Consider the following 55,274-nt stretch of genomic DNA (forward strand, 5'->3'; position numbering starts at 1 on the left):
GGCCCAGACGTCGCCGCCGAGGCGTTCGAACGCCTCGGCGGCGACGTCTGGGCCAGGCCGTGCGTGGGCATGGGCGGCGACGACGTCTTCCACGTCACCACCCGCGCCCAACTCGACGTCGCCGCACGGCACTACGCGGCCCTCGGGGCGGACTGGCTGATCGCCGGGGACGCCCGGAACTTCACCGCCGACGGGCAGCGCCACCAGTACCGGGTGGTCGTCCTCGGCGGCCGGGTCCTGCGCGCGACGGAGCACGTCCAGGCCGACCCGGACGCGCCGTGCAACGAGGTCCAGGGCGCCGTCTCCACGCTCCTGGAGGTCGACGAACTCCCGCCGGGGATCGCCGATCTGGCGGTCTCGGCGACGAAGTCCCTCGGCCTCCCGTTCGCGGGCGTCGACCTCGCCGCCGAGAGCGGCGGCGTGGTCTTCGAGGTCAACGTCCACCCGGCCTTCGGGCGGAACCGGGGGGTCGACCAGGTCGCCGTCCCGTACGTCGCGGCCCACCTGGAAGGCTGAGTCCCCTCCGGAGCCGGCTCCGAAGGGGATCCCGGAGTCAGCCGCGCAGGATCGCGCCGAGGAGCGCCGGGCGGAACAGCACGGTCGGCGGCGAGACCAGGGACATCACCTCGTGGAAGGCCGCCGTGACCGCGGTGTTGCGGGTCGCGGCGGCCAGGACCTTGTCCAGGAAGGCGTGCTGCACCTTCATCATGGCCCCGGACGGCCCGCCGGTGGTCGCGGCGAAGCGGACGTCCTCGGTGCAGGACATCACCCAGGCGTTCTTCGACGCCGCCGCCACTCCGCGCCTGGCGTCGCGGGCGGCGGCGTGGCCGATGCCGCCGTGCCGCAGCACCGCGCGGCGCAGCTCCCGGGCGCTCAGCAGCGAGACCGTGATGCCCTGCCCGTACACCGGGTTGAACGTGCAGAGGGCGTCGCCGATCGCGACGAGGCCCTCCGGCGAGCGGCGCTCGTAGTGGCGGCGCACGCCCGGGCCGGGGACGAAGCCGCGGACCTCGCCGGCGGGTTCGGCCTCGCGCAGCGCGTCGCGGATGGCCGGGTCGCGGAGCCGGGCCAGCTGACCGTCGAACCCGGCCTCGCCCGGCTCGGGCTCGGCGCCGCGCATGCCGGCCAGGCTGACGATCCAGCGGTCCCCCTCGACCGGGAGCAGGACGCCGAGGCGGGGCGCGTCCGGGGCCTTGGTCTGCAGGTAGATCGCCTTGCAGCCGAGGTCGCCGGCGCCGGCCGGGCGGTGGAAGAGCCGCGAGGTGTACGTGACACCGGCGTCCACCCGCTCCTCGGGCACCGGCGCGCAGCCGAGCTCCGCCAGCCAGCCCGCGACCCCGGTGGAGCGGCCGGTCGCGTCGACGACCAGCTCGGCCGGGATCTCCTGGACCTCGCCGCGCTCCGGGCCGCGCTCGCGGACCTTGACGCCGGTCACCGCGTGCGCCGAGCCGAGCAGCCCGACCACCTCGGTGCCCTCCAGGAACTCGATCGACGGGGCGGCGCGGACGCGGTCCAGGATCAGCTTGTCCATCACCGGCCGGGTGCAGGACAGGAAGGCCACCTGCGCCGGGTAGTCGGCCATCCAGCCGGCCGAGCTGAGCCAGCGCAGATCACCCGAAGCGGCGACCCGGGTGGCGCCCGCGTCCGTCAACTCCTGTTTGATGCCGGGCATCATCTCCTCCAGCGCCCGGTGTCCGGCCTCCAGCACCAGGTGCGCGTGCCGCCCCTGCGGCACGCCCGCGCGGAACTGCGGCTCCGAGGGGTAGTGGTCCCGCTCCACCACCACGATCCGCTCGGCGTAGCCGCGCAGCGCCCAGGCCGCCACCGTTCCGGCGAGTCCGCCGCCGATCACCACCGCCGTGCCCCGCCCGGGGGCCGTCTCCGAAGAAGTCATGCGACGTAGCGTAGTTGGGCGGTGGTGCGCGCGTAACGGATCGGTGGTGTGAACGGGCGCTGCTGGGGCGCCTGTTGACGCGCGCGCCGGGTCGGCGCCGAGTGCCCCCGGGGCGAACCGCCACGGGGAAACGATCGTGCAGGTACCGGGCTCGTGCGGTTTCGTGCGGCTGCCCCGCTCGTTCGTGCAGCTGCCCCGCTCGTTCCTGCGGGCGGCTCCGACGGACGGGCGCTCCGCCTGGCCGGGACACCGCCGGATCGCAGACGTCGCCTGCACCCAAGGGCCGACGGCGCTAAGAGTTCGTCAAGATCGGCGTCCGGCGGTGCCAAGGAGGCGCCGGGAGGAGTCTCATCGTCGACGGCGCGGAAACAGCGTCGCTCGGCGGAGAGGAAACGGTTCCGCGCGGGCCCCGAAGGGGAGGTCCCGCGGACCGTACAACGGGGAAGAGGACGTACGGTCATGACGACGGCGGCTAAGGGCAGAACGGCCACATCCAAGGAGGCCGCCTCAGCGGGCGCCTCGACGGGTTCCGCAGCGGGCTCCGACCCCGGGGAGGGGAGCCCAGCGGCCGCGCCGCCGAAGCCCGCCGCCCCCCGCGTCCCGCACCACCTCCCGACCGGCCTCGGCCACCGACTCCGCCAGGGCGCCCGCCGGATGGGCGGCCGGGCCTACTGGACCACCCCGCGCCTCGTCCGCGGCCTCACCGCGCTGAGCCTCGCCGCCCTGCTCGGCCTCGGCGCCACCGCCACCGGCGTCCTCGGCGGCGCCCGCGACGGCACCGACACCATCGGCCACGGCGCCGCCCCGCAGGCGGCCCGCGCCGCCGACCTCTACTTCGCGCTCAGCGACATGGACGCCCAGGCCGCCAACCTGCTGCTGATCGGCGCCGACCCGGACTACACGGCGCTGCACCGGACCACCCTCGACACCTACGAGCAGCGCCGCGCCCAGGCCGACGACGACCTCCAGCAGGCCGCCCAGGCCGCCGCCGACGACTCGGCCTCGCAGCGCGCCGTCCAGCGCGTCCTCGGCGAACTCGGCAGCTACGAGGCCCTGGTGGCCCGCGCCCAGCTGCTGGAGGACCAGGCCAAGGCCCCGGCCGGCAAGCCCTCCGAGGAGGCCCTCACGGCCTACCGGCAGGCCACCGACCTGCTGCGGCAGCAGCTGCTCCCGGCCGCCGACCAGGTCACCGCCGCCAACGAGGCGGTCGTCGACCACGTCTACGCGCAGCAGCGCTCCGACCTGGACAGCGGCTGGTGGGAGCTGGCCGCCGTCGGCCTGTTCGCGCTCGTAGCGCTGTTCGCGCTCCAGCGGACGCTGGCCGTGCGCTACCACCGCGTCGTCAACCCGGCGCTGGCGGCCGTCACCCTGGTGACCGCCGTCGTGCTCGCGGCCGGCCTGCACCTCGTCTCCACGGCGGACGGCAACCTGGTGACGGCCAAGAGCAACGCCTATGACTCGGTGATCGCGCTCAGCCGGGCCCGCGCCGTCGCCTACGACATGAACGCCGACGAGAGCCGCTACCTCGCCGACCCGGTGCTCGCGGCCACGTACCAGCGGACCTACCTGGAGAAGAGCCAGGCGGTCGTCCGTCTCGACGGCGCGACCGTCACCGACTACGACGGCCGGCTGGAGACCGCCGCCGCCAAGCACCTGGCCGACCGCTCGGTGCCGTTCGGGGGCTACCTCGGGACGGAGCTCAACAACATCACCTTCCCCGGCGAGCGGGACGCGGCAGAGCGGGTGCTGGCGGCCTTCCGGTCCTACCAGCAGGTGGACCACAAGATCCGCGTCCTGCACGACGCCGGCCAGCTGAAGGACGCGGTGACGCTCAACACCGGCCTCTCGAAGGGCCAGTCCAACTACGAGTTCGACCAGCTGAGCAAGGCCATGGGCGACACCATCGACGTCAACTCCCGCGCCATGGACGCGGCCGTCGCCGCCACCGACGACGCCCTCGACGGCACCACCGCGACCCTGGCCGCGGTCGTCCTGGCGGCGGCGCTCGTCCTGGTCGCCGTCGGCGTCCGCCCCCGCCTGCGCGAGTACCGCTGACACGTCCGGACGAGGGCCCGGTGACGATCCGTCCGTCACCGGGCTCCTCGGCGTGGGCGCGGAGGAAGGATTCCGCCGCCGTCCCCGCTGTGCCGGTTTGACAAACCGGGTTGCCGTGGCGGCGAATGGCGGGTATGGCCGACGACGCGGATCTCGAGAACGTCCTGAACACGGTGGGCCCCCGGCTGCGGGCGTTGCGGCGGGAGCGGGGGACGACGCTGGCCAAGCTGGCGGCGGCCACCGGCATCTCGCTCAGCACGCTGTCCCGGCTGGAGTCGGGCCAGCGCAAGCCGACGCTGGAACTGCTGCTGCCGCTGGCGCGCGAGTACCGGGTGCCGCTGGACGAACTGGTCGGCGCGCCGGCCACCGGCGACCCGCGGATCCACCCGCGGCCGGTGACCAGGAACGGGCAGACCATCGTGCCGCTCACCCGCCACCTGGGCGGGCTGCACGCCTACAAGCACATCATGCCGCCGGGGCACGGCACCGGGCCCGGGCCGGAGTTGAAGGTGCACGAGGGCTACGAGTGGCTGTACGTGCTCTCCGGCCGGCTGCGGCTGCTGCTCGGTCCGCACGACATCGAGCTCGGCGCCGGGGAGGCCGCGGAGTTCGACACCCGCACCCCGCACGCCTTCGGCAACGCCGGCCCGCAGCCCGTGGAGTTCCTCAGCCTGTTCGGGCCGCAGGGCGAGCGCATCCACGTCAGGGCGCGCCCGGGAACCTCTGTTCGGTAGGTTCGTTTCCTGACAGCGGGGGCTTTCCGTTCCGGACTCCCGCAGGCCATCGGGAGGGGCCGAGGAGATGAGTGTCCAGCAGAGCACGGAGACCGGGGACAGCGGCGGAGCCGGAGAGCGGGCCGGGAGCGGGGGCGGGGGGCGGCGCAAGGAGCGCAAGAAGCGGCCCTTCTGGCAGGAGCTGCCGATCCTCCTGGTGATCGCCCTGCTGCTCTCGCTCGGCATCAAGACCTTCTTCGTCCAGGCCTTCTCGATCCCGTCCGGCTCGATGGAGCAGACCCTCGACATCGGCGACCGCGTGCTCGTCGACAAGTTCACCCCCTGGTTCGGGGCGAAGCCCGAACGCGGCGAGGTCGTCGTGTTCCGCGATCCGGGCGGCTGGCTGGAGGGCCCGCCGAAGCAGTCCGGCGACTCCGTGATGGGCACCGTCCAGAAGGTCCTGAGCACCGTCGGCCTGATGCCCTCGGCCGACGAGAAGGACCTGATCAAGCGGGTGATCGCGGTCGGCGGGGACACCGTCGAGTGCAAGAAGGGCGGCCCGGTGAAGGTCAACGGCGTCGCGCTGGACGAGCCGTACGTCTTCCCCGGCTCCGCGCCCTGCGACAACGACCCGGTCGGCACCGTGACCGTCCCCAAGGACCACCTGTGGGTGATGGGCGACCACCGGAACAACTCGCGCGACTCCCGGCCGCACCACAACGAGACCGGCGACGGCTTCGTGCCGGTGGACGACGTCGTCGGCCGGGCCTTCGTCGTCGCCTGGCCCGTCTCGCACTGGAGCACCCTGCCGGTGCCCGACACCTTCGACCAGAAGGGCCTCGCCGCGCCGGCCGCCCCGCGGTCGCCGCTGGAGGCGCCGTCCGCCCCCGGTGCGGCGGCCCTGGTCGCCGCCGTGCCGCTGACGCTGTGGCGGCGCCGGCGCCGGGCGCGTCGCTAGTGCCGTGCCGGGCGTCGCAACACGGTGGACCTATCCGGCCACGGCACTACGGCCTGCCCGGGTCCGCGGAACCCCGCCCTCGCTGCTCTACACGCCTGTAGAGTTCGACGGGTGAGCTGCACGCCTGGTCGCGTGGCCGCCCGACCCGGGAGGCCGCCGGCCACGTCCGGGCCGGGAGGCGGAACCGTGGTGGAGAGTCGGCGCAGTCCTGCGGACGGCGGGGAGCCGGACGGGCCGGACGTCCAGTGGGTGTACCAGCCGGTCGAGGTGCACCTCCCGGACGGCTCCTGGCGGCTCGGCCGGATCAGCGGCTGGTGGCAGGACGCGGGCGGCGAGCGCTGGTGCCGCCTGCGGGTCACCCGCAGCGGCCGCCCGGCGGGCTGGGAGCGGTTCGACCCGTCGCGCGTGGTGCTGCTCCCGGCGGCGGGCTTGTGACCGCGGCCTGAGCAGGAGGTATCCCGGGGCCGGCGAATGTCACGGTTCGGCCCTGGTCGTGCTGCAACCGGTCTGCGGGACCTGGCGCAACCGCCCCGGTCCGTGCGAACGTCGCTTCGGGCGCGGTCGACGTGATGACCACCCACCTGCCACTCCACCAGTTTCCGGGGACGACGTGAGTTCCGAGATCTACTTCAGCAGCAACTACCGCGACATGTGCGAGCAGTACGGCACCGGCGCGGGCTTCCAGTTCGAATTCTCCTGCTACCGCTGCTCCGACACCTGGCGCTCGCCGTTCGAGGCGTTCACCACCGGCCAGGTGGCCGGGTGGATCGGCAAGGGCGTCAGCGCCGCCTGGAACCTCATCGGCGGCAACGCCAACACCATCAGCAACGCCGCCGACGGCCTGGCCGGGCACACCTGGGGCAGCGCGCGCGACGCCGCGTTCCAGCGCGCGATCACCAACGCCCAGACGCACTTCAACCGCTGCGCCCGCTGCACCACCTACGTGTGCGGCCGCTGCTTCGACCCGGGCCAGGGCCTGTGCCACAACTGCGCCCCGGACACCGCCGCCGAGGCCATGGTGGCGCAGCGGCGCGGCCTCAACGACATGGTGTCCGAGCGCGCCTACAGCGTCGGCCAGCAGTCCGGTGCGGAGTTCGACGTGAACGCGCGACGGCAGCTGGTGTGCCCGCAGTGCTCGGCGGAGACGCACGGCACGCCGTTCTGTCCGGGCTGCGGGTACCGGCTCGCGCAGCCGTCCGAGTGCGCGGGCTGCCACAAGGAGGTGCCGGACGGTTCGGCGTTCTGCCCGTCCTGCGGCACCAGGCGCTGACGCCGGGGCAGACGGGCAGGCGGGGGAGGCGGGGGAGGGGTGCGCTCCGGATTCCGTTCCGGGGCGCACGTCCGCGATTTCCGGCCGCCGGACGGGAACCCCGGGGCCCGGATGCGTCGTCGTTCTCCTTGGTTGACGCCCGGGCAGGACCCGGGCGCCGAAGTACGAGGAGCACGATGACTCAGCGGATCGCACGTTCGATGGCCGGCGCCCTGGTGGCGCTGCTGGCCGCCCTCGGCCTCGGTGCCGTGGCGTCGGGCGCGCCCGCGGCGGCGGCACCGCGCGCGGTGGCGGTCGCCCAGTCCACGGCCGGTCAGTCCACGGCTGGTCAGTCCACGGCCGGTTCGGCGGACGCGCACGCCGTGACGACCGTGACGGCCGCCGAGCGCTCGCAGTCGGCGGCTCGGCTCGCGGCGCCCCAGCCCCAGCAGAAGAAGAAGTCCGGGTTCTTCGCCAAGCTCGGCAAGTTCCTGCTGGTCGTGGTGATCCTGATCATCCTGCTCTTCGTGCTGCTGATCATCGGCATCATCTACTTCGTGAAGCGGATATTCAGCCGCCGCTGAGCGCCCCACCGCGCCGACAGCCCGCCGACACCCCGCCGCCCAGGGCCAATTGATCGCGATTGGCCCTGGGCGGCGCGGTCGTCCGGCCCCAGGATGGCGGCATGAGCGACTTCGACCGCACGCTGCGCCCCGAGAGCCGGATCGTCCACCCGCCCGTCGTGGAGGTGAACGGCAGCCGCCCGATGGGCGTGCCGCTCCACCAAGGCCACGTGTTCGCCTTCGACTCCAGCGACGCCCTCGTGGCGGCCTTCAGCGGCCCCGACGGCGGGTTCGTCTACAACCGCAACGGCAACCCGACGGTCCGTTCGCTGGAGGAGGCCGTCGCCGGCCTGGAGGGCGGCACCGGCGCGCTCGCCACCTCCTCCGGGATGGGCGCCATCAACACCGTCCTGCTCGCCCTGCTGCGCTCCGGGGACCACGTGATCGCCCAGCGCAGCCTCTACGGGGGGACGTTCGCGACGCTGGCCGACCTCGTCGAGCGCTGGGGCGTCGAGGTCACCCACGTCGGGGGCGACGACCCGGCCGAGGTGACGGCCGCCCTGCGGCCCAACACGCGGCTGCTGCACCTGGAGACGATCTCCAACCCGACGACGAGGGTCACCGACCTGCCCGGCCTGATCGCCGCGGCGAAGGCGGCCGGGGTCGTCACCGTCGTGGACAACACCTTCGCGACGCCGCTGCTGTGCCGGCCGATCGAGCACGGCGCGGACATCGTGATCCACTCGGCCACCAAGTACCTCGGCGGCCACTCGGACGTCCTGGCCGGGCTCGCCGTCTTCGCCGACCGGGAGCTGCACGAGAAGGTCTGGCACCACGCGCTCGAACTCGGCGCCACGGCCGACCCGTTCGCCGCCTGGCTCACCCTGCGCGGCCTGCAGACCCTCGCGCTGCGGGTCCGCCGCCACTGCGACACCGCCCTCGACCTGGCCGGCCGCCTCGCCGCGCACCCGGCGGTGACCGCCGTCCACTACCCGGGCCTGCCGGCGCACCCCGACCACGGGCTGGCACTGCGCCTGCTGCCCGAGGGGCACGGCGGCGTCCTCGCGTTCGACCTCGCGGGCGGGCGGGAGGCGGCCCGCGCGTTCACCGAGTCCGTCCGGCTGGCCTCGCTGGCGCCGTCGCTCGGCGGCGTGCACACGCTGGTGCTGCACCCGGCCAGCACGTCCCACCGGCAGCTGTCCGACGCCGAGTTGGCGGCGGCCGGGATCGGCGCGGGGACGGTCCGGGTCGCGGTGGGCATCGAGCACCCCGAGGACCTGTGGGCGGACCTGGAGCAGGCGCTCGCGAAGCTCTAGCGGGGCGGTCGGCTCAGCGCGGCCGGGGCCGGGCGGCCAGGAGCGCGATGTCGTCCTCGGCCGCCGCCGGCGCGATCGAGTGGAGGAGCGCGTCGAGGAGGTCGTCCAGCTCGCCCGCGGCGGGCAGGCGGAGGTCGGCGAGCCGCGCGAGCGAGACGTCGATGTCCTCGCCGCGGCGCTCGACCAGGCCGTCCGTGTAGAGGAGGAGGGTCTGGCCCGGGCTGAGCGGGTGGGTCGCCTGCTCGTAGCCGCCGAGTCCGGTGCCGAGCGGCGGGCCGGTGGGGATCCGCAGGAGCTCGGTGGCGCGGCCCGGGGCGATGAGGGCGGGCGGCAGGTGGCCCGCGCTGGAGAGCGTCCAACGGCCGCGGCTGGGGTCGGCGAGCACGAGGAGGCAGGTCGCCGGGCGGGCGGAGTCGTTGGCGGAGATGACGGTGTCGAGCTGGCGCAGGATGCGGTGCGGCGGCAGGTCCATCCCGGCCACGTCGCGCAGGGTGGAGCGGTAGTGGCTCATGTCCACCGCCGCCTCCACGCCGTGGCCCATGACGTCGCCCATCACCAGCAGCGTGCGCCCGAACGGCAGCCGGACGCTCTCGTACCAGTCGCCGCCGACCACCGAGGTGGTGCCGGAGGGCAGGTAGCGGGAGGCGAGGTCGAGGTTCTGGTGCGGGTTGCCGGGCTCGCTGAGCAGGGCGCGCTGGAGTTCGAGCGCGATGCCCTGCGAGCGGGTGTAGCGGCGGGCGTTGTCGATGCTCGTGGCGGCGCGGCCGGCCAGGTCCCCGAGCAGCTCCGTCTCGTCGGGGGTGAAGGCGGGCACGGCGTCGGTGCGGCCGAGGGTGAGCAGGCCGACGACGTGGCCGCGGGCGGTCAGCGGCAGCAGGAGCAGTGAGGTGAGGCCGGCGGCGGCGTCCGCTCCGTCGGTGAGCACGGCGACGCCGCCCGCGAGGCTGCGCGCGCCGGGGGAGCCCTCGCGGTGGCGGACGGACTCGCCCGGCCGGGGCAGTTCGTCGAGCGCGGCCTGGAGCCGCAGGACGGACTCGGCGGCGGCGCGGTGCAACCGCTGGGTGCCGCCCCGTCCGGTCCGGTCGGCGGTCGCCTCGGGCGGCAGGACGTCGACGGTGACGAACTCGGCGAGCCGGGGGACGGCGAAGGCGGCGAGCTCGGCGCAGGTGGTGTCGACGTCGAGGGTGGTGCCGATGCGCTCGGCGGCGGCGTCGAGGAGGGCGAGCCGCGCGCGGGCCCGTTCGAGCTCGTGCAGTTGCTCGCGGGCCGGTCCGGGGTCGTCGAGGACGACCACGACGACGCCGGCGGTCCGTCCGGCGCGCTCCAGCGGCCGGTAGCGCACGCGCAGGCCGGGCGGGACGGGCGCGCCCGGGGCGTCGGTGCCGCCGGTGACCTGTTCGCGGTCGCGGCCGTCGGCCAGCACGCGGCGCAGGGCGGCGGTGGCGCCCGCGAAGGCGGTGGCGTGGGCGGGGTGGCCGAGCAGGTCGGCGGGGTGCAGGCCGGTGACGGCGGTGAAGGCGGGGTTGGCGTACTCCCAGCGCAGGTCGGCGTCGAGCAGCGCGACCGCGACGGGGGCGGCGGCGAGGACGTCGCGGTGGAGGTCCGGCCCGTCGCTCCCGGTCACCGGGCCGGAGCGCGCGGCGTGGCCCGCCGTCGTCGCCGCTGCCGCCGTCGCGGACCGGCGCTCGGGCGTGACGGACGGGCCTTGGTCGCCCGGGGCGGGGTCCTCGGTTCGGTGGCCGTGCCGGAACTGCATACGCCCATGATCACGCCCCGCGGCCCGGCACGCCCGGAAGAGGGCGAAACCTTGACTGGGCGGAAGCGCGGTTGTGACCGACCCGATGGTATTCGTGCACGTATTTGCGTGTGCGCACACACAACGATAGAGTGCGTGCACACGCACACAGTCGTGGAGCCCGTCCCCGTCGGCGCACCAGCAGATGCAAGAGGTATCGATGAACACCACCACCGCCCCGATCGTCCTCATCACCGGCACCTCGTCCGGGATCGGCCTCGCCGCCGCCGTCTCCGCCGCCCGGGCCGGGTTCCACGTGGTCGCCACCATGCGCGACACCGGCCGCGCCGGTGCGCTGCGCGCCGCCGCCGAGGAGGCCGGCGTCGCGGGGCGCGTCGAGGTCGAGCGGCTGGACGTCACCGACCCGGCGTCCGTCGCGGCCTGCCTGGACGCCGTCGTCGCCCGGTACGGCCGGCTCGACGCCGTCGTCAACAACGCGGGTGCCGGGCGGGTCGGCACGATCGAGCAGGACGGGATGGAGCCGGTCCGGTTCACGATGGAGGTGAACTACTTCGGCGTCGTCGAGGTCACCCGGGCCGCCATGCCGCACCTGCGCGCCAGCGGCGGCCGGGTCGTCACCGTGACCAGCGTGGGCGGCGTCGTCGGCCAGCCGTTCAACGAGGCGTACTGCGCCTCGAAGTTCGCCGTCGAGGGCTTCATGGAGTCGCTGGCCCCGGCCGCCGCCTCGGTCGGCGTGCACGTCAGTGTGGTCGAACCGGGCGCGGTGGCCAGCGAGTTCATCGGCAACCAGGCCATCGACGTGCCCGCCCTGCTCGACGCGGCCGGCCCGTACGCCCCGGCGCTCGGCGCGTACGTCGACCGCACGCTCAAGGCCTTCGGGCAGGCGCAGACGCCGGAGGAGGCCGCCGCGCCGGTCGTCGAGGCGCTGACGGCCGAGCGGCCGGCGTTCCGGATCCAGACCTCGGCGGCGGCGCGGGCGTTCGCCGGCACCAAGCTGGCGGACCTCGACGGCTCGGCGGTGCAGACGATGACGGGCGGCTGGGTCGCGGGCTGATCCCGGCCGCGACCGGTGCCGCCGCCCTCCCGTCGCGCTTGCGGCGGGAGGGCGGCGCACTGGTGGACGGTCGGACGGTCAGGCGGTGGCCAGGGTCAGGCCGTAGGTCTGCAGGATCGGGTTGACCGGCTGGAAGTAGGTGGTGCCGCCGGAGGTGCAGTCGCCCGAGCCGCCGGAGGTGACGCCCTGCGCCTGGCTGCCCGAGATGAACGAGCCGCCGGAGTCGCCGGGTTCGGCGCACACGTCGGTGCGGGTCAGGCCGTAGACCGTGCCCTCGGCGTAGTTGACGGTCGCGTTGAACTCCTGGACGGTCCCGCAGTGCCAGCCGGTGGTGGAGCCGGAGCGGCAGATCGAGCCACCGATCGGGGTCTCGGTGGAGCCGGAAACCGTCACCGCGCCGCCGGCGTAGTCGCTGACCTGCGGCTGCGCCGTCCAGCTCGAATCGGCCTGGACCCACGAGTAGTCGTTGCCCGGGAACGTCGAGCCCTGGAAGGTCCCGATCGAACTGCCGTCGGAGGCCGTCGCGTTGGAGCCGGGCTGGCCGCAGTGGCCGGCGCTGACGAAGCCCGGCTGGCCGTTCGAGGTGACCGGGAAGCCGATCGAGCAACGGGCCGCGCCGTCGATGTAGTACGCGTCGCCGCCGTGCAGGTCGGCCAGCGGCCGCGGGGCCTCGGCGGCGCGCTCGACCCGGACGAGGCCCCGGTCGACGCCCGCCTGCCGGAGGAACGCCTCGGTGCGGCCGGTGTCGGTGGACTGGACGACGACGGTGTTCCCGGTGACGTCCACGTACCAGAGCGGCGTGGCCTCGGGCGTGGTGGCGGCGACGGCGTGGTCCAGCGCGTCCTTCGCGCCGTCGAGGGCGGCGAGGCTGTGCCGGACGACGGTGGCGGTGCCGCCGTGGGCGGTGATCTCGCGGGCGGCGGAGGCGTCGGTGGTGGCGACGGTGAGGGTGGCGTCGGGCCCGCTGACCCAGGCGCCCGCCCAGCGGTCGCCGAGCGCCTGACGCAGCGCCGACTGCACGGCGGTGGCCCGGCCCTCCTCTGCGAGCCGGTCGGTCGCGGCCCGCGGGGACAGGCCGAGGTCGCGCTGCATCGCGTGCAGGAGGGCGGGCGATGCGGCGACCGGCCGGGTGGGGGCGGCCAGGGCGGCGGCGATCGACGGTTCGTCGGCACCGGTACCGGTGGTGGCGCCGGAGGCGGGGGCGGCGGCGAGCGCGACGGCGGCGAGCGCGCAGGCTGCGGCGAGCGCACGGATTCGGAGCATGGGGGAATCTCCTTGGTTCGCGTGGGGGTTGGAGCGACCGTAGCGATCGTGACGTGACCTCAGGAACATGCCGGAACCCCCCGTGCTCCGGCGTTATACCCCCGCGCCGTCACCGCTCGGGCGCGATGGGGTGTTCGAATGGCGGACGCGTGGGGGGTGCGGAGGCGTGGAGGGGCGTGCGCGCATGCGCGAGGCGCTCAGGGGCGCGCGGCTGATGGGAGGCCGGGATGGTCAACGCTCGGTAGTCGGCAGGTCTCGATCCGCCAACGAGTGTGCGATCCGTGCCCGGCCGGTGAGGGAGTTCTGCTTGACTCGCTCACCTCTCCCACCTCACCCGAATCGGAACGGAGCGTTCTCCCCTCATGCCTTCACGGATACGCGTGGGCCGCAGCGGCGCCCGCCGGGGCGCGGGTCTGGCGGCCTTCGCCGGACTCGTCCTCACCGTCGGCCTGGCGCTGACGGGTTGCGACCCCTCGGCGGCGGACGCCGGCGCCAAGGCCTCGGCCTCGCCCACCCCGACGGCCGCGCCCGCCACTTCCGCACCCTCGGCTCCTCCCGGTCCTTCCGCTCCGCCCGCGGTCACCACGCCGGCGGCCGAACCGACGACGACCGTCGCGCAGCCGCCGGCCCCGCCCGCCACGCACGCACCGGTGTCCGCGCCCGCTCCTGCTCCCGCTCCGGCGAGCAAGCCGCCGGTGACCAAGGCGCCGCAGCCGCAACCGCAGCCCAAGGTGACGACGGCCCAGCCGCCGACCGACCCGCAGCCCCAGCCGCCCGCGGCCGCCGGTGGCGGCGGCTGCGAGATCCGTTCCAACGCGGGCAACTGCTACGCGGCCGGCCAGTTCTGCCGCGACGCCGACCTCGGCCTGAGCACCCACGACGCCAACGGCCGGATGATCACCTGCCGGATCGTGAGCGGCAAGCCGCACTGGCAGGCCTGAGAGAGCGGCCGTACCTGCCGCGCAGGAAGTCGGCCCGGCCGACTTCCTGCGCTACGGAGGCTCCCTGACGCTCAGCTCCACCGGACGTGGAAATCGGTGGGCAGCAGGCGCAGGGCGTCCAGTTCCTCCGCGAGTTCGGGGGCGGCGGTCTCGATCCGTTCGCCGTCCACCAGCGGTGCGGAGCTGTAGATCTTGCGCAGGGAGAAGTCCCACCCGGTGCCGTCGTCGTCGGGGGCGTTCCCGATCGTGACCTTCAGCCGGTGCGGCTCGTACCGGATCCTGCCGCTGTCCGTCCGGGTGGCGGCGCAGGCGTCGAGCGCGGACCAGAACCGGTGGTCGGTCATCCGGGCGAGCCGGGCCGGGTCGAGCCCGGTGTCGTCGAGCAGCCGGCCCGCCAGCCGTCGGACCACCGAGACCGGCCCCACGTTGTCCCACGAGGTGTGGAGCCGCGCCTCCGCGGCGACCAGCCCGACGAGTACGGCAGCGTCCTCGCGGCCGGCCGACACCGCCGAGTCCACCAGCCCGAGCCGCCCCAGCAGCGCGGCCGGATCGACGTCGAGCCGCCCGGCGGCGCGACCGCTGCGCGCGTAGGAGTCGAGGTGGTCGAGGTTCAGCAGCCCCGAGCGCCCGGTCAGCGGCGAGAGCGGATTCCCGTCGAGCAGGGAGACGACGGCCTCGGCATCGACCCCGTGCTTCTCCAGCACGCCCCGGATCGGCTCGGCCCGCAGCAACTGCGAGCCGATCGCATGGTGATCGAGCCCATCGAGGCCTTCGAAGGTGTGGCTCAACGGCAGGTGCCCGATGTCGTGCAACAGCGCCGCGACCCGCAGGAGCTCGTCCCGGGGCCGGAAGCGCACGACGAGCGCGAGCACCCCGAGGGTGTGCTCAAGCCTGGAGTACGACTGCAGCGTACTGATCGTCGAGGCTCCGCCGTGCACGACGAAGTGCAGCCGCCGCAGTGGCTCGCTCCGAAGCAACTCGACTTCCACGGGCCTGAGTTCGACGGGAACCCGCCAGAGCGGATCGGTGAACACCGGGGCCGCCCCCACGACGTTGGTCGGCGCGGCCGGTGCGGTCTGGTCCATGTGAGCAGGCATCGGGCAACTCTAGGAACCGCTCGCCCGCCCGCACCACTCCATAATGGTGGAGAAGACCCGGAGGAGCGTGTCGGGTCTGCAGTGGGGCGTCTCGGGGGGAACCGCATGCAGGTGGAGTTGGTGTACAGGCGCATGGGCGGTCTGTTGACGGCGATCGGGGACCGGGAGCTCGGGTACCGGCGGTTCGGGGCGAAGCCGCGGACGCTCGGGGCCTGGGAGCTCCGCTACGACCGGCTCGGGAACCGGCTGGCGGGGGTCGGGCACGTGGAGCTCACGTACGACCGGATGGGGAACCGGCTGCGCACCGCGGGGGGCTGGACGCTCGAGTACGACCGGATGGGCAACCGGCTCCACCGGATCGGCCCGTACGACCTCGAAGCCGACCACATGGGAAACCGCGTGCGCGCGGTGGGTCCGATGAGGCTCGACTACGACCGGCTCGGCGCGCGCCCGCGCTGGGTGCAGCTGCCGGACGGGTACGGACCGTTGTCGGACGACCTGGTCCTCGCGCTGTTCCTCGTCCTGCACCTGCAGAAGGAGGAATCGGACTGAGAGGTCCGGTCATGCATGATGACGGGATGATATCCAGCGACCAGCGCTTCCACGTCATCGTGCTGTCGAACTTCGCGAGGGGCTTCGACAAGTACGCGTTCGCCTACGGCAAGGCGGGGATCCCGGAGAGCACCTACCCGGACCGGTTCCACCTGCTGACCCGGGCGGAGCTGGGCATCGGCGTCGGCAAGGCGCGGCGCCTGCTGGAGCGGCTGGCCGTTCCGGGCGACCGGCTGCTGGTGCTGGAGACTTCGGTGGATCCCGACGCGCTGGTGCCCAACACGAGGACCGGCCTCGGCATGGAGCTGCACGAGGCGAGCATCCGGCTGTCGGCCGTCCACGAGCTCGACCACGCGGACGACGAGGTCACCCTGCGCCCGACGACCGTCGAGGACGCGATGGCGGCCTCCCTGCACCTGCAGGAGGCGGCCCGCAGACCCTACGCCGAGCTGCGGCCGCGCTCGGTCTCGGTCCTGCCGGTCGCCTCCGCCTGCCAGGCCCGGTGCTCGTTCTGCTTCTCCGCGGCCTCGATCTCCAGCGACCAGGCGCCGGCCCGGGTGCCGTGGGACACCGTCACCTCCTGGCTGGAGCGCGCCCGTGCGGCGGGTGCCGAGCGCGCGGTGATCACCGGGGGCGGCGAGCCCACGCTGCTGCCGTTCGACCAGCAGCTTCGGCTGGTGTCGGCCTGCTCGGCGGCCTTCCCGAAGGTCGTCCTGATCACCAACGCGCACAACCTGGCGCAGGGCGAGCACGCCGATCGGGCCGACCGGCTGGCCGCCCTGAGCTCGGCGGGCCTGAGCGTGCTGGCCGTCTCCCGGCACCACCAGGACGACGCCGTCAGCGAGCGGCTGATGTCGCTGCGCACGCCGGTGGGCTCCGTCGTCGAGACCTGGCGCGCGGAGCGCGAGCGTTGGCCGGAGCTGCGGATGCGGCTGATCTGCGTGCTGCAACACGGCGGTGTGGCCGACGCGAGCGGCGTCGCCGACTACCTCTCGTGGGCCGCGGACCTCGGCGTCGAGGAGGTCTGCTTCAAGGAGCTCTACGTCTCCACCAGTACCGAGTCCCTCTACTTCGAGCGCGCGGCCAACGTCTGGAGCCGGCAGCACCAGGTCCCGCTGTCCGTCGTCACCCGGTTCGCCGAGCAGCATGGCTTCGCGCTGTCGAGCCGGCTGCCCTGGGGCGCGCCGGTCTACGACGGCACCTGGGAGGGCCGGCCCATGCGGATCGCCGCCTACACCGAGCCCAGCCTGCTCTGGGAACGCACCAGCGGGACCGCGCGGAGCTGGAACGTCCTGGCGGACGGACGTTGCTACGTCTCCCTGGAGGACCGGGCGAGCGAGATCGTGCGGGAAGGAGCACCCGCATGAGGTTCGACGAGTTCCAGCAGTTCCGGCAGCGGCAACTCGGCGCCGATCCCTCGCTGCTGGACGCGGCCGAGGCCAATGTGTACCGGGCGCTCGCGGCACTGCGACCGGAGCCACCGGCCGAGCCGCACACGGTGTACCGGTGCGATCTCGCCCGTGCCTGGCTGCGGCGGTACGGGCTGCCGGAGGAGTGGTCCCGCCGGGCTATGGTCTCCCGCGGGGTCCGGCACGGCCTCGGGGTGGTGTTCGCGCGGCTGCGCGCCGAGCGGGCGCGGTTGTGGCTGCCCGGCGACGTGTACCCGGTGTACTTCGAGCTGGCCCGCGCCGCGGGTCTGGAGCCAGGGTCCTACCCGACGCTTCCGGCGCCGGTCCTGCCGGCGCCGCCGGCGGACGACCGGCCCGAGTACCTGCTGCTCGCCAACCCCAGCAAGCCGCTCGGCCGGTACCTGACCGACACCGAGTGCGCCGCGGTGATCTCGTGGCTGCGGGAGTCGCCGCACCGCCGTCTGCTGATCGACGCCGTCTACGACCTGGGAGCCCCGTTCGCGGCCGGCACGCGGCGACTGCTGGAGACCGGCCGTGCGGTCCTGCTGCATTCGGTGACCAAGGGCTGGCTGTGGCCGCGCACGTTCGGCGTGGTCCTGCTGGGTCCGGAGCAGCCCGAACTGGCCGAGGCGTTCCGGGCGGACCCGCCGACACCGGCTCAACTGAGCCTCGCCGAGCGCCTGCTGACCGAGCACGGCGACGTGCCCCGGCAGGTCGCCGACGAACTGGCCGCGCGGGCCGAGCGGTTGTTCGCGCGGCTGCCGGCCGACGTCCTCGGGGCGATTCCCACGGAGAGCCGGACGTCGCCCGGCAACTACTTCTTCCCGGTCGGGATCCCGGCGGAGACGCTCCGGCGCGAGTACGGCGTGCTCGCCCTGCCGGCCGGCGTGTTCGGGGAGAGCGACTGGTCCGGTTCCGTCCTGACCAGCCTCGCGGGCGCCTTCGGCCCGTAGCGCTGGGCCGTAGCGCTAGGAGGGCGTGGCCAGCGTGTTCCAGAAGAGGTGTTCGTAGGCCTGGAGCAGGAGGGCGTGTTCGCGGGCCGCGGCGAGGGTGTGGTCGTCGAGGGGGTGCGGGCCGAGGGATTCGGCGGCCTGTTCTTCGAGGGCGGTCGCGGGCTGGGCGAAGAAGTCGAAGAACGCGCAGGCCTCGTCCGGGAAACCGTAGTGGCGGCGCAGGGCCTCGGCGATCGTGGCGCAATAGCCGCCCCAGGCCGCGAAGTTCGCGACGAGGGCGACGGCCGCCGCGGGCGGCTGCGCGTTGAGGGCGAGCCAGGCGAGGTACGCGGGGTAGGCCTGGCAGCCGGCGAGGGGCGGGTGGTGCGCGAGTCCGTCGGGGTCGAGACCGCAGGCCGAGGCGAGGGCGGGGAGGGTGCGGAGCGCGGCGCTCTCGCCGTCGGCCAGGGTGGCGAACCAGGCGCCCGCCGGGCGGTCGGCGCACCGGGTGGCGAGGAGGAGCAGGCTGCGCCGGTCGGAGGTGATGATCCGGTGCTGCTGGGCGGCGAGTTCGGCGAGGGTGGTGAGCGGGGCCCGGCCGTCGGCGAGGGCCGTGACGAGGGCGGGGGCGGTGTCGCCGGGCGCCAGTTCGGCGCGCAACCGCTGGATCTGGGCGAGGATCGGGTGGTTCACCTGGTGCCTCCGTGGACAGGCGCTGCGGGTGGGGCGCTGGGCGGTGCGGCCCCGGTGTCCCTTCCTACCGCCTCGCCGGGGGCCGGGTGCGGCGACAGGCCGGGTGGGCGGCGGGCTGCCGCCGCACCCGGCGTGTTCGTCGGCGCGGGTCGTCAGGACGAGCCGCAGGCCGTCGTGACGTCGGCGGCGGCGCTCACGATGGCGCCGACGTCGGGCTGCTTGCCGTCGTTCACGGCCTTCTGGGCGTCGTCGATGGTCTTGGACAGCTTGTCGGTGGCTTTGTCGAGCTTGCCGTCGCTGCCGCTCTCGCGGACCTTCTTGACGTCGTCCCTGATCTTCTTCAGGGCGTCGAGCGTGTGCTGCCGCTTGCTGTCGTCGGTGATCTGCCCGACGTTGACCGCCGAGTCGGCCAGGTCCTGGACGTCGCCGGTGACGCTGATGGCCCGCTTCCCGCAGTCGAGCGCCTGGTCGGCGTTCTTGCACGCGGTGAACAGCGGGGCGGCGGCGAGCAGTGCGACCGCGGCGATGGTGATCCGGTACGGCTTCCTTGTCATGTCGATTCCCTCCCGTCCTCACCAACGCCGAAACGGGCTGCGGCGGTTCCGTCGTCCTTCCGGCCGGCGAGGGTGGCGGATCGGGCGTCGCCCGTCGTGCCGGAGCGGGTGAGGTCGAGGGGGTTGGGGACGGTTGCCCGGGGGCGGACGGTTCCGGTGGGCAAACTGTGCAGCAAAACTGTGCAGCAAAACTGCGCAGTGAAACTGTACAGCAAGGCTGGACAGTCAAGGCTGATGGACCTACCGTGGACGGAGTGAACGAGATACCTGCCGACGTCGGCGAGTCCGCCGAGCGCGTCACCGTGCCGGAGGCGCCGGCCCTGCTCGCCCGGATCCGGTCGCTACCCCGCGGTGGACAACGGCCGGGCCGGGAGGGGGAGTTCGACCGGCGGTTGATCGCCCCGATGGTCCTCGGTTCGGTGCTGAACCCGGTCAACTCCTCGATGATCGCCGTCGCCCTGGTGCCCATCGGCACCGCCTTCGGAGCCCCGCCCGCGGAGACGGCCTGGCTCGTCTCGGCGCTCTACCTCGCGACCGCCGTCGGCCAGCCCGTGATCGGGCGACTGGTCGACACCCACGGGCCCCGTCGCCTCTACCTCGCCGGGACGGCACTGGTCGGCGTCGCGGGCCTGCTGGGCGCGCTCGCCCCCTCACTCGGGCTGCTGATCGCCGCCCGCGTGCTGCTGGGCCTCGGCACGTCGGCCGCCTATCCCGCCGCGATGCACCTCACCCGCAGCGAGGCCGCGCGGACCGGGCGGGACAGCCCGGCGGGCGTGCTCACCGCGCTGGCCGTCGCCAACCAGACGGTCGCCGTCATCGGCCCCACCCTCGGCGGGCTGCTGATCGGCGCCGGCGGCTGGCGGGCCGTCTTCGCCGTCAACGTGCCGCTGTCGCTGGCCTGCCTGGTGCTCGGCGCGGCCCGCCTGCCGAGGCGGCCGGCCCGCGCGCGGCGCACCTCCGCCCGCCTGGACGGCACCGGGATCGCGCTCTTCGCCGCCATGCTCGTCGCCCTGATGCTCTTCCTCATGAAGCCGCAGGCCGCCCACTGGTACCTGCCGGCGGCCGCCGTCGCCATCGCCTGTGCCTTCGCCGCACGGGAGTTGCGTGTCCGCGACCCCTTCATCGATCTGCGGACGCTCGCCGGGAACCGCCCGCTGATCGTCACCTACCTGCGCCAACTCCTCGGCTACACCGCCTCCTACGCCTTCCTCTACGGCTACACCCAGTGGCTGGAGGAAGGCCGCCGCCTCACGCCCTCGGCCGCCGGACTGGTCCTGCTGCCGCTCTCCGGCGCCGCCCTCGCCGTCTCCGCCGCCACCGGCCGCAGCACGGCCGTCCGGGGCAAGCTGGTCGTCGGCTCCTTCCTCCAACTCGCCGCGTGTTCGGCGATGTTGTCGGTCGGAACCGGGAGCGGAATCTGGCTGCTGGTCGCCGTCGGGATACTCGCCGGGATCCCGCAGGGGCTCATCGGCCTGGCCAACCAGGCCGCCCTCTACCACCAGGCCGACCCGGCCCGGATCGGCTCCGCGGCGGGCCTGCTCCGCACGTTCACGTACCTCGGCGCGATGGCGGCCTCCGCGGCCAATGCCGCGTTCTTCCCCCACGGCGCCACCACTGCGGGGCTGCACCACCTCGCGCTGTTCATGCTCGGCGGTGCCGCCCTCCTGCTCGCGCTCGTCCTGCCCGACCGATCGCTGCGCAGGCTCGCGCCGGCCGCGCACAACTGAGGACGAGGAAACGGGAGTTGCTCTCCTACTGCGCGTCGTTGTCGTCGGGGGAGTGCACGACGGCCTCGACGGGGCAGCCCTCCCGGAGGATCTTCAGGAGGGCGTGCTGCTCCTCCAGCCAGCCGGGGGCTAGGGAGAGGATGAAGCGCAGGGTCACGCCGGAGTCCTCTGCGTCGGAGACGGTGACCCAGACCCCGCCGGGCCGGCCGGGCTCGACCCGCAGCTCCGGTCCGTGCTCCTCGTCGAGCCAGCGGACCGCCTCCCGGCGGGAGAGCCGCTCCAGGGCGGCTTCCCAGTCGATGAGGTGTTGTTCCGTCAGGACCGTCGCGAACCGGGCGGTCAGCGCCTCGGCGGTGGCGACGATCTCGCAGTCCAGCCGGCCGTGTCCGAGCGGCGTGACCGGGGCGCGCCGGCCGAGGACGAGGACCCGCAGGCTCTTCCCGGCGCCGCCCGGGCGGTCGGCGAGTCTGATCAACTCGTTCTGCTGCGAAGCGACTTCACTCATCGTGCACTCCCGGTGACAGCCTTCCAAAGGGTGCTCATCCTCGCGTAGGTGTTCGCCCGATGCCAATCCCGGTGGTGGGACCGGTCGTTGTCACGATGTGGACGTCCCGCCCGGCGGATGGGCCGGACGGGCCGTGGCTCGCCCGAGCCTCACCCGTGTTCCGGGCGGCCGGTGATGACCGTGGTGAAGATCGGGGCGCCGTACTGGTGGCCGGTCACGACGGTGGTGAGTGCGTCGGGGTCCTCGGCGCGGCTGAGGCACGCGGTGACGGTGGTCGGCGCGTCGTGCTCGGCGTAGCGGTGGTAGGTGGTGGTCATGGCGGTCGGCGCGATCGTGACCGGGGAGGTGAGGGCGTTGGCGGCCTGGCGGGCGGCCTCCAGCAGGACCATGCCGGGGATGTGGTCGATGGCGTGGTCGAAGAGGATCGGGTGCCACGGGTCGGGCGTGAGGTGCCAGGTGTCGGGCTCGTCGGACGGGGTGAGCACGACGTCGGCGGGGCGCAGTCGGCCGACCCGGGCGGGCGGCAGTGGCGGGCCGGCCGGGGCTTGTGCGGGGACGAGCCGCTCGGACGTGCTCGCGCCGTCGGGGCTGCCGGGCCCGTCGGTGCGGTCGGTGCTGTTAGTGCCGTCCGCGCGGTTCGTGTCGGGGTTGCGGCAGGCGCCGCGCAGGCGACGGTAGGTCGCGTCGGAGACGGTGGTGAAGCGGGTGAGGCCGGTCGCGGCGACGTGGGGGCCTCGGCGCATGGTGATGGTCAGGGTGAAGTCGATCGTCGTGCGGGTTCTGGGCTGCGGCTCCAGTCTGGCCTCGATGGTGAGGTCGGTGGGCGTGCCGCCGATGGTGAGTCGCCGGGGGTGGGTGGTGCAGTCGAGGTTCCACATCATGAACCGGTGGTCGAGCGGCACGCCGAAGCGGGTGTGGGCGAGGTAGAGCCCGGTCTGGCGGATCGTCTCGGCGGCCTGCATCGGGTCGTGCCGGGTGCCGTCCGGCGTACTGAAGAAGGTGTGGGCGCGCGGCCACTGCGCGGTGACGGTGAACGTGGTGTCGCTCGACTGCTCACTGCCGGTCAGGAAGACCTCGGCGTGACAGGCGCGGTGGACGTACTCCTTGGGGACGGTGGTGGTCAGTCGGGGCTTCGCGCCGATCGGGCGGTCGGCGAGCCCGGCGGCGGAGTCGGCATGCGCGGGCCCGAAACCGGGGATGCCGGTGGAGAGGTCGTCCGGAAGGTCGTCGGAGAAGCCGGCGAAGAGCCCGGTGGAGAGGCCGCGGGGAAGGCCGGTGGCGGCGCGCGAGGGCGCGGGGGCACGATAGGCAAGCTGGGTCACGGGAGCGCTCCGAAGGGCCGTGGCGGGCGGGTAGGGCTGCTCAGGGCTCGTAAGATACGTACCTTCCGGTTTGGTTTTCAAGGAGTCCGGACCACGGTTCGTCGGCGACCGAGCGTTGCGATCTCGTCGCTCCGGGTGCGCACCGAGGGGTTCGGGAGGCCGTCGGCGCTTGCGGACGGGTGCCTGACCTGCGGTCAATTCGACGGTGGAAGAACACTTGGGCGTGATTTGACCACGCTTTGGCCGGCGGGACGGCGGCGGGAAGTGGGAGGCGGCGTTCCGTACCGGCCGATCGCGGGCGAATCGTGCGTCGCCTGTCCGACCCATACCGTCCACACGGTTTTCACCGCGTTCCCGAGCGGACTGGACACCGCCGGGGAGGGGGACCGGCCCGTTCCTGTACGGCTAAGATACAGGGTGTTTGGTTTGGTTCTCCGAACGGTTCAGGGGTGGTGGCGTTGGTGCGGCAGGAGAGGGCGGTCCAGACCCGGCGGTCGATCCTGGAGGCCGCGGCGACGGTCTTCGACGAGTTCGGCTACGAGGGTGCGACCATCGGCGAGGTGGTCGCGCGCGCGGGCGTGACGCGCGGGGCGCTGTACTTCCACTTCGCCTCGAAGCGCGACCTCGCGCTCGGCGTCGTGGAGGAGCAGTTCGTCCAAGGGCCGCTGCCCGAACGGAGCTGCAAGCTCCAGGAGTTCGTCGACACCGGGATGGTGGTGGCGCACCTGATGCCGCGGGATGCGCTCCTGAGCGCCGGCGCGCGGCTCTCGCTGGGCCAGGACGTCTTCGGCGATCTCCGTGGCGGCGCCTTCCAGGGCTGGATCAGCCGGCTGGAGGAGGTGCTCGTGGCAGCGAAGGAGCAGGGTGAACTGCTGCCGCACGTGGTGCCGGCCGAGACCGCCTGGCTGCTGACCGGAGCGTGGACCGGCGTGCAGATCCAGTCCCAGAAGCTCACCGGGCGGGCGGACTTGGAGCGTCGGGTGTCCGGGCTCTACCGGCTCGTCATGCCGAGCATCGCGATGCCCGGCGTGCTGGCCACGCTCGACCTCGCGCCCGACCGCGGCGCCAGGGTGGCGGCCGAGGTGGCGGCGCGGGCGGCGGCCGGTGCGGATGCGGCCGATGCGACGTCAGGAGCGCCGGAGGGGACGGACGCCGCGGGCGGCGCGGACGCCGGCTGAGGCCTCCGCCCGTCGGGTTCGGTCGGTCCCCGCCGGTCCCTGTTGGTCTCCGTCGATCTTCGGGTGGCGAATTGTTCGGCATAAAACAAACAGCTTGGTCGGTTTTCCATTGACAAACCGTCCGCCCTGTTTTTGGATGGTGGTGGGTGCCCTGCCGTCCGGCTGACGGGTGCTCGGCCGACCGGTGGCCGTCGGGGCCGCCGACGCGTCTGGATGTGGGGTGGTCATCGTGGAGATCCGGGTGCTGGGGGCTTTGGGGGTCCGGGTGTGCGGGGAGTCGGTGGTGCCCTCTGCGCCCAAACCGCGGCAGGTGCTCGCGCTGCTGGCCTTACGGGCCGACCAGGTCGTCCCGGCGGGCGTCCTCGCCGAGGAGTTGTGGTCCGGCCGCCCGCCGCGCAGCGCGCGCACGACCGTCCAGACCTACGTGCTGCAACTGCGCGACCTGATCGACAAGGCGCTCGCCCAGGCCGACGAGCCGTGCGCCGCCACGTGCGCGAAGGACGTCCTGGTGACGTCGCCCGGCGGCTACATGCTCAACACCGGCGGCGGCACCGTCGACCTCCACGAGTTCGAGCGCCTGGCCGGCCTCGGCTACCGCGCCATGGACGGCGGCGACCACGCGCTCGCGGCCCGGCAGTTGGCCGACGCCCTCGCCCTGTGGCGCGGCCCGGCCCTCGCGGACGTCCCGCTCGGCGGCCAGCTCGCCGTCGAGGCCAAACGCCTGGAGGAGACCCGGCTCTGCGCCCTGGACCAGCGCATCGAGGCCGACCTGCGGCTCGGCCGCCACCGCGTCCTGCTCGCCGAGCTGACCGTCCTGGTCGACCGCTACCGCACCCACGAGAGCCTGCACGGCCAGTACATGCTCGCCCTGCACCGCTCCGGGCGGCGCGGCGAGGCGCTGGAGGCGTACCAGCGGCTGCGGAACACCCTGGTGCGGGAGCTGGGCATGGAGCCCTCGGCCGGCCTGCGGCGGCTGCAGCGCACGATCCTGCTCGCCGGGCCGGAGCGGGTCGAGGCGGACCGCCCGGCCGCGGTCCCGTCCGTCGGGGGCGATCCGGCGACGCGGGCCCGGCTCAGCCGGATCGGGTGATCGGGCTCCGGAGCCTTCGTGGCGGGCGCGGAACCGAGCGGCGCCAAACCCGCTGGTGGGCGCGAACGGGGCACCCGTAGACTCCCGTGCTCGTGACCGACGCCACCGACGCCACCGACACCGCTGATGCCACGGACGCCGCCGACGCCTTGACGTCCCGTCCCGCCCCGACCCGCTATGCCCCCGGGGCATCCCGGGCCACTTCGACGCCCGATTCCGACATCGCGTCCGGTTTCGCCGGTGACGGGCGGGGCGGCCCGGGAGCGTCCGCCGCCGCCGGGTCGACCGCGGCGGACGCCGAACTGGTCGCCGCCGCGGCGGCCGCCGCCGGGCAAGGGCTGGTCGGCCGGGGGACGGTCGCCGAGGTCGTGACGCTGTGCGCCGTCGCCGGGGAGCACGTGCTGGTGATCGGCGAGCCCGGGACGGCGAAGTCCGAGGCGGTGCGGCGGGTCGCCGGGCAGCTGGGCGGGCGGTACTTCGAGTACCTGCTCGGCCGGTTCACCGAGCCCAACGAGCTGTTCGGCCCGGTCGACCTGCGCCGGCTGCGCGAGGGCCACGTCGAGTTCGCGACCGAAGGGATGCTCCCCGAGGCCGAGTTCGCGTTCCTCGACGAGGTCTTCCTCGGCTCGACGGCCGTGCTCAACACCCTGCTCGGCCTGCTCAACGACCGGGTGTTCCGGCGCGGCCGGACGGTGCTGGCGAGCCCGCTGCGGGTGTGTGTCGGCGCCGCCAACCACCTGCCCGAGGACCCGGCCCTCGCCGCCTTCGCGGACCGGTTCCTCGCGCGCGTCTTCGTCGAGCCCGTCCCCGACGGGCAGTTGGAGGACCTGCTGACCGCCGGCCGACGGCCCTACACCGCACCCGAACGGCCGGCGAGGCTGCTCGGCGCGCTCGACCGGCTCGCCGCCGCGGCCCGGTCCTGCGACCTGGACGCCGTCACCCCGCTGCTCGGCACGGCGCTGCGGCGCCTGCGGGCGGCGGGAGTCCCGATCAGCGACCGCCGGGCGGTCCGCTCGCAGAACCTCGTCGCGGCGGCCGCCGTCCTCGACGGGCGCACCACGGCCTCCGCGCGCGACCTGTGGGTGCTGCCGCTGGTCGCGCCCACCGCCGACACCCAGGCGCTCGCCCGCGAGACCCTCGCCGACCTGATCGACGGCGCCGCCAACCGCAGCCTGGCGCACACCGCCGAGGAGCTCTCCCGCAGCACCGCCGCGCGCGCCGAACGGCTCGTGCGCACGGGCGCCGCTTTGCTCGCCGAGCACGCCGGACTGTCCGACGGTCGGGACTCGCGGCTACGGCTGGAGGCCGTGTTGCGTGAGATCGACGCCGGCTTCGCTGCGGCCGACCTGCCCGGAGCGCTGGCCGGCATACGCGCCGGCCTGGTCGCCGCGGTCGCCCCCGCATGACGGGCGACGTTCGCATGACGAGTGACGACCGCCGCATGACGGGCGGCGACCGTCGCATGACGAGTGACGACCCCCGCCTGACGGGCGACGACCGCCACGTGCCGGCTGACGCTTCTCGTCCGACGCCCGTCCCACTCCGCTGGGAGCGCCGTGAGCCGCCGCTGCCGGCCGCCGCCGTGCTCGCGCTCGGCGAGGACGTCCCCGCACTCGCCGCCGCCACCCGCGAACGCCTCCTGGCCGGCACCCGTCTCGGTGTCGCCGCGGACGCCACCGCCCTGCTCGTGCTCGGCGCCACCGAGGACCTGCCGTGGGCCCCCGGCGCCCGCTACCTCGGGCTCGACGGTGACCTGCTGGTACCGACCACGGCGCGGCCGCAGCCCGCCGCCGCCCTGTGGCGCGCCGCCCTCGGGGCGGGTGAGGGGCAGCTGTGCGTCCTGGTGCCGGGGCACGCGCTGGTGGCCGACCGGCCACCGCCCGGGACGGACCCGGCGGCGCTGGAGTCCGTCGCGCGCGGGGAGGGGGAGCGATGACCGTCCGACCGTCCGTCGAGTCCGTGGGCCGGGCCGCTTGGCTCGGCGCCATCAGTTCTCAAGCGGCGCTGGAGTCCGTCGCGCGCGGGGAGGGGGAGCGATGACCGCCCGTCCGTCCGTCGAGTCCGTGGGCCGGGCCGCTTGGCTCGGCGCCATCAGTTCTCAAGCGGCGCTGGAGTCCGTCGCGCGCGGTGAGGGGGAGCGATGACCGTCCGACCGTCCGCCGAGTCCGTGGGCCGGGCTGCCTCGCTCGGCGCCATCAGCCCCCAACTCGCCGATGCCCTCGATCCGTTGCTGCGCCGCCTGGACGCCATCATCGGCGGGTACGAGAGCACCGTCGGCGTCCTCGGCACGCCCGAAGGCCACGGCGGCCTCGCACGCACCGGGCGCCCGGACCAGCTGCTGCCCTCCGAGTGGCTGCTCGCCGACGAGGCCCCGGACGAGTTCCTGCGCCGGTACGCGGACCGCGAACTGCTGCACCTCGCGCCCGAGTCGACCACGGACACCGTTCGCGGCCGGGTCGTCGCCCTGGTCGACACCGGCCCCGCCCAGGCGGGCGCCGGCCGGCTGGTCCAGCTCGCCGTCCTGCTGGTGCTGCACCGGCGGGCCGTCGCCCGCGGCACCGAACTGCTGGTCGGCGTGCTCGGCGACCCGTCCGGCCGGCTGCTGGGCGGCGACCTCGCCGAGGTGCTGCCACGCTGGCTCGTCGCCCGTCGGCACGCCGACCCGACGCCCGAGGACGTCCGCCGCGCCGAGGAGTCGCTGGCCGACGGCGACCGCGCCTGGCTGCTCGCCTCGCCGCGCCTGGCCGAGCAACTGCCGTCGCGCAAGAGCGTGCTGAGTACCGAGGAGACCGGCTGGACCGCCGACGGCGCCACCCGCGTCGCGATCCGGGTGGACGGCGGACCGAAGGCCGAACTCCTGCTGCCCACCGGGGCCGTCGCCGTCCGGGCGCTGCGCGGCTCCGAGTTCCGTCGGGGCGGCGTGGTCTTCGCGCCGCTCCCCGGCGGCACCGGGGCGCTGCCCGCCTTCACCACGGACTCCGCGACGCTGCTCGCGCGCGGCCGGGACGCCTCCGTGCTGCTCGCGGTGCGGCTGCCGCCGAGCACGGCGCACTTCGCCGGGAGCGCCCGGCCGCGCCGCCACCAACTGCGCGGACAGGTGGTCGCCGCCGGACGGACCGGTCGGCGCCTGCTCGTCTACTACGTCGACCGGAGCCGCCTCCTCCTCCACGTCAGCGGCAGTCGCCTCGGTGAACCGGGCCGCTACGACGTCGACTTGGCCGACCTCGGGCTCGACGCCACCGCACTCCCCGCGCTCGCGCACCAGCCCGTCCTGCCGCTCGTGCGCGACGGCGAGGACCTCGTCGTCCCCCTGGCCGGGCACTGGCGACGGATCGCGCCCGGCGGCCGGGTCACCCTCGACGGGCCGGTGGTGTCGACCGCCGGCGGCCGGCCCTTCGTCCGGGCCCGGGAACCGCGGCTGTTCGACGGCGAGCTCCCGCCCGGCGTGGCCGAGTGCGAGTACCTCGTGCACGGCGCGGGCGGGCTGCTCGCGTGGTCCGAGGACGACTTCGGGTGGGACATCCGCACCCGGAAGGGCGAGCGCCGCTACCTCGAACTCCCCGGCGGCGGCGATGTCATCGCGATCATCGAGGACGAGTCCGGTGCGCCCGTGCTCCTCACGTGCACCCGCGACGCCCACCTGGTCCGCGCCGTCCGCGAAGGCCAGGTCCGCACGCTCACGGACTTCTCCGGCGGGCCCGCGGTGCCCGCCGTCCACCCGCGCTGGCCGATGATCGCGGCCGAGCCCCGGCCGGGCCGGCTGAGGGCCGGCAATGCGGCGACCGGCAAGACCCTCCTCTCGATCGAGAACGACGAATGAGCCCTGTCATCCACGCGTCCGGCTTCGTGCTCGACGCCCCCGTGATCGGTGCGGCCGAGGCCGCCGACCGCGTCCTCACGGCCTGGCGGCCGGGCGCCGAGCTGCGCGAACTTCCGGACGGCCGCTGGCTCTTCACGCTTCCCGAGCCGACGCCGATCCGGGTCGACGGCGCTCCGGGGGAGCCGCTTCGCGCGGTCGGCGGCGGGCTGGAGGCCGTCGGGCTGCGAGGTGACGAGAACGCGGCTCCCGGTGAACTCCTGCTCCATGCTGCCGGTGTGATTGAGCGTCATATCATCAATTCACTACCGCAGTTGAGGCCAGAGGACTGGCTCGATCTGTCCGGACTCACCCTCCACCGGCTCGGCGTGGTCGGTGCCCCGGTCGTGCCCGAGACCGTCCGGGAGGACGTCCCGCAGGCGCCCGGCGTGGACCTTCGCACGGCCGCCGGGATCTCCGAGTCGACCGACCGCGCGCGCCGCCGTACGGCGCCGGGCCCGGACCGCTCCAACGAGGGGTGGGTCGCCGCTGCCGCGGTGTTCCTGGTCGCCGCGATCGCCGCGATCCCCTTCTCGAACCTGATCGCCCGCAGGGGCTTCCACCTCGGCGCGTTCCTGCTCGCCGTCGGCGGCGCCGCCGCGGTCCTCCTGGGCTTCGTCCTGCACGACCGGCGCCAGGCGCGGTCGGCCGGTGCCGCCCACGCTGCGGCCGGCGGTGCTGCCGCCCGCAGCACGGCCAGGCCGCGCGGCGCCCGCCGCACGCCGTCCACCTCCGGCGCGCTCCACCGCCGCCACCTGCGCTACCTCCGCGACCTCACCCGGGCATTCGAGCAGCGCCGCTGGGAAGACGCCCTGCGCGACGCCATCCGGCTCGCCGCCGCGGGCTCCCGCGACCAGCCGGTCTGGTTCGGCCGCCGCCTGCCCCGCCGCTTCACCGGCGCCCTCAGGCCGACCCCGCGGCTCGCCGACGGCCCGCTCGTCGCCAGTCCGATCAGCGGCCCGACGGTCCACCAGTACCTCACCGACCTCTACCGCGAGGCCGCCCGCGCCCTCGAAGGCGAAGGGCGGATCGACGAGGCCGCGTTCGTCCTCGCCGACCTCCTCGACGCCCCCGCCGAAGCCGTCGCCCTGCTCGCCCGGCGCGACCGCGCCGCCCAGGCCGCCGAACTCGCCGAGGGCCGCCGCCTCGCCGCCCACCTGATCGTCCGCCTCTGGTGGCGGGCCGGCGACCGCGACCGCGCCGTCCGCACCGCCCACCGCCGCGGCGCCTTCGCCCGCGCCGTCGAGCGCCTCGCCGACACCGACCGGGCCGCCGCCCGCGACCTGCGCACCGCCTGGGTCGAGCACTGCCGCTCCCGCGGCGACCGGCTCGGCGCCGTCGCCGCCGCCTGGCCCGACCCCGTCCTGCGCCCGACCGTTGCCGCCGACCTGCGCGACGCCGTCGCCCTCGGCGGGCCCGTCCGCGGCCGGGCCCTCGCCCACCTGCTCGCCCTCGGCGCGGGAGACGCCACCCGTCGACTCGCCCGCGCCCTCCTCGACGGCGGCGACGAGGCCGCCGGGAGCCTCGCCCTCGCCGCCGCCCTCGCCGACCTCCCAGCCGCAGACCCGGCCGTCGACCGCGAGCTCACCACCGCCGCGCTCCGCGCCGTCATCCGGGCCGGCGGCTTCGGCCGGCCGGACGGCACGCGCGACGCGCACACCGAACACCTGCTCCACGAGCGGCTGTTGAAGCGCGCAGACCCGTTCGCCGCCGTCGACCTGCCCCGCCTGCGCCGCGCCGAGCGCAGCGTGGCCGGCGTACCGCACCTGACCGCCCCCGACCGCCCCGGCACGCTCCCCGTCCTCGACGCCGTCCGGCTCGGCTCGGGCTCGGTCCTGGTCGCCTGCGGGCACGCGGGCGTCCGGCTGCTCGCCCCCGACGGCCGCACCCGGGCCCGCTGGGACGTGCCCGCCGACCAGCTCGTGGTCGCCGACCACGGCGGCACCGCGCTCCTGGTCGCCCATTACGGCGACGTCCACGAACTCGTCCGCCTCGACCTCGCCACCCGCACCCTCCACCGGTGGACGACGCTGCGGACCCGCCAGATCGTCCCGTCCTTCGACGGCCGCCACCTGCTCACGGCGGACGACGACGGCATCACCGTCCTGGACACCCACACCCCGCGTCCCACCGTCGTGTGGCGCGAACTCGGCCACGACCAGCGGCTGTCGGGCCCAGTGGTGCGCTCGGCGACCAGCTGCGCCGCGCTGGTGCGCACCCGCTCCGACGGCCGCACGCCGGGCCGGGCCGAACTCTGGCGCTGGGACCAGCCCGGCTGGGAACTGCGCCGTCGCCTGGGACTGGAGGAGGACGACCGGGTCGCGGCGCAGCCGCTGGCCAACGGCCGTCTGCTGAGCGTCGGGCCGGGCGCGCTCCGCTGGACCGGCGAGAGTGGATCGGTCTCCCTGGAGGTGGACGGCGAGGGCGAGGCGCGTACCGACGGCGCGTGGTGGGCGTACACCGCGACGGACGCGACGGGCGCCCACGTCCGCGCCGGTGCCGGCTCCGGCGCGACGCCCGCCTTCACGGCCAGGTTCCCGGGCGCGGCCGGTACCCCGGTGGGCATCCGCCACCACGCGGGGGCGGTCACCCTGTGGCACCGCAGCGGCCGCGTCCTGGCCGTGACCCCCGACGGCGGCACGCTGCTCGCGGGTCTGCGCGTGACGGCCTCCTGAAGTCGGCTGCGGATCCGTCCTTTTTCGGCCCACGCCGAAGGACGGCGACAGCGCCGCGGCACTCTCGGGACGATGGGAGCACCGGGGCGGGGCCGCGCCGGTCGGAGGCCGACGGGGGTGGTCTCCGGCCGCCGCCGCCCCGGGCACCCGTGCGGCGTCAGGTGTCAGGCGTCAGGCGGCGCCCGCGCCGAGGAGGGTGAGGCCGGCCGTCGTGGGGGAGTGGATCGCCGTGGTCCGGTCCCGCAGGGTCGAGATCAGCCCCGCCGCCCGCAGCACCGTCGCGTGCTCGCTCGCGCTGGCCGCCGAGATCCGGACGGCGGAGGCGATCGCGCCCGTCGTGCAGCCGTCCTGCTCCGCGATGGCGAGCAGGACGGCCGCGCGGGTACGGCCCAGCAGCGCCGTGAGCGCCGCGGACGTCGGCGCCGACGCGGATCCCAACGGCCGTACGGCGTCCGGCTGGTGAGCCGGGTAGAGCAGCACGGGCTGCGGCCTCCCCTCCGGGAACACCACGGCCGCCCCCGTGACGAACGCGGAGGGGATCAGCAGCAGCCCCCGGCCGTCCAGGTGCATGTCCTCGTCCAACCCCGAGAACATCTTGACGCTCAACACCGGCGCCTCCCACCGGATGCGCGACGGAAGCAGCTGGTTGAACAGCCGCTGGACCCCGCCCTCCAGCAGGTCGCGCCCACGGGCCGCCCGGTCGGCCGCGAGCAGGTCCTCCGCCGGCGCCCGGTACGGCGCGAGCAGCACGTCGTGGACGTGGCCGAGCGCCCCGACCAGCCGGCCCAGCAACTCCCGGTCCTCGCCCAGCGCCCGGGCCCACCCGGGGACCGGCTGCACGGCCGCCACCTCGGCGAGGTCCTCCCGGATCCGCCGGCCAGGTGTGGCCGCGACGGCCTCCAGCAGCTCCGCGACGCTCCGGGTGCCCGTCGGGTTGAGGAACCCCGGCGACAGCCCGTGCGACGGCACCAGGTCCAGGAGCATCCGCGCCTGCGGCCCCAGCCGGCCCCGGACCTCGCGGCGCCACGCCCCGAACCGCACGTCCTGGCCACGGTCCTGCAGGACGCGCAGGGCCGCGTTCAGCTCCATCATCGGAGCCACGCTCCCGGCCACGCGCGTCCGGGCCAGGTCCTCGCCCGTGAAGTGGAACCGAAACGGCATCCCGTCCCCTGCCCTTCCCTCCCCGAACCGGCCGACCGCCACCGGGCGTTCATGATGCCAGTGGACCTGCGGGCCGAGGACCGCCGGGCCCCGCCGGCGTCGCATTCGGGCCACGGCCCCGGCGCTCCCGCCGGTCGACCGGCAGCACGGCCCGCGCCGCCGCATCCACGAGAGTCTCACGTAGGTTGGGGAGCCGGCCGCCCTCGTGACGGTCAGGCGACCGATCGGCCGCTGAACCACACCTCAACTCTCGGGAGAACACAGATGCGTTGGCGTACCTTGGCGACGGCCGTCCTGCTCGCCGCAGTCTCCGTGGCAGGACTGGGCACACCCGCCGCGACCGCGGCCGACCGCGGCGGGCTCGTCCCCGCCGCCGACCACGAGATCCGCTTCACCGCCGACGGCACGACTGCCTACGGCACCCTCCACGTCCCCGCCCACCGCGCCGGACACCGTCTCGCCGCCGCCCTGCTGCTCCCCGGCAGCGGGCCGACCGACCGCAACGGCGACGAGCCGCCCGCACTGACCCCGGGCACCCTCGCCCAACTCGCCGACACCCTCGGCGGCGACGGCGTCATGACGCTGCGCTTCGACAAGTACTTCACCGGCCGCACCGGCCCCGGCGCCTACCAGGGCGACCCCGGCCGGCTCGACCTCGACGCCTTCACCCGCCAGGCCGCGGCCGCCTACACCACCCTGCGCGACCAGCCCGAGGCCGACCCGCACGCCCTCCTGCTCGTCGGCCACAGCGAGGGCGGCCTGCAGGCCCTCCTCGTCGCCCGGACGGTCCGGCCCGCGCCGGCCGGTCTCGCACTGCTGGCCCCGCAGGACGCTCGCCTGCTCGACCTCCTCGCCGCCCAGGTCGCCGGCCAGCTCGACCAGGCCGTGGCCGCCGGCCAGGTGACCGCGGCGCAGGCCGAGGCGAACAAGACGGGCGTGAGCGCCGCGATCGCGGACTTCCGGGCCGGCCGCCCGGCCGACACGAGCACGCTGCTGCCCCCGCTCGCCGCCCTCCTGAACGCGCTGTTCGGCCCGAACAACGCCCGCTTCGTGCGCAGCGACGACGCCGTCTACCCGCCCGACGTCGCCCGCGCCCTTCGCCCCGGCACCCGGGTCACCGTCACGTGCGGCACCGCCGACACCAACGTCCCCTGCGCGACCACCCCGCCCCTGCTCGCCGCCCTCGCCCGTGCCCGCACCACCGGCCCCGGCCTGCGCACCCTCGACGGCGTCGACCACTTCCTCCACCCGGCCGGCACGCCGGTGAACGACCACACCCTGGCACCCGCGGCCGTGGCAGCCCTGCACGAGTTCGCCCGCCCCTGGAAGCGGTAGCCCTCACCGGGCCGGACACAGGACCGGCGGACGCACGGAACGCATCCCGTGGCACGGGACGGGCGCGGAGGGGTGGGGAAGCGGCCCGGTCGAGTTCGCCGACGACGAATCGGACGGCGCCGACTGGCTGTTCGGCCTGGTGGCGGACGGCACGGCGGAGGCGTACACCGACTGGGCCGGGGACTACTACGAACGCGACATCGACCACGAAGCCGTCCAGGCCGTCCTGACCGGCGCCCCGCTCACCCGCCGAACGGTGGCCGCCCTGTCGGCGACCGCGGACTTCACCGCCGTCGCCGAGCAGGCCCGGAGCCTGGGCTACGCCGTCGACGAGCGCTGACCGCCGGGCCGTCACAGAATCGGCTCATCACATCCAGGCGGGCGACTCGATGCCCCCGAAGTCGTTCCAGGCACGGCAGTAGGCGCGTGATTCCGGCCCGACGGCCGGCCGGACCGATGCGAGGCCGAACCCGTCGTCCCAGGCGTTCAGCAGTGATTCGAAGAACCCTGTGGCAACGGCGATTCGGTCCGCCTCGTCGCCGTTCATCGCGACGCGCAGGCCGGTCGTGATCCCCGCTACGGGATTGTTCCGTTGAAGAGGGGCAGCCCCTTGGGGGTCGCCCACAGCCGCACCGAAGGGGGCCCGCCGGGTGGGCTCGTCGAGTCGTGGGGTGGAATGACGCTCTGGCCATGGTCTCGCCGTGAGTGGAGACCTTCGAGAAGTTCGGGTGGATGACGTGGAATTCCAAAGGGTCGTCGGCTCCGGCGACTGGCGCGACCCCGCCAAGGAGCGGCGCCTCTATGCGCGCGCCCGGAGCCCGTTGGGGGAGGTGCTCCTGCACCGGGCGCGGGCGACGCGGGGTGGTGTCGAGGGCCAGTGGGAGGGTTGGGAGGAGTGGACCGTCGGCATCGGCGGGAACGACGTCCTCGTCCTCCACGACATGGGCAATCCGGGCGGCCCGGCGCTGCGCCGGGTGGCGAAGACCGTCCACGGGGAGTTCGCCGGGGCCGGCATGACGGTGAGGGGGCAGCGCTCGCTGCTGCCGTCCGGCCGGTCCGTCGTGTTGTCGATGGCGGGCGGGGCGATCCGGTTCCGGACGCAGGGGTTCAGGATCCAGGCGGTGTCCGCGCGCGGCGATGTGGTGGGGGAGCGGCGCGGCGGCGTGTGGGATGGGGTGAGGGCGGAGGCGGACGTCGTGGCCGCGGTCTGCGTGTTCGAGTGGGCGGGCCTCGACGGCTTCCTGGGTTTCCCGCTGCTCCAGTACGTCTGAGACGAACGGTCACCCGGTCGTCCCTGGACGAACGGCAGCTCGCACTGCATGATCGTCCGATGACCACTCCGGAGATCGTCGTCGAACGCCAGCTCGCCGCCTACAACAGCCATGACCTGGACGCCTTCCTGGCGACCTACGCCCCCGACGTCACCGTCAACCGCCGCGACGGCAGCCGTCTCGACGGGCGCGAGGCGCTGCGCGAGGTGTACGCGGGCATGTTCGCGAAGGCGCAGTGCCGGGCCGAGATCGTCGGGCGGCTGACCGAGGGGGAGTGGGTCGTGGATCGGGAGATCGCCCACGGCATCAAGGACGACCCGGTCCGGGTGCTGGTCGGCTACCGGGTCCGCGAGGGCCTGATCGACCGGGTGGACTTCCTCGGTTGATCGCTGTTCGGAGCCGCCGGGAGCCCCGCGTCCGTATGATGATCATTCATGGGGGATGGCAGAGCGGTTGACAGGTCATCAGGCGTGATCATGGTGCAGGGTCGGGCCCGGCTGTGGGTGGCCGACGGCGCGGTGCACTGGCAGCGGGGGCGGGAGCTGATCGTCGTCCCGGGCGTCTGGGTGCGCAGGGTCGGCGTGGACGGCGGGACGCTGACGGTCGAGCTCTTCGACGACACCTCGCTGACGCTCCGGCACCGGCTGCCGGAGGTCGCCCGGGCGCTCGCGGACGAGATCGAGCCGCTGATCGGCGACAGCCCCGGACCGGGCGACCGCCCGCCGATCCGGGACGTCACGCCGCCGCCCGCCGTGGTCAGGGCGATGCGGCGGACGGCCCGGGCCCTGCGCGCCTCGTCACCGCTCGTCCGCGTGCAGATCGGGCACGCGGCGCTCGCCGTGCCGGTCGCCCTGTTGGCCGGAGGCTGGGTCACGCTCGTGGCCTGGGCGATGGCGGCGGCCGGCCTCTGGCTGATCGGGCTGTCCCTCCGGGTGGTCCAGCCGGTCAAGCGCTGGCGGGTGTGGCGGCGCGGGGTGACGGTGCGGGCGGAGTTCAAGCCCGATTTCGCCACGTACGCCAAGGCCGGTGACCTCCGCGCACTGTTCCGCGCGCTCGACGGCTCCGCGCACGACGAGTCCGTCCGCTGGGGCAACCGGCGCAACGAGGTCCGCTACGACCTGCGCGACCCGTCGCGCGTGATCGCGCCGACGCGCGTGATGTGGCTGGCCGACCTGCTCTTCGGGCTGGCGTTCGGCGCGGGCCTCGGCGGGGCGCTGGCCACGCCGTACCTGACGCTGCTGCTCTGGCTGCTTCTGGGCGGTTCCTAGCCGTTCCGTCGCAGCCCCGGCACGAGTGCGCCGGCCGTCCGTACGACCTGCTCGAAGGGTGCGAGGTCGCCGGCCGCCCGGCACAGCACGTGCGCGCGCTGCAGCAGCGTGATCAGGGTCGCGGCCAGTCCGCTCGCGGTGTCGGCGTCGAGTCCGGCGGTGGACAGCCGCTCGGCGAGGCGGCCCACCCATGCCGTGAACGCCGTCGAGGCGATCCGGCGCAGCGCCACGTCGTCGTCCTCCGAGCCGGTGCCGATGGTGACGGCGGCGACGGCGCAGCCGCTGCCCGTCGCCGAATCCGCGACCACCGGCCTGACCAGCTCGAAGAAGGCCTCGACGTCTACGCGGGCGGCGTGAACCGCCCCGTCGTGGGTCAACATCCTCAACGCCCGCGACGGTGCCGGGGGCATCGGAGGCCGCGCCCTCACCAACGCCGACCTCGCCGAGGCCCTCGCCGCCGGCGCCTGACAGGTCGGCCCTGGCTGGTCGGCCCTGACCGGTCGGCGCGGCCGGCCTCGGCGGCACTGGAGCCCGGCCGGGGCGGGGTCGCGTTGGAAGCGGCGTGAGCGCGCCGGGCGGCATAGGCTCGGAGCCATGCTGATCTACTCGATGGGCGTCTCGGTGGACGGGTTCATTTCCGACCGTGAGGGCAAGTTCGGCTGGTCGGTCCCGAGCGAGGAGCAGTTCCGCTTCCACGTCGAACAGATCAGGGAGCTCGGCGGGTTGCTGTGCGGCCGCAGGCTGTACGAGACCATGCTGCCGTGGGAGACGGACCCGTCGATGCGCGGCACCGAGCTGTGGGCCGAGTTCGCCGACGTGTGGAGCGGGATCCCGAAGGTCGTCTTCAGCCGCACGCTCGACCGCGTCGAGGGCAACGCGCGGCTCGCCCGGGCACCGCTGGCCGAGGAGGCCGCCGCGGCGCTCGCCGCCACCGACCTGGACGTCGAGGTCGGTGGCGCCGACCTGGCGGCACAGGCGGTCGTGCAAGGGCTCGTCGACGAACTGCGCATGTTCCGCCACCCGATCGTCGTCGGTGGCGGCACGCCCTTCCTGCCGCCCGTCACGGAGGACGTCCGGCTGGACCTGATCGACACCAGGACGTTCGGTTCCCGCGTGGTCTACGAGCGCTACCGGCGCGCGCCCGAATCGTCGGACTGACGCGGACGACAGTGACCGCGAAGGATGTCGCTCCTGTGTGGTCTCACCGCCGGGGCATGCCCCCGTGCGGGCTGTTGACCACCAGCGCCAGTGATCCCTCCGCGAGGTAGAAGTGGTCGGGGAAGTACTCGATGTGGAGGTGGCCGCCGTCGTCGAGCTCGGCCATCTCCCGCAGGTTGTCGGCCAGCACCGCCCGCGCCGGGCCGTCGCCGCTGATCACCAGTACCCGGCGCGAGGCGTCCAGGTGAAGCAGCACGCCGGGGCCGGGTGTGTCCCTGACCTCGACCCCCGTGAGGTCGTGGCGGCCCGTCGCGGCCGAGGACGGGAGGTCGATCACCCCTTCCCCCTCGGCCACCATGCGGGCCAGAAGGTTCAGGTCCTCGGCGGAGCCGGAGACGTCCCCCAGGGCGTACGAGGGGTCGAATTCGATCTTCACGGGCGGTGGCGCTCCTTCACTCTCCGGCCTGCGGGTGGGTGGTGACCACGTCGGGCCATTGCTCAGGGCTGCTGCACGGCCCGCTGCTGGAGGTGCGCGATGCGGGTCAGCGAGCGCATGAACCGCGTGTACTCCTCGGCCCCGATCGCGTCGGCGTGGCGGCGGCCGATCGCGGCGAGGACGCGGCGCGCGGCGGCGATCTCGGCGGTGCCGCGCTCCGTGGGCACGACGAGCTTGGCGCGGCGGTCGGCGGGGTCGGGCCGGCGTTCGACGTAGCCGAGGGCTTCGAGCTCGTCGACGGTGTTGCCGATGATCTGCTTGTGCAGGCCTGCCAGTTGGGACAGCTCACTGGGGCGCACGCCGTCGGGACGCAGGTGTGCGAGGAGGGCGCCGTGCCGGGGGGTGAGGTCGTCGAACCCCTCGTGGGCCATGGTGTGCCAGAGCTCGTCCTGGAGGGCGCGGAAGAGGATGCCGGTCAGCACCCCGAGGTCCGGTTCCGGTGCGGCGCTCGTCGCACGGGCGTCGTTCTCCGGCATGGCGGTCCCCCTTCGGATCGGCAGCGGGTCGCTGGTCTGGTCCGTGCACGATATCGCCCGGCCGGCCGGCGGTCCGCGCCGGCCGGGTCGGCCACCGCAGGACGGTGCCCAGCGATTGCTTCGTCTCAAGCCCCTCGGCATCAGGCCAGTTCGGCGTGGGCCTGTTCGATCAGGCCTGCTTGGCGTAGGCCTCGCGGAGCTGGCCGTTCAGGATGCCGAAGTCCATGCCCACGGCCTCGTACAGCGCGGGGGCCAGCGGGCTCGCGTTGTCGGCGAGCATCTCCACGGCGACCGACGCGTAGTCGACGGCGATGACCCCGGCCTGCTGCATCCGCAGGATGCCGGTGGTGCGCTTGGTGTCGTTGAACGTGCCCGAGGCGTCGACGACGCCGTACACGTCGTAGCCGGCACCGGTGGCCGAGAGGGCGGGCAGGGTCAGGCAGACCTCGGTGGAGACGCCGGCGACGATCAGCTTCTTCCGCCCGGTGGCCTCGACCGCCGCCCGGACTCGGGGGTCGTCCCACGCGTTCACCGTGCTCCGGTCGATGACCTCCAGCTCCGGCGGCAGGGCCGCGGCCAGTTCGGGCGCCAGTGGCCCCCACAGGGACTCCGCCGCCGTGGTCGTCACCACGATCGGGACCCCGAGCACGCGCGCGGCCCGCGCCAGCGCGACCACGTTGTGCTTGAGCTCGGCGACAGTGTAGTCGCGCACGGCGGCGAGCAGCCCGATCTGGTGGTCGACGAGCAGCAGGGTGGCGTTGTCCGCGGTGAGCTGCTCGGTGAAGCGCGACGATCCGTCAGTGGTCGTTCCGTGCATGGCTGTTACTCCTTCACGAGTGCGTGCCGCGGTGCGGTCGCTGGTCCCAGTGAAGCAGTCACAAACTTTGATAGTCAAGAATTTTGACTACTCGGTCCGACGGAGGAGCGGTTGGGAGAGCGCGTGGCCGGGCGCGGGCCGAACCTCCGCCAGCGGGCCCCGGCGGGTCCCCCGTCAGGGCCAGACGAGCAGGACCTGGCAGGGGGCGTGGTCGACGACGTGACGGGTGGCCGGGCCGAGGCTGCGCGGGCCGGGGTGGGTGCGGTCGCCGTCGCGGCCGAGGACCAGGAGGTCGGCGGCCTCGGACGCGGTGACGACCTCCCGTTCGACGCGGCCGGTGCGCACCTGGGCGGTGCAGGGGAGGTCGAGGCGCTCGGCGGCGGCGCGCACGAGGTGTTCGCCGGAGGCGGCCGCGAGGTGTTCCAGGCGGCTGCCGGGGTCGCCGCCCCAGCCGTCGCCCGGGAGAAGATCGGAGTCTTCCCGCCGATGGCCGCGGCCGAGGAGGCCGGCGAAGGCGCCGTGCGCGGCCCCGGGGACCTCGGGGTCGCGCACGTACAGCAGGACGATGTCGGCGCCGGGCGGGGAATGCTCGCGCGCGGCGTCGACACAGGCGGGCCAGGTGCCCTCGGTCAGCCAGACGACGGTCGTCACGTGTCACGCTCCGATCGTGCGGAGTCACCCCCACGGTGCCACCACGGCCACGGTCAGGGAAGCAGGGCGGCCACCACCGGCAACCCGATGGTCGACGGCCCCCGCGGCCGGGGTGCCCGGGCCGACTCCACAGCATGGACGAATTGCCGTCCTTTCCAACCAAGTTGGGTCCGTCCTGGTCACGCCGAGGGCGCCGGGTGTTGACGCGGTCCGGAGAGCCGGGCCCCGTCAGGGGATCACTCCGCGAGCGCCTGGATCGCCGCGTAGCCGGGGACGTTCGGCATCGCCGGGAGGACGCCGTCCGTGCGCAGGGCGACGGCGGCGTCCACGGCCGCGCCGAGGGCGATGCGGAAGAGCAGGCCGCCCAGGCTGACGCGGCGGACGCCGAGGTCGGCGAGGGCCTTGAGGGACGGGCCGCCGGTCGGGGCGAGGAGGTTGAGCGGGAGCGGGATCGCGGCCACCACTGAGGCGATGTCCGCCGGGTCGGTCAGGCCGGGGACGAACACGCCGTCCGCGCCCGCGTCCCGGTAGGCCGCCAGGCGGGACACCGTCTCGGCGGTGTCCGGCTCGCGCTGCCAGTGGGTGTCGGTACGGGCGTTGACGAAGAGCAGGGGGACGGCCGCCTTGATCGCGGCGATCTTCGCGGCGTGCACGTGCGGCGGGGTGAGGCCGCCGTCGGCGCGGCCGTCCTCCAGGTTGACGCCGACCGCGCCGGTCTCGGCGAGCTCGGCGGCGAGGTCGGCGACCTCGGCCGGGTCGTCGCTGTAGCCGTTCTCGATGTCGACGGTGAACAGGAACCTGCCGTGGCCGAACCTGCGGGCGAGCCGGAGCATTTCGGCGCGCGTCCCGCCGGTGCCGTCCGGCAGTCCGGCCGCGGCGGAGACGCCCAGGCTCGTGGTGGCAATGGCGGGGAACCCGGCGGCGGCCAGGGCGGCGGCGGAGGCGTGGTCCCAGGCGTTCGGCAGCAGCAGGGGCTCACCGGGGCGGTGGTGCAGCTCGCGGAAGGCAGTGGCGTTGGCGGCGGCGGTGTTGGTGTTGGTCATTGAGACTCCTGAGAGAACGAGGTGGTGGGCTGCGTGCGGGGCGTTGGCCGCCCCAGTTTCCCGGGTCAGGCGCCAGGCGCCGTGGCGACGTGCCCGGCCCGGCCGTTCCGTTCCAGCAGCCCGGCGGCGAGCGCCAGCGCGTGGGCCCGGCCGGGGCAGCGGTGCGGGCCGGCGCCGAAGACGAGGAGGTCCGGCGCGTCCCGCTGGGCGGTGGCCACGTCGATCAACACGGCCTCACCGGACCGGACTTCACGCTCCCCGACACGGACGTCCGCGACCGCCCGGCGGCGCAGCGCCGGCACCGGCGGGTCGTACCGCAGCACCTCGCCGAGGACGCCCGCCGCGCCGCCGGCCGGCAGCCCGTCCGGCGTCGCGCGGCGGGCGTGTTCGACCAGGCGGGCCGTCGCGTCGCACGCCTGGACCAGCAGCCCGATCCGCTGCGCCGCGGCCTCCGGGCTTCCGTTGTCGCCGACGTGGGCCAGCAGCAGGGCGACGGCCTCGTCGGCGGCCTTCGCCTCGACGGGCGTCAGCGGGCCGCCGAAGTACCCCGCCGAGACGGCGACGACCGCCTCGGCCACCACGTCCGGCCCCGGCAGCCCGAGCGCCTCCGCCAGGGTGCGGACGACCGCGTGCCGGTCGGCGGCATGCCAGTCGTCCGCGTGCCGGGGGTCTGCGGGCCGGCCGTCCGCGCCCGCCGCCGAACCGGCTGCGGCCGGCCGGAGTTGCTCCGGGTCCAGCCCGGCCAGTCCGGCCTCGGCGTGGGCGCGCCGACGCGCGTGCACCTGCTCGTCGCCGGTGAACCGGGCGACGGTCGCGCGCAGCCAGGCCAGGGAGCCGACGGGAGAGTCCGCCGCGCCGGCGGCGGGTTCGGGGACCAGCAGGGGCTGTTCGAGCACTGCGCGGGCGTCGGCGTACGAGCTGACGCCGTGGACGCCGTGGACGTCATGAACGCCGTGGACGCCGTGGACGGACGGTTCGGAGATCGTCATGGGGCCACGCTAGGCGCGGAACAGTTCGGCGACGGCCGAACCGTGCCGCGAGCTGATGGGTGGTCACCCTGACACGGCGGCGCGGTGGGTCGGGGGTCGTTCAGGGTTCTTCCCGATACCCGTCCGGGCGAGGGCCGAGCACGATCGATCTCGTAGCCAAGCGACCAGAGCTCAACCCGAATCACTCCATGGAGTGCCACATGAATCCCCTCGTCCGCCGCGCCGCCGCCCTCGGCCTGGCCTGTTCCGTCCTGACCGGCGTCACCGTCGTGTCGGGGGCCCAGGCCTTCGCCGAGGCGGGTCCGGGCACCACGACGGCGTTCCCGCCGCTGAACCCCGCCGCGCTGGAGGCCGCCATCCAGACCCGGCCCGGTGACGGCGCCGCCGGTGCGGTCGTCCGGGTCGCCGAGCCGGGTCGGCTGTGGACGGGCTCCACCGTCGACTCCCAGACCGGCCGCAAGATCCCGGAGAACGCGCACTTCCACGCCGGCAGCATCTCCAAGGTGTTCGAGACGACCGTCATCCTCCAGCTCGCCGCCGAGGGCCGGCTCGACCTGGACCAGACCGTCCAGCACTACCTGCCCGGCCTGCTCCCCGACACCTTCGCCCCGGTCACCGTCCGCGAGTTGGTCGACTACACCAGCGGCCTGCCGGACGTGGACGAGGGCAAGCCCGCCGACGGCGTCGACGACACGATCGCCGACCGCTACTCCTACCGGACCTTCGACGAGGTCATCCAGGACACCCTGCGCCCCGCCGACCGCCCGTGGCCCGGCCCGCACTTCGACCCCGGCACCAAGCAGGAGTACAACTCCCTCGCCTTCCGGATCGGGGGCAAGCTGATCGAGCAGATCACCGGCGACTCCTTCAGGGACGAGATCACCGGCCGGATCCTGGAACCGCTGCACCTCGACCAGACCTCGGTGCCCGAGGACGACCCCGAGATGCCCCGCCCCTACCTCCACGGCTACATGACCGACAGCCAGGGCGACGCGGTGGACGTCAGCGAGCAGGGCGGCACCCCGTCCAACATGATCTCCACCACGGCCGACCTGGACCACTTCATCACCGCCCTCCTCCAGGGCCGTCTGCTGCCCGCCGCACAGCAGAACGAGCTGTTCGCCGTGCCCAAGGACACCGAGGGCAAGCCCGTCCCGTTCGTCGGCGGCACCTCCTGCGACAAGGTGGCCTGCTTCGGCGCCGGCCTGATGTCCACCCCGCTGCCGAACGGCACCGTGCTCTGGGGCAAGACCGGCCACGACGACGGCTACGCCAACGGCATGTTCGCCACCCGCGACCTGTCGATCCGCGCCGTCTACTCCATTTCCAACCTCAGCCCCGACTTCTCCGCCCCGAGCCCGCTGTCCAACCGCCTCCTGGGCGCGGTCCTCAACCCGTCCGCCCCGCAGGGGCACTGATGACGCGCAGGCGGCGCTGCCCGGGGCTCCCCGGGCAACGCCGCCGACCCACGTGTCGTCAGCGCACCGCCTGCGGCACCCGCTGCGCCGGGACGGCCGCCGTGCCCGCCGGCGTCGGCGTGGCGCCCAGCGCCGTCCCGCGCGTCTCCTCGGCCCACAGCACGCACACCAGGAGCCCGAGCGCCGTGGTCCCGGCCGCGATCAGCATGGTCGGGCCGGTGCCGAGCCCGGTCAGCGACAGCGGCAGCAGGTAGGTGCCCACGGCCGCGCCGATCCGGCTCACCGAGGTGGCCACGCCCACGGCGGTGGCCCGGATCTCGGTCGGGAAGAGCTCGTTGGGGTAGGTCCAGTCGAGCACGTTGGGCCCGCCGCACAGGAAGGCGTACGCGCACAGCGCGGTGAGCGCGACGGCGGCCGGCGCGGTGGGCCACACGCCCAGCAGCGCGAGCGGGACGGTCATGAGCGCGAACGACCAGATGATGACGGGGCGTCGGCCCTTGGTGTCGATCAGCCGCAGGGCGGGGTAGCAGCCGAGCAGGAACACGAGGCTGATCAGCCCGGTGCCGAGGGTCTCCATCACGGTGCCGCCCGGCATGCCGAACGAGGAGAGGATCTGCGGGCCGAAGGTCAGCATCGCGAACAGCGGGCCCACCTGGCAGAGGAAGAACAGGCCGCAGAACAGGGTACGGCGGCGGTACGGCGGGGTCATCAGCAGCCGCAGCCCGCCGGGACGCCGTCCGGCGCCGACGGCCTCGGGCATCAGCTCCCGGCCGTCCACCCGCACGCCGAGGTGCTTCTCGACCACGCGGACGGCGTCGCCGACCCGCCCGTTGGCGGCCAGCCAGCGCGGAGACTCGGGGGAGCCGCGGCGGATCCCGAGGAAGACCACGCACAGCGCTGTCGAACTCGCCAGCATCCACCGCCAGCTGCCGGGACCGGCCAGCTCCAGGAACAGGTAGCCCACCACGTAGGCGAGGACCGAACCGGCGTACCACGCGACGATCTGCTGGCCGAGGAGGCGCCCGCGGTGCTTGGCGGGCAGCCACTCGGCCAGCAGGGAGGTGGCGATGGGGTAGTCGGCGGCCACGGCCATGCCGAGCACGAAGCGCAGCACGGCGATCGCCCACACCGCGTCGACCCAGAAGGAGAGCACCGAGCAGGCGACCATGACCAGCAGGTCGGCGGTGTACATCACCTCCCGGCCGATCTTGTCGGTCAGCACGCCGAACAGGGCGCCGCCGACGAACATGCCCACCAGGGCGGCGGCGCCGATCAGGCTGACCTCCGCGGTGGACAGGCCGAGGTCGGGCCGCATCCCGATGAGGGCGACGCCGACGATGCTCAGGATGTAGCCGTCGAGCAGCGGCCCACCGGAACAGGCGAGGGCCAGCCTGCGGTGGAAGGCGGTATAGGGGGCGTTGTCGATGGTCCGGGACATGGTCTCGGGGATCCTCCGGAGCGTACGGCGGCGCTGTTCGCGCGCCGTGCGCCGGGTAGACGACAGGACGGACGCCGCCCGGTCGGACGGCGCCGCCGCCCGAAGGCGACCGTCCACGGTTGCCCCGCTGGACCGGGCCCGCCACCGGGCCGAAGGTCGGCCGGATTCCCGACGAAGGTCCCGAAGCGGACGGGCCTTCCGGCCGTGCCGCCGGGCCGACCGCCCGTGTCGCACGGGGCCTGGAGCCGTCCCGTCGGCCCGGACGCCCGGCGGAGGTGACGCTCGTCACTCCGCCGGGGCCCATAGCACGGGCCGGTCCGCCTACCTCGTCGGGCCCGCCCCACCCGCTTCCTCGGCGTCGTAGGAGGACGTGCCCGAGTCCAGCAGCGGCTCCTGCGTCTTGAGGTGCGCCGGCGCCAGCGCCCGCAGCGCGTGGTAGCCGGTGATGACGACGATGGTGCCCAGCGCGATGCCGCTGAGGCTGAAGGTGTCGGTGAACTTCATGGAGACGTTGCCGATGCCGATGATGATGCCCGCGGCGGCCGGCACCAGGTTCAGCGGGTTGCGCAGGTCCACCTTGGCGGTGATCCAGATCTGCGCGCCGAGCAGGCCGATCATGCCGTACAGGATGACGGTGATGCCGCCGAGCACCCCGCCCGGGATCGCGGCCACGACGGCACCGAACTTCGGGCAGACGCCGAACAGCAGCGCGAAGCCGGCCGCGGCCCAGTAGGCGGCGGTGGAGTAGACCCGGGTGGCGGCCATGACGCCGATGTTCTCGGAGTAGGTGGTGTTGGGCGGGCCGCCGAGCGCGGTCGAGAGCATCGAGCCGACGCCGTCCGCCGAGATGGCGGTGCCCAGCTTGTCGTCCAGGTTCGTGCCGGTCATCTCGCCGACGGCCTTGACGTGCCCGGCGTTCTCGGCGACGAGCGCGATCACCACGGGCAGCGCGACGAGGACCGCGGACCACTGGAAGCTCGGCCCGTGGAAGGCCGGCAGGCCGATCCAGTCCGCCTTGCCGACGCCCGAGAGGTCCAGGCGCCAGTGGTCGGTGAGCTGCCCGCCCGGGCCCGCCGAGTGGATCTTCCCGAAGACGCGGTCGAACAGCCAGGAGATCCCGTACCCGAAGACCAGCCCGAGGAAGATCGCCACCCGCGACCAGAAGCCGCGCAGGCACACCACGGCCAGACCGGTGAACAGCATCACCAGCAGCGCCGTCCACTGGTCCTGAGGCCAGTACGTGGAGGCGGTCACCGGTGCCAGGTTGAACCCGATCAGCATGACGACCGCGCCGGTGACGATCGGCGGCATCGCCGCGTGGATGATCCGCGCCCCGAACCGCTGCACCGCGAGCCCCACCAGGAACAGCACCGCACCGACGACGAGCACCGCCCCGGTGACCGTCGCACTGGTGCCGCCCTGCGCCCGGATCACCGCGGCCACGCCCACGAAGGACAGCGAACACCCGAGGTAGCTCGGCACCCGGCCACGGGTGGCCAGCAGGAAGATCACGGTCGCGACGCCCGACATCATGATCGCCAGGTTGGGGTCGAGCCCCATCAGCACCGGCGCCACGAAGCTCGCGCCGAACATGGCCACCACGTGCTGGGCGCCGAGCCCTACCGTGCGGGGCCAGGAGAGCCGTTCGTCGGGGCGGACGACCGCCCCCGGCGCGGGCGTCCGCCCGTCACCGTGCAGCTTCCAGCGCACGCCGAGATCCATGGTGGGGTTTCGCTTTCTCTGTACGTAAAGCCCTGGTCACAGGACAACCAACCGCACCATTCTCGTCGCCGCCCGCCGGCCTCATCGACCGCTACCACCTCCTCGTCTTCCCGCTGCTCCTCGGCGCCGGAAAGCGCCTGTTCAGCGCCACCGACAAGGACACCCAGAAGCTCAAGCTCGTCGAGCACGAGACCTACGCCAACGGCCTGCAGAAGAACGTGTTCGACGTCGTCCGCCGACGAGGCTCCCGTGGGAGGACCGGACATGGATCTTCGGGACTGTGGATCGCCTCGATCCGGATCGAGGCAGATCGTTCGCTCGGCCATCCGCTCTGCTCGTTGTCCGCGGCGTTGTCTCTTCGCGGAAGTCTGGATCGGCAGTGCCCCGGCCGTCACTGCCACCGTTGCCTCTGAGTCGATCCTGGCCGGCTATCAGCGCGGTGCCGGCGAGCTGCCACGGCCTCCCCCGTCGTCACATCGGCGACGCCGGACGTTCCCGTCCAGTGCCCGGCCGGCCCGCTGACCCGGGCCAGCACCGCTGTCGTGGTGGCAGGGGCACTTGCGACCGCCGCCCGGAGCGCAGCCACGTTCAGCTCGGGAAGAGAGGCCTCGGAGGCCGCCGCGACGGCTGCGGGGCGCCCGGCCGGCGCGGCGAGAGCTGGGGCAGCGGTGCTCAGGACCACTGCGGTGAGAGCGGTGCAGGCCAGCCCCGCAAGCGGCAGCCGCCTCCTGCGGCCCTTCATGGTGGCGGTCGCGCGGTCGGTCGGCAAGGTTTCGGAAGTCATGCCTCGAACCTGCCGGAGGCTGACTGTCCAACCATCGGGGATCAGCCCCCAGCCGCCCCGGAGCCATCCCTGATACGTACCGGTCTCGGGGGAGTTCGAGCTTCCGGAGGCGCCGGCCCGGCGGCTTGGCCGGCGGGTGATCAGCGGGCGGTGTCGCGGACGAGGACGAGTTCGTTGCTCATCCGGCGCTGGCTTGCCCGGTTCGCTTCGGTGTGCTGGTGAAGGCGCGCCGGTAGGAGCGGGGAGGCACCCCTCGGCGCCGCACGAACTGCTCGCGCAGCACGGCCGCGCTGCCGTAGCCGACCCGGCGGGCGACCTCTTCGACCGGGAGGTCCGTGGTTTCGAGGAGTTCCTCGGCCCGGCTGAGTCGCAGGCTGCGCAGCCAGGCGTGCGGGGTGGTGCCGGTCGCGGCGGTGAAGCGGCGGGCGAAGGAGCGTTTGCTCATCATGGCGCGGCGGGCCAGTTCCGTGACGGGCAGCGGCTCGTGGAGGTGCTCGCGGGCCCAGCCGAGGACCTCGGCGAGCCGCTCGTCCCGGCCGTCCCCGGGGACGGGCGCGGCCAGGTACTGGGCCTGACCGCCGTCGCGGTGGGACGGCAGCACCATGTCCCGGGCGACGGCGTTGGCGAGCGCGGCGCCGTACTCGCGCCTCAGCAGGTGGAGGCACAGGTCGAAGCCCGCGGCTGCTCCGGCACCCGTGACGACGCTCCCTTCGTCGATGTAGAGCGCGCCGGCTTCCACGGTGACCTGCGGGTGGCGGTCGGCGAGGAGTTCGGCGAACCGCCAGTGGGTGGTCGCCCGACGGCCGTCGAGCAGTCCGGCGGCGGCGAGCGCGAACGTGCCGACGCAGTGGGCCGCGACTGTGGCGCCGCGCTCGTGCGCGGCCCTCAGCACGTCGAGCACAGCCGGGGCCGGTGGTGCGCGGAATTCGGTCCCGGGCAGGGCGATGAGCAGATCGGCGCCGGCGAGCCGGTCCAGCCCGTGCGCGACGGACAGCGGCACGCCGCAGTCCGTCGGCACCGGTCCGGGCCGGTCGGCGCACAGGGCGAAGTCGAACCCGGACAGCTCCGCCCCATGGGGACCGAACACCTCGGTGACGATGCCGGCGGCGAGCAGGCCGACACCAGGAGGGGCGTACGCGGCGACGGTCTTGAAAGGCGGCACCGTCGCAGTCTGGCACACCTGGCACGAATCCTGCGATCAAGGGCATCAGTGCCACTCGTGAACCACCGCCGCACCCGGAAGGATTGAGGCCATGACAGACGCACCGCTCGGCCGCAGCGCCAACTACAAGGTCCTGACCACCGGCTACGTGGGATCCACCGGCCCCGGAGTCGCCGCAACCGTCTCCTACGTCTCCGACGCAGGACGACACGTGATCTTCGACCCGGGCATGGTGGCAAGCCCCGACCACATCCTCGCCCCGCTCGCGGAACTGGGCCTGACCCCCGAAGACATCACCGACGTGGTACTCAGCCACCACCACCCGGACAACACCATGAACGTCGGCCTCTTCCGCCGCGCCCGGGTACACGACCACAAGGTGGAGTACCAGGGCGACCGGTGGAAGAACCGGGACGCAGAAGGCTACGAACTCACCCCCTCGCTGCGCCTGATCCGCACCCCAGGCCACAGCCCCGAGGACATCACGCTGCTGGCGGGCACGGACTCGGGCGTCGTCGCCTTCGCCGGCGACCTGTGGTGGCACGCGCACGGCCCGGCGGACGATCCGGTAGCCCCGGACCGCGAACTGCTGCGCGCCTCACGGCTGCGGGTGCTGGCTGCGGCGGACCTGATCGTGCCCGGCCACGGCGGCCCGTTCGAGGCCGACGACACGACTCCGCGCTGAGGCGCGTTCGGTAACCGGTCGGGCTGTGGCCGTTCGTCGGCGTGGCGGTGATCGTGAGCATGCGTCGCGGGCACCGCACGAGATCCGCTGCCAGGCGTCGGCCGGGGCCTGGGAGAACAGCCAGTCGATGCGTGGACAGCCCACTAGGACCAGGGCCTTGGCGAGCCGGCCCTTGGCGTGGAACTCCCGCTCGTCGGGGATCTTCGCCGCGCGGCAGCGGTCCCGATCCTCGGTCCAGGAGCTGGGCGGGTAGAGCTCGCGGTCGACAGGGGCCCGCAGGCAGAAAGCCCCCGCTACCCGCCTCCCGTGCGCGCCGTGACCAGGCCGGACTCGTAGGCCGCGATGACCGCCTGGGCGCGGTCCCGGACGTCGAGCTTGCCGAAGATGCTGGTGATGTAGTTCTTCACCGTCGACAGGCTGATGTCCAGGGCCCGGGCGATCTCGGTGTTGTCGAGGCCGGTGGCCATCAGCCGCCACACCTCGACCTCCCGGGGCGTCAGCCCGCCCGTGTCGGCGACCGGCGGCAAGGCGCCGACCGGGGCCCGGACGTAGGTGGAGATCAGCCGGGTGAGCAGGCGCGGGGCGACCACCGCCTCGCCGGCGTGGACGGTGCGGATCGCCGCGCCCAGTTCCTCCGGCGAAACGTCCTTGGGCAGGAACCCGTGGGCGCCGGCGCGCAGCGCGGCCACCACGTACTCGTCCATGTCGAAGGTGCTGAGGGCGAGGACTCGGCAGGAGGGGAGGGTGCGGGCCAGCTCCCGGGTCGCGCCGACCCCGTCGAGCACGGGCATCCTGATGTCCATCACCACGACGTCGGGGCGCAGCAGGCGGGCGGCGGTGACGGCCTGCTCCCCGTTCTCGGCCTCGCCCACCACCTCGAAGGACGGGTCGGGGGAGAGGATCAGGGACAGGCCGCGCCGCACCAGCGGCTGGTCGTCCGCGATGAGGACCCGGATGCCCGGTGCCGCCGCCACCGGGCCGTCGCCGTGCGGGCTCACCGGGCCGTCGTCGTTCGGGCTCGCCGGGCCGCTGTCGTTCGACCGAACCGGGCCGTCGCCGTGCGCGCTCACCGGGCCGTCGCCGTTCCGTGCTGGACGGCCGCGTCGGCCGTTTCCTCCGGGGCCAGTGGCAGGTCGGCCAGGACGGCGAAGCCGCCCTCCGGACGTGGTCCGGTCCGCAGGGTGCCGCCGTGCAGGGCGACGCGCTCGCGCATGCCGATCAGGCCGTACCCGCTCCGGCCGCCGGCCGGCACCGCCTCCTGCGGTGCGGCGCCGCCCGTGCCCGCCGCGCCCGCCGTGCCCCCGTCGTCGCGCACCTCGACGGTGACCCGGTCCGGACCGTACGTCAGGGTGACGGTCGCGCGGGCGGGCCCGGCGTGCTTGCGGGCGTTGGTGAGGCCCTCCTGGACGATCCGGAACACGGTCAGGCCGACAGTGGGCGGCAGCGGGCGACGGGGCCCCTGGATGCCGAAGTCGGTCGGCAGGCCGGCCACCCGGGACTCGTCCACCAGCCGGCCCAGGTCCTCGGCCCCGGGCTGGGGCGAGGGCGGGGCGGTGTCCGGTTCGTCGCCGGCCCGCAGGACGTCCAGGAGCTGGCGCATCTCCCGCAGGGCCAGTCGCCCGGAGGACTCCAGGGTGACCAGGGCGTCCCGGACCACCTCCGGGTGGGCGAGGTTGGCCCGGGCGCCGCCGGCCATCAGCTGCATGGTGGTGATGTGGTGCGCCACGATGTCGTGCAACTCCCGTGCGATGCGGCGGCGTTCGTCGGCCACAGCGCGGTCGGCCAGCAGCTTGCGGTTGGCCGCGACCTCCCGCTGCCAGCGCGCCACGGCGAGGCCGGCGCCGACCACGAGCAGGGCGGAGACGGGGGCGCTGACGACCGCCTGCCAGGCGGGCATCCGCAGGTGGCTCTGGCTCAGCACTGTCAGCACCGACGTCACCACCGAGGCCGCCGCCGTCTCCAGGGCGGTGCGGGCCCTGGCCACCGAATACAGGGCGACCACCAGCGCGGCGCCGAAGTGGGGGCTCGCCGGCGCGGACAGGTCGGCCGCCGACTGGAGCACCAGGACGCCGGCCAGCGTCGCGACCGGGCGGCTGCGCCGGGCGAGCAGCGGCAGGGCCGACAGCGTGACCAGGAGGAAACCCGTCAGGCTCGCCCCGTGGTCACCGGCATCCCCGTTGAACACCAGGTAGCCGAGCAGGTCGATGGTGCAGGCACCGACGGCCAGCAGCGCGTCGGCGCGCGTCCACGGTGCACTGTCGGAGTCCGCCGGGTCCGCCGGGTCCGCCCGCTCCGCCCCGAGTGCCGCCTCCGCCACGTGACGCTGACGCCCGCCCATGTCCGTTCCCCTCCGCGCCCGGTCCGCGCCGCGCCCTACCGTTGAGCCCCGTTGAGCTCCGACCAGGCCCTGACCGGGCTCCGACCGGGCTCCGATGAGCCCCGGCCAGGCCCCGATCAGGCCCCGACCAACCGTCATCGGCCCTGATCAGGCCCGATGGCCCCATTCTGGCATCGACCCACCCCGCCCCGGCATGGTCCCCATGGCCGATCACGGGACCCGGACCAGGACCACGGTCCCGGGTCCGGGCCCGGCCGAGGAGCAGGGGCCCCGGTGCGGATCGTCCGTCGCAGGGACGTCCGCGGCCCACCCCGGGTGATGGTCTGGAACCCGGCCGGGAACCCCCGCAGCCGAGACCGACCTTGCGGACGCTCGCGTCCACCGCCGGAGGAAACCGTGATCCGCGCACTGACCGGATACTCAACCAGGAACCCGTGGAAGGTGATCGCCCTCTGGGTGGTGCTGGGAATCTCCCTGGCCCTGCTGAGCCCGATGCTGCTCGCCCGGGTCACCCAGTCCCAGACCGGGGACTTCCTGCCCAAGAGCTACGACTCGGCCGCCGCACTGCGGATCGCCGAGGACGACTTCGGGATGAAACCCGACGCCACCACGGTCACGGTTCTGGTCGCCAGGACCGACGGCCAGGCGCTCACCGCCGCCGACCAGCAGCGGGTCGAGGCCGAGGCGGCGAAGCTCGCCCAGCGCCGGGTCGTCATGCCCAGGAAGGACGACGAGCCGGCCTTCCTCGTCCCCGACCGGTCCCAGACCCCACGGGTCGCCCCGGCCATGGTGGCGCCCGACCGCAGCTTCGAACTGCTCTCCGCCGAACTGACCGGCAACGCCGCGGACGAGGGCGTCCGGGGCGTCTACCGTGCGTTCCGGGACGCCACCTTGGCCCAGTTCGCCGACGCCGGGATGCGCACCGGGTTCACCGGGGGACTGGCCGACGCCGTGGACACCGCCGACTCCCACCGCACCGCCGCGACGGTCGGCAGCGCGCTCGTCATGGGGCTGATCGTCCTGCTCAACGTGCTGGTGTTCCGCAGCGTGGCGGCGGCCCTGCTGCCGCTGCTCGCCGTCGCCATGATCGGCAGCGTGGCCGGCGGAGCCGTGGCCGTCGCCGCGACGCTGACCGGCCTCAAGCTCGACGCCGGCACCCCCGGGCTGGTCTCCGTGGTCCTGCTCGGCATCGGCGTCGACTACCTGCTCTTCCTGCTCTTCCGCTTCCGCGAGCACCTGCGGGCCCGGCCCGAGCAGCCCGCCCGCGAAGCCGCCGCCCAGGTGACCGCCCGGGTGGGTACCGCGATCACCTCGGCCGCGCTGACCATCGTCGCCGCCTTCGCCACCCTCGGCGTGGCCAGCTTCGGCCAGTTCCGCTCGCTCGGCCCGGCCATCGCCGTCGCCGTCCTGGTCATGCTGCTGGGCAGCCTCACCATGATGCCCGCCCTGCTCGCCGCCTGCGGCCGCGGCATGTTCTGGCCCTCCCGCAGCCTGCGCCGCCAGCCGGGCGAGGGCTTCGCCGCCCGCTTCGGCGCGCTCGTTGCCCGGCGGCCACTGCCGATGCTGCTCGCCGCCCTCGCCCTGCTCGGCGCACTGGCCGCCGGGATGACCGGGATCCGGATGGACTACGGCCTCGGCGGCGCCGGCGACCGGACCCCGGCCGCCGCCACCGCCGCCGAGATCTCCCGCACCCTGCCGGCCGGCGTCTCCGACCCGACGAGCGTCTACGTCGTCACCACGGACGGCACCACCCTCACCCCCGGCCGGCTCGACGCCCTCTCCCACGCCCTCACCCAGGTCGAGGGCGTCGGCAAGACGGGCGGCACCGTCCTCAACGGGGACCGGCGCGCCGCCCGGATCGACCTCTACCTGACCGCAGACCCGCAGAGCCGACGCGCCCGCGACCTGGCCTCCGGCCCGGTCCGCGCCGCGGTCGCCGCCCACACACCCGCCGGAACCAGCGCCCACGTGGGCGGCACGGCGGCGATCTTCGCCGACATCTCCACCGCCGTCGACCACGACCTGACGATCGTCTTCCCGGTCGCGGCCGCCCTGATCGCCCTGATCCTGCTGCTGCTCCTGCGCAGCCTGCTCGCCCCGCTGGTCCTGATGGTCTCCGTTGGGCTCGGCTTCGCCGCCACCCTCGGCGCCGCGACCCTGCTGTTCCAGCACGGGCTGGGCGAACCGGGCGTCAGCTTCACCCTCCCGCTGGTGCTGTTCCTGTTCGTCGTGGCACTGGGCACCGACTACAACATCCTCATCACCGACCGGATCCGCGAGGAGATGCAGCGCCCCGGCCCGCCCCGCGCCGCCGTCGCCCGCGCCGTACGGCACACCACGCCCGCCATCGCCACGGCCGGCCTGGTCCTGGCCGGTTCCTTCGCGACCCTCGCCGCCACCCCGGGCAGCGAACAGGTCGCCTTCGCGCTGACGCTCGGCATCCTGCTCTCCGCCGCCGTCCTGTCCCTGGTCCTGGTGCCCGCCGTCGCCGCCCTGCTCGGCCGCGCCCTCTGGTGGCCGCTCCGCCCGGCCCACCACCACCGGGCCGAGCCGGCCCCGGAGCCGTACCGCGTCCCGGTGCCCTGACCGGCGAGCCGTCGGTACTCCAGCAGGACTTCTCCATCTCCGCTATCTCCGCTGGTAAACGGCCTGGGAGTGGGAATCGCGGTCGGCGGGTGCGGGACAGTCGGTCGAGTCCCGCCTCACGCCGGACGAGCTGCGAAGGGGCCACGGACCAGGCAACTCCCGGTGATCTTGATGGTTCTGATGCCCGGCTATGGTCCGGACCCGTGACGGACGGGGTGCAGAAGCCGTATGAGGCGATGCGCGGGCACTTCCACCGGGCCGCCGGGCAGCACGGATTCACGCTCGACCCCGCCCAGGAGCTCCCGGTCGAACGACCCGGCCGGCTGGCCGGCGAGCCGGCCCACCCGGCCTGGCGGCTGCGCCGCAGTCCGCGGCGGCCCGCGTGGTGGGAACGGCGGCCGCGGCCGGAACCTCCGGGCCGCACCGATGCCAACGGCTTCCGGCGAGCGCACGGCTCGCCGGAGGCCGGGATGGTCTTCTCGGGACCGGACGGCACCCTGCCCGTCCCCACCGACAGTGCGTACGCGCGGCCGTGCGTCCCGCCCGGCCGCGCGCCGTCGCACGACGGTGCCCGGCCCGCCGCGACGGCGGCGGACCGGACACCGTGGGGAAGGACCAGGGGTCAGCCCTTCTGGGCGATGTCCTTCATGTCCTCGTATCCGAGGCCGAGCTTGGTGTGGACCTCCTGCTCCGCCGGGCTCATCCCGAGGCGCTGCAGCTCCTCGGACTGGGCGCCGGTGAGCGGCTTTCCGGGGGCCGGCGCCGCGCCGGGCCCGGTGGATCCGCCCCGGCCCTTGCCGAGCCCGTCGGCGCGGGCGAGGTTCGGTACGACCCGCCGCAGGTCGTCGCCGGTGAGCGCGACGGCGCCGGCGGGGGCCTCGACGGTCGGGGTGCTCTGGCTGAAGGGGAGCTTCACGGGGAAGTTGACGCCCGGTCCGGCCTTCTTCTCCAGCTGGGCGAGGTCGAAGGTCGCGGAGGCCGGCTTGCCGTCCTTCAGGTAGAGGTCGGCGCCGACGGCGGTCTCGCGCACGCCGGCCGGCGCGGCGTCGGGCAGCTTGCCGAACTTCTCGGGGAGCTTGGCGGCCAGCGGCCTGACGGCCTTCAGGAGCTCGTCGGCCAGCCGG

General features: G+C 74.2%; 52 protein-coding genes and 2 pseudogenes (1 of these 54 running past the window's edge). 30 read left to right on the plus strand and 24 right to left on the minus strand.

All coding sequences use genetic code 11. The annotated features are described in order from the left end of the window. On the plus strand, positions 1-516 hold a 516-nt coding region (locus ACFXDE_RS04650), incomplete at its 5' end, for a RimK family alpha-L-glutamate ligase (protein WP_380490882.1). 37 nt (positions 517-553) lie between these two features. Here ACFXDE_RS04650 and ACFXDE_RS04655 read toward each other — a convergent pair. Beyond that, positions 554-1,894 carry an NAD(P)/FAD-dependent oxidoreductase gene (locus tag ACFXDE_RS04655; protein WP_380490884.1) on the minus strand — a complete coding sequence of 447 codons (1,341 nt, stop codon included), beginning with the start codon at positions 1,892-1,894 and terminating at the stop codon, positions 554-556. A 459-nt stretch (positions 1,895-2,353) separates the two neighbouring features. Here ACFXDE_RS04655 and ACFXDE_RS04660 point away from each other — a divergent pair, with 459 nt between their 5' ends. The 7 genes from ACFXDE_RS04660 to ACFXDE_RS04690 all read left to right on the plus strand — a co-directional run bounded on the left by ACFXDE_RS04660 (position 2,354) and on the right by ACFXDE_RS04690 (position 8,748). Continuing rightward, the gene (locus tag ACFXDE_RS04660) at positions 2,354-3,949 is read left to right on the plus strand and encodes a MerC domain-containing protein (protein WP_380490886.1); all 1,596 of its coding nucleotides are present in this window, start codon (positions 2,354-2,356) and stop codon (positions 3,947-3,949) included. A 134-nt stretch (positions 3,950-4,083) separates the two neighbouring features. After that, the gene (locus ACFXDE_RS04665; protein ID WP_380445766.1) at positions 4,084-4,683 is read left to right on the plus strand and encodes a helix-turn-helix domain-containing protein; all 600 of its coding nucleotides are present in this window, start codon (positions 4,084-4,086) and stop codon (positions 4,681-4,683) included. Positions 4,684-4,750: 67 nt separating this feature from the next. Further along, positions 4,751-5,620, plus strand: coding sequence for a signal peptidase I (gene lepB, locus ACFXDE_RS04670; protein ID WP_380490889.1), 870 nt, complete (start codon positions 4,751-4,753; stop codon positions 5,618-5,620). Between the two features lie 186 nt (positions 5,621-5,806). After that, positions 5,807-6,055, plus strand: a complete 249-nt coding sequence (locus ACFXDE_RS04675) for a hypothetical protein (protein ID WP_329931473.1) — start codon at positions 5,807-5,809, stop codon at positions 6,053-6,055. Between the two features lie 175 nt (positions 6,056-6,230). After that, the gene (locus ACFXDE_RS04680; protein WP_380445764.1) at positions 6,231-6,890 is read left to right on the plus strand and encodes a zinc ribbon domain-containing protein; all 660 of its coding nucleotides are present in this window, start codon (positions 6,231-6,233) and stop codon (positions 6,888-6,890) included. A 176-nt stretch (positions 6,891-7,066) separates the two neighbouring features. Next, a complete protein-coding gene (locus tag ACFXDE_RS04685) occupies positions 7,067-7,453 on the plus strand; it encodes a hypothetical protein (RefSeq protein ID WP_380490891.1) in 387 nt (128 codons plus the stop codon). 101 nt (positions 7,454-7,554) lie between these two features. Next, on the plus strand, positions 7,555-8,748 hold the full coding sequence (locus ACFXDE_RS04690) for a trans-sulfuration enzyme family protein (RefSeq protein ID WP_380490893.1): 1,194 nt from the start codon (positions 7,555-7,557) through the stop codon (positions 8,746-8,748). A gap of 13 nt (positions 8,749-8,761) precedes the next feature. Here the strand turns inward: ACFXDE_RS04690 and ACFXDE_RS04695 are convergent, their stop codons facing one another. Then, positions 8,762-10,504 (minus strand): SpoIIE family protein phosphatase, encoded by a 1,743-nt coding sequence (locus ACFXDE_RS04695; RefSeq protein ID WP_380490895.1) that lies wholly within the window; start codon positions 10,502-10,504, stop codon positions 8,762-8,764. A gap of 199 nt (positions 10,505-10,703) precedes the next feature. Between ACFXDE_RS04695 and ACFXDE_RS04700 the strand changes: the two genes are divergently transcribed. Then, entirely contained in the window at positions 10,704-11,558 is an 855-nt protein-coding gene (locus ACFXDE_RS04700) for an SDR family NAD(P)-dependent oxidoreductase (protein WP_380490897.1), read from the plus strand. A gap of 78 nt (positions 11,559-11,636) precedes the next feature. Here the strand turns inward: ACFXDE_RS04700 and ACFXDE_RS04705 are convergent, their stop codons facing one another. Beyond that, positions 11,637-12,821, minus strand: coding sequence for a S1 family peptidase (locus ACFXDE_RS04705; protein ID WP_380490899.1), 1,185 nt, complete (start codon positions 12,819-12,821; stop codon positions 11,637-11,639). A gap of 362 nt (positions 12,822-13,183) precedes the next feature. Between ACFXDE_RS04705 and ACFXDE_RS04710 the strand changes: the two genes are divergently transcribed. Beyond that, positions 13,184-13,762 (plus strand): hypothetical protein, encoded by a 579-nt coding sequence (locus ACFXDE_RS04710; RefSeq protein ID WP_380490901.1) that lies wholly within the window; start codon positions 13,184-13,186, stop codon positions 13,760-13,762. Between the two features lie 71 nt (positions 13,763-13,833). Here the strand turns inward: ACFXDE_RS04710 and ACFXDE_RS04715 are convergent, their stop codons facing one another. Beyond that, on the minus strand, positions 13,834-14,859 hold the full coding sequence (locus tag ACFXDE_RS04715) for an HD domain-containing protein (RefSeq protein ID WP_380490903.1): 1,026 nt from the start codon (positions 14,857-14,859) through the stop codon (positions 13,834-13,836). Between the two features lie 120 nt (positions 14,860-14,979). Here ACFXDE_RS04715 and ACFXDE_RS04720 point away from each other — a divergent pair, with 120 nt between their 5' ends. The 3 genes from ACFXDE_RS04720 to ACFXDE_RS04730 are packed head-to-tail and all read left to right on the plus strand — an operon-like array spanning position 14,980 to position 17,773. Further along, positions 14,980-15,411 (plus strand): hypothetical protein, encoded by a 432-nt coding sequence (locus ACFXDE_RS04720; protein WP_380490905.1) that lies wholly within the window; start codon positions 14,980-14,982, stop codon positions 15,409-15,411. Positions 15,412-15,437: 26 nt separating this feature from the next. Further along, the gene (locus ACFXDE_RS04725; protein WP_380490907.1) at positions 15,438-16,778 is read left to right on the plus strand and encodes a radical SAM protein; all 1,341 of its coding nucleotides are present in this window, start codon (positions 15,438-15,440) and stop codon (positions 16,776-16,778) included. Next, positions 16,775-17,773, plus strand: coding sequence for an aminotransferase class I/II-fold pyridoxal phosphate-dependent enzyme (locus ACFXDE_RS04730; protein ID WP_380490909.1), 999 nt, complete (start codon positions 16,775-16,777; stop codon positions 17,771-17,773). The genes ACFXDE_RS04725 and ACFXDE_RS04730 overlap by 4 nt, the downstream gene beginning before the upstream one ends. A 15-nt stretch (positions 17,774-17,788) precedes the next feature. On the opposite strand, the gene ACFXDE_RS04735 is transcribed toward ACFXDE_RS04730, so the two are convergent. Then, the gene (locus tag ACFXDE_RS04735) at positions 17,789-18,445 is read right to left on the minus strand and encodes a transcriptional regulator (protein ID WP_380442536.1); all 657 of its coding nucleotides are present in this window, start codon (positions 18,443-18,445) and stop codon (positions 17,789-17,791) included. 152 nt (positions 18,446-18,597) lie between these two features. Then, positions 18,598-18,999, minus strand: coding sequence for a hypothetical protein (locus ACFXDE_RS04740; RefSeq protein WP_380442538.1), 402 nt, complete (start codon positions 18,997-18,999; stop codon positions 18,598-18,600). 320 nt (positions 19,000-19,319) lie between these two features. Here ACFXDE_RS04740 and ACFXDE_RS04745 point away from each other — a divergent pair, with 320 nt between their 5' ends. Then, complete coding sequence (locus tag ACFXDE_RS04745; RefSeq protein WP_380491177.1) at positions 19,320-20,726, plus strand: MFS transporter; 1,407 nt, start codon at positions 19,320-19,322, stop codon at positions 20,724-20,726. Between the two features lie 25 nt (positions 20,727-20,751). On the opposite strand, the gene ACFXDE_RS04750 is transcribed toward ACFXDE_RS04745, so the two are convergent. Both ACFXDE_RS04750 and ACFXDE_RS04755 read right to left on the minus strand, forming a co-directional pair. Continuing rightward, complete coding sequence (locus tag ACFXDE_RS04750; protein ID WP_380490912.1) at positions 20,752-21,231, minus strand: DUF5959 family protein; 480 nt, start codon at positions 21,229-21,231, stop codon at positions 20,752-20,754. Between the two features lie 149 nt (positions 21,232-21,380). Continuing rightward, positions 21,381-22,553, minus strand: a complete 1,173-nt coding sequence (locus tag ACFXDE_RS04755; protein ID WP_380490914.1) for a ScbA/BarX family gamma-butyrolactone biosynthesis protein — start codon at positions 22,551-22,553, stop codon at positions 21,381-21,383. 461 nt (positions 22,554-23,014) lie between these two features. Here ACFXDE_RS04755 and ACFXDE_RS04760 point away from each other — a divergent pair, with 461 nt between their 5' ends. The 6 genes from ACFXDE_RS04760 to ACFXDE_RS04785 all read left to right on the plus strand — a co-directional run bounded on the left by ACFXDE_RS04760 (position 23,015) and on the right by ACFXDE_RS04785 (position 31,352). Further along, positions 23,015-23,731 carry a ScbR family autoregulator-binding transcription factor gene (locus tag ACFXDE_RS04760; protein ID WP_380490916.1) on the plus strand — a complete coding sequence of 239 codons (717 nt, stop codon included), beginning with the start codon at positions 23,015-23,017 and terminating at the stop codon, positions 23,729-23,731. 229 nt (positions 23,732-23,960) lie between these two features. Then, positions 23,961-24,821 (plus strand): BTAD domain-containing putative transcriptional regulator, encoded by an 861-nt coding sequence (locus tag ACFXDE_RS04765; RefSeq protein ID WP_380491180.1) that lies wholly within the window; start codon positions 23,961-23,963, stop codon positions 24,819-24,821. Between the two features lie 92 nt (positions 24,822-24,913). Beyond that, positions 24,914-26,227 carry an AAA family ATPase gene (locus ACFXDE_RS04770; RefSeq protein ID WP_380490918.1) on the plus strand — a complete coding sequence of 438 codons (1,314 nt, stop codon included), beginning with the start codon at positions 24,914-24,916 and terminating at the stop codon, positions 26,225-26,227. 14 nt (positions 26,228-26,241) lie between these two features. After that, positions 26,242-26,757, plus strand: a complete 516-nt coding sequence (locus ACFXDE_RS04775; protein ID WP_380490920.1) for a hypothetical protein — start codon at positions 26,242-26,244, stop codon at positions 26,755-26,757. A 204-nt stretch (positions 26,758-26,961) separates the two neighbouring features. Then, a complete protein-coding gene (locus ACFXDE_RS04780; protein ID WP_380490922.1) occupies positions 26,962-28,641 on the plus strand; it encodes a hypothetical protein in 1,680 nt (559 codons plus the stop codon). After that, positions 28,638-31,352, plus strand: coding sequence for a bpX6 domain-containing protein (locus tag ACFXDE_RS04785; protein ID WP_380490924.1), 2,715 nt, complete (start codon positions 28,638-28,640; stop codon positions 31,350-31,352). The genes ACFXDE_RS04780 and ACFXDE_RS04785 overlap by 4 nt, the downstream gene beginning before the upstream one ends. Positions 31,353-31,523: 171 nt before the next feature. On the opposite strand, the gene ACFXDE_RS04790 is transcribed toward ACFXDE_RS04785, so the two are convergent. Then, complete coding sequence (locus tag ACFXDE_RS04790) at positions 31,524-32,444, minus strand: ArsR/SmtB family transcription factor (RefSeq protein WP_380490926.1); 921 nt, start codon at positions 32,442-32,444, stop codon at positions 31,524-31,526. A 333-nt stretch (positions 32,445-32,777) separates the two neighbouring features. Between ACFXDE_RS04790 and ACFXDE_RS04795 the strand changes: the two genes are divergently transcribed. Together ACFXDE_RS04795 and ACFXDE_RS04800 are read left to right on the plus strand one after the other, a co-directional pair. Beyond that, positions 32,778-33,848 (plus strand): alpha/beta hydrolase, encoded by a 1,071-nt coding sequence (locus ACFXDE_RS04795; RefSeq protein ID WP_380490928.1) that lies wholly within the window; start codon positions 32,778-32,780, stop codon positions 33,846-33,848. A 139-nt stretch (positions 33,849-33,987) separates the two neighbouring features. Further along, positions 33,988-34,188, plus strand: a complete 201-nt coding sequence (locus ACFXDE_RS04800; RefSeq protein WP_380490929.1) for a hypothetical protein — start codon at positions 33,988-33,990, stop codon at positions 34,186-34,188. A 27-nt stretch (positions 34,189-34,215) separates the two neighbouring features. Here the strand turns inward: ACFXDE_RS04800 and ACFXDE_RS04805 are convergent, their stop codons facing one another. Next, positions 34,216-34,473 (minus strand): hypothetical protein, encoded by a 258-nt coding sequence (locus tag ACFXDE_RS04805; protein WP_380490931.1) that lies wholly within the window; start codon positions 34,471-34,473, stop codon positions 34,216-34,218. A gap of 112 nt (positions 34,474-34,585) precedes the next feature. Between ACFXDE_RS04805 and ACFXDE_RS04810 the strand changes: the two genes are divergently transcribed. The 3 genes from ACFXDE_RS04810 (at position 34,586) to ACFXDE_RS04820 (ending at position 36,387) form a co-directional block, all read left to right on the plus strand. Next, entirely contained in the window at positions 34,586-35,119 is a 534-nt protein-coding gene (locus ACFXDE_RS04810) for a hypothetical protein (protein ID WP_380490933.1), read from the plus strand. Between the two features lie 59 nt (positions 35,120-35,178). Beyond that, positions 35,179-35,505: a nuclear transport factor 2 family protein gene (locus ACFXDE_RS04815; protein ID WP_380490935.1), complete on the plus strand. Its 327-nt coding sequence runs from the start codon at positions 35,179-35,181 to the stop codon at positions 35,503-35,505. Between the two features lie 90 nt (positions 35,506-35,595). Further along, the gene (locus ACFXDE_RS04820; RefSeq protein ID WP_380490937.1) at positions 35,596-36,387 is read left to right on the plus strand and encodes a hypothetical protein; all 792 of its coding nucleotides are present in this window, start codon (positions 35,596-35,598) and stop codon (positions 36,385-36,387) included. Here ACFXDE_RS04820 and ACFXDE_RS04825 read toward each other — a convergent pair. After that, entirely contained in the window at positions 36,384-36,767 is a 384-nt protein-coding gene (locus tag ACFXDE_RS04825; protein WP_380491182.1) for a hypothetical protein, read from the minus strand. The genes ACFXDE_RS04820 and ACFXDE_RS04825 overlap by 4 nt on opposite strands. A 214-nt stretch (positions 36,768-36,981) precedes the next feature. Here ACFXDE_RS04825 and ACFXDE_RS04830 point away from each other — a divergent pair, with 214 nt between their 5' ends. Continuing rightward, positions 36,982-37,545 carry a dihydrofolate reductase family protein gene (locus ACFXDE_RS04830; protein ID WP_380490939.1) on the plus strand — a complete coding sequence of 188 codons (564 nt, stop codon included), beginning with the start codon at positions 36,982-36,984 and terminating at the stop codon, positions 37,543-37,545. A gap of 43 nt (positions 37,546-37,588) precedes the next feature. Here the strand turns inward: ACFXDE_RS04830 and ACFXDE_RS04835 are convergent, their stop codons facing one another. The 6 genes from ACFXDE_RS04835 to ACFXDE_RS04860 all read right to left on the minus strand — a co-directional run bounded on the left by ACFXDE_RS04835 (position 37,589) and on the right by ACFXDE_RS04860 (position 42,017). Next, entirely contained in the window at positions 37,589-37,981 is a 393-nt protein-coding gene (locus ACFXDE_RS04835) for a hypothetical protein (protein ID WP_380490941.1), read from the minus strand. A 62-nt stretch (positions 37,982-38,043) separates the two neighbouring features. Beyond that, positions 38,044-38,517 carry a MarR family winged helix-turn-helix transcriptional regulator gene (locus ACFXDE_RS04840; protein ID WP_380490943.1) on the minus strand — a complete coding sequence of 158 codons (474 nt, stop codon included), beginning with the start codon at positions 38,515-38,517 and terminating at the stop codon, positions 38,044-38,046. Positions 38,518-38,686: 169 nt separating this feature from the next. Continuing rightward, positions 38,687-39,334, minus strand: coding sequence for an isochorismatase family protein (locus ACFXDE_RS04845; RefSeq protein ID WP_380442576.1), 648 nt, complete (start codon positions 39,332-39,334; stop codon positions 38,687-38,689). 174 nt (positions 39,335-39,508) lie between these two features. Continuing rightward, positions 39,509-39,985 (minus strand): universal stress protein, encoded by a 477-nt coding sequence (locus ACFXDE_RS04850; protein WP_380490945.1) that lies wholly within the window; start codon positions 39,983-39,985, stop codon positions 39,509-39,511. A gap of 236 nt (positions 39,986-40,221) precedes the next feature. Continuing rightward, entirely contained in the window at positions 40,222-41,028 is an 807-nt protein-coding gene (locus ACFXDE_RS04855) for an isocitrate lyase/phosphoenolpyruvate mutase family protein (RefSeq protein ID WP_380490947.1), read from the minus strand. Between the two features lie 65 nt (positions 41,029-41,093). Next, the gene (locus ACFXDE_RS04860; protein ID WP_380490949.1) at positions 41,094-42,017 is read right to left on the minus strand and encodes a hypothetical protein; all 924 of its coding nucleotides are present in this window, start codon (positions 42,015-42,017) and stop codon (positions 41,094-41,096) included. Positions 42,018-42,217: 200 nt separating this feature from the next. On the opposite strand from ACFXDE_RS04860, the gene ACFXDE_RS04865 reads away from it, so the two are divergent. Continuing rightward, positions 42,218-43,435, plus strand: a complete 1,218-nt coding sequence (locus tag ACFXDE_RS04865) for a serine hydrolase domain-containing protein (protein ID WP_380490951.1) — start codon at positions 42,218-42,220, stop codon at positions 43,433-43,435. A gap of 58 nt (positions 43,436-43,493) precedes the next feature. On the opposite strand, the gene ACFXDE_RS04870 is transcribed toward ACFXDE_RS04865, so the two are convergent. Then, a complete protein-coding gene (locus tag ACFXDE_RS04870) occupies positions 43,494-44,873 on the minus strand; it encodes an MFS transporter (protein WP_380490952.1) in 1,380 nt (459 codons plus the stop codon). A 321-nt stretch (positions 44,874-45,194) separates the two neighbouring features. Next, positions 45,195-46,595 carry a uracil-xanthine permease family protein gene (locus ACFXDE_RS04875; RefSeq protein WP_380490954.1) on the minus strand — a complete coding sequence of 467 codons (1,401 nt, stop codon included), beginning with the start codon at positions 46,593-46,595 and terminating at the stop codon, positions 45,195-45,197. 68 nt (positions 46,596-46,663) lie between these two features. Between ACFXDE_RS04875 and ACFXDE_RS04880 the strand changes: the two are divergent. Further along, a pseudogene (locus ACFXDE_RS04880) lies at positions 46,664-46,831 on the plus strand (dihydrofolate reductase family protein); the annotation flags it as partial. Between the two features lie 726 nt (positions 46,832-47,557). On the opposite strand, the gene ACFXDE_RS04885 reads toward ACFXDE_RS04880, so the two are convergent. Further along, positions 47,558-48,541, minus strand: a complete 984-nt coding sequence (locus ACFXDE_RS04885; RefSeq protein WP_380490956.1) for a GlxA family transcriptional regulator — start codon at positions 48,539-48,541, stop codon at positions 47,558-47,560. A 91-nt stretch (positions 48,542-48,632) separates the two neighbouring features. On the opposite strand from ACFXDE_RS04885, the gene ACFXDE_RS04890 reads away from it, so the two are divergent. After that, positions 48,633-49,226 (plus strand): MBL fold metallo-hydrolase, encoded by a 594-nt coding sequence (locus ACFXDE_RS04890; protein ID WP_380490958.1) that lies wholly within the window; start codon positions 48,633-48,635, stop codon positions 49,224-49,226. 147 nt (positions 49,227-49,373) lie between these two features. Here the strand turns inward: ACFXDE_RS04890 and ACFXDE_RS04895 are convergent. The 3 genes and pseudogenes from ACFXDE_RS04895 to ACFXDE_RS04905 all read right to left on the minus strand — a co-directional run. After that, positions 49,374-49,502: pseudogene (locus ACFXDE_RS04895) on the minus strand (transposase); the annotation flags it as partial. A gap of 17 nt (positions 49,503-49,519) precedes the next feature. Then, positions 49,520-50,224 carry a response regulator gene (locus ACFXDE_RS04900; RefSeq protein ID WP_380491184.1) on the minus strand — a complete coding sequence of 235 codons (705 nt, stop codon included), beginning with the start codon at positions 50,222-50,224 and terminating at the stop codon, positions 49,520-49,522. A gap of 68 nt (positions 50,225-50,292) precedes the next feature. Then, positions 50,293-51,564, minus strand: coding sequence for a sensor histidine kinase (locus ACFXDE_RS04905; protein ID WP_380490960.1), 1,272 nt, complete (start codon positions 51,562-51,564; stop codon positions 50,293-50,295). A gap of 396 nt (positions 51,565-51,960) precedes the next feature. Here ACFXDE_RS04905 and ACFXDE_RS04910 point away from each other — a divergent pair, with 396 nt between their 5' ends. Then, entirely contained in the window at positions 51,961-54,150 is a 2,190-nt protein-coding gene (locus ACFXDE_RS04910; RefSeq protein ID WP_380490962.1) for an MMPL family transporter, read from the plus strand. Positions 54,151-54,772: 622 nt separating this feature from the next. Here the strand turns inward: ACFXDE_RS04910 and ACFXDE_RS04915 are convergent. Beyond that, positions 54,773-55,274, minus strand: the 3' portion of a protein-coding gene (locus ACFXDE_RS04915; RefSeq protein WP_380490964.1) for a hypothetical protein. It continues 305 nt past the right edge of the window; only the last 502 of its 807 coding nucleotides appear in the window; the start codon falls outside the window, past its right edge — the gene reads right to left on this strand; it ends in the stop codon at positions 54,773-54,775.

It is taken from the genome of Kitasatospora sp. NPDC059408 (genome assembly GCF_042751525.1).
Lineage (GTDB): Bacteria > Actinomycetota > Actinomycetes > Streptomycetales > Streptomycetaceae > Kitasatospora.

Coding starts and splice junctions, on each gene's coding strand:
- ACFXDE_RS04730 (WP_380490909.1), top strand. CDS start 16,775: ATGAGGTTCGACGAGTTCCAGCAGTTCCGGCAGCGGCAACTCGGCGCC.
- ACFXDE_RS04855 (WP_380490947.1), bottom strand. CDS start 41,028: ATGACCAACACCAACACCGCCGCCGCCAACGCCACTGCCTTCCGCGAG.
- ACFXDE_RS04665 (WP_380445766.1), top strand. CDS start 4,084: ATGGCCGACGACGCGGATCTCGAGAACGTCCTGAACACGGTGGGCCCC.
- ACFXDE_RS04710 (WP_380490901.1), top strand. CDS start 13,184: ATGCCTTCACGGATACGCGTGGGCCGCAGCGGCGCCCGCCGGGGCGCG.
- ACFXDE_RS04725 (WP_380490907.1), top strand. CDS start 15,438: ATGATATCCAGCGACCAGCGCTTCCACGTCATCGTGCTGTCGAACTTC.
- ACFXDE_RS04660 (WP_380490886.1), top strand. CDS start 2,354: ATGACGACGGCGGCTAAGGGCAGAACGGCCACATCCAAGGAGGCCGCC.
- ACFXDE_RS04655 (WP_380490884.1), bottom strand. CDS start 1,894: ATGACTTCTTCGGAGACGGCCCCCGGGCGGGGCACGGCGGTGGTGATC.
- ACFXDE_RS04775 (WP_380490920.1), top strand. CDS start 26,242: ATGACGAGTGACGACCGCCGCATGACGGGCGGCGACCGTCGCATGACG.
- lepB (WP_380490889.1), top strand. CDS start 4,751: ATGAGTGTCCAGCAGAGCACGGAGACCGGGGACAGCGGCGGAGCCGGA.
- ACFXDE_RS04860 (WP_380490949.1), bottom strand. CDS start 42,017: ATGACGATCTCCGAACCGTCCGTCCACGGCGTCCACGGCGTTCATGAC.
- ACFXDE_RS04845 (WP_380442576.1), bottom strand. CDS start 39,334: ATGCACGGAACGACCACTGACGGATCGTCGCGCTTCACCGAGCAGCTC.
- ACFXDE_RS04870 (WP_380490952.1), bottom strand. CDS start 44,873: ATGTCCCGGACCATCGACAACGCCCCCTATACCGCCTTCCACCGCAGG.
- ACFXDE_RS04780 (WP_380490922.1), top strand. CDS start 26,962: ATGACCGTCCGACCGTCCGCCGAGTCCGTGGGCCGGGCTGCCTCGCTC.
- ACFXDE_RS04790 (WP_380490926.1), bottom strand. CDS start 32,444: ATGATGGAGCTGAACGCGGCCCTGCGCGTCCTGCAGGACCGTGGCCAG.
- ACFXDE_RS04700 (WP_380490897.1), top strand. CDS start 10,704: ATGAACACCACCACCGCCCCGATCGTCCTCATCACCGGCACCTCGTCC.
- ACFXDE_RS04785 (WP_380490924.1), top strand. CDS start 28,638: ATGAGCCCTGTCATCCACGCGTCCGGCTTCGTGCTCGACGCCCCCGTG.
- ACFXDE_RS04690 (WP_380490893.1), top strand. CDS start 7,555: ATGAGCGACTTCGACCGCACGCTGCGCCCCGAGAGCCGGATCGTCCAC.
- ACFXDE_RS04695 (WP_380490895.1), bottom strand. CDS start 10,504: ATGCAGTTCCGGCACGGCCACCGAACCGAGGACCCCGCCCCGGGCGAC.
- ACFXDE_RS04705 (WP_380490899.1), bottom strand. CDS start 12,821: ATGCTCCGAATCCGTGCGCTCGCCGCAGCCTGCGCGCTCGCCGCCGTC.
- ACFXDE_RS04905 (WP_380490960.1), bottom strand. CDS start 51,564: ATGGGCGGGCGTCAGCGTCACGTGGCGGAGGCGGCACTCGGGGCGGAG.
- ACFXDE_RS04890 (WP_380490958.1), top strand. CDS start 48,633: ATGACAGACGCACCGCTCGGCCGCAGCGCCAACTACAAGGTCCTGACC.
- ACFXDE_RS04740 (WP_380442538.1), bottom strand. CDS start 18,999: ATGACAAGGAAGCCGTACCGGATCACCATCGCCGCGGTCGCACTGCTC.
- ACFXDE_RS04795 (WP_380490928.1), top strand. CDS start 32,778: ATGCGTTGGCGTACCTTGGCGACGGCCGTCCTGCTCGCCGCAGTCTCC.
- ACFXDE_RS04825 (WP_380491182.1), bottom strand. CDS start 36,767: ATGTTGACCCACGACGGGGCGGTTCACGCCGCCCGCGTAGACGTCGAG.
- ACFXDE_RS04815 (WP_380490935.1), top strand. CDS start 35,179: ATGACCACTCCGGAGATCGTCGTCGAACGCCAGCTCGCCGCCTACAAC.
- ACFXDE_RS04875 (WP_380490954.1), bottom strand. CDS start 46,595: ATGGATCTCGGCGTGCGCTGGAAGCTGCACGGTGACGGGCGGACGCCC.
- ACFXDE_RS04685 (WP_380490891.1), top strand. CDS start 7,067: ATGACTCAGCGGATCGCACGTTCGATGGCCGGCGCCCTGGTGGCGCTG.
- ACFXDE_RS04715 (WP_380490903.1), bottom strand. CDS start 14,859: ATGCCTGCTCACATGGACCAGACCGCACCGGCCGCGCCGACCAACGTC.
- ACFXDE_RS04820 (WP_380490937.1), top strand. CDS start 35,596: ATGGTGCAGGGTCGGGCCCGGCTGTGGGTGGCCGACGGCGCGGTGCAC.
- ACFXDE_RS04840 (WP_380490943.1), bottom strand. CDS start 38,517: ATGCCGGAGAACGACGCCCGTGCGACGAGCGCCGCACCGGAACCGGAC.
- ACFXDE_RS04865 (WP_380490951.1), top strand. CDS start 42,218: ATGAATCCCCTCGTCCGCCGCGCCGCCGCCCTCGGCCTGGCCTGTTCC.
- ACFXDE_RS04750 (WP_380490912.1), bottom strand. CDS start 21,231: ATGAGTGAAGTCGCTTCGCAGCAGAACGAGTTGATCAGACTCGCCGAC.
- ACFXDE_RS04830 (WP_380490939.1), top strand. CDS start 36,982: ATGCTGATCTACTCGATGGGCGTCTCGGTGGACGGGTTCATTTCCGAC.